This window comes from Streptomyces sp. NPDC046379 (genome assembly GCF_055587785.1).
On sequence record NZ_JBVJFP010000026.1, the window covers coordinates 1 to 56,728 of the forward strand.

Genomic DNA, 56,728 nt, shown 5'->3' on the forward strand with positions numbered 1-56,728 from the left:
CACCCCCCAGGTCATCCGTTCGACAGGGGGCAACAGTCATGCCGGGCCCGGAGGCCAGCGGCCCTCTTGCAGGACCGCGAAGAAGATAACGGGGGGGGGGGGGGGGGGGACGGCAAGTCCCCGACGTCCGTGCAGCGATCAGGCGATCGGCGGTCACCGCTCGACGGTGCCATTGCCCCGGGCCCGAGCCGAGGCCCGAGTCTCCGTGGACTCCGACTGTGCGTCTGCCTGGACCAACTCCCAGGACTGGCCCGGCAAGGGGCGGACCGGCCTGAGCAGGCCGAGGCGCGGTCACTCCGAACGGGCCGCGCACACCGTGACGTTGCACTCGGGCCCCGAACGCGTCCGCGTTCACGATCCACCCCCACGACGCCCCTGGGATCCCATCCCGCCCGCCCGTAAGATCTTTGCTCACGCGGACGCCCGCAACTGCTCGGGTCTCCACAGCGTCCACTGCGACGTAGCCACGGGGGTCCGCCCTGCGGCTGTCGGAAACGGGAGGGAGCCGTCATGGCCAAGAAAGACGCGGATATCACTTATGCCGAGATGGACAAGGAAGCGGGCAAGCTTCTGAAGGACATGCACCGGCTGCACGGCGAGCTGGACACCATCGACGACCGCATCAAGCAGCTCGTCGAGAACGGCTACACCACCCAGAAGGGATCCGCCGCCTTCGAGGAGTCGTTCAAGGACTTCACCAAGGGCGCCAAGAAGGCCATGGAGGGCCTGGAGGGCATGTCCGAGTTCCTGAAGAAGGCCAAGCAGGCCTACGAGGACCTGGACGAGCAGCTCGCGAAGAGCGCCAAGGGTTCCTGACCCAGGCGGCGCTCCGGTGCGCGACGGGATGTCCCGGGTGTCCCGTCGCGCTGCGGGCTCAGGCTCATGCGGAGCATCTCTGCTTGGCTAAGGGTGGCGCATCAGGTGTTTGTGGAGGTCGCTGCGCCATTCCTCCGTCGTCAGGGAGAGCCAGGATCCGTCGCGGAAGCGGATGCGTAGCTTGTTGCTTTCGTACTCCCCGAGCGACGGGTCCTCGAGGACGGCCGACCCGGTGGGGAGTTCGGCGACGATCTGCATGCGGTCCTCCCGGCGGACGGTGACCCGCTTGGGCGGCGCGGCCAGCAGGATGCGCCCCTCGGCCAGCATCACATACCGCTGGTGGTGGGAGGAGTGGCTGTACCAGCGCAGGAGGAACTGTCCGGCTGCGCCGTTCCAGTCGCCGTCGAAGGTCTTGTCGAGCCCTTGGTCGGCGAGGGCCCGGCCGCGACGTTTCGCTTCCAGGTCCTGTTCGCGGGCACGCTCACGTTCCGCCTTTGTCGACAGCATGCGCTTGAGGGCCTCCTCACCCGACGCGAGAAGGCTGAGCAGCATGACGAAAGGCATGAGCGGGGCCACGAGGACGGCGCCGACCATGCCCAGCGGTCGGAGTAACGCCGGCCGCAAGGGTCCGGCACCGGCGGCGTCGTGTACATGAGGGGGTGGCTCGGGGATCTTGCCGATCGTGCACCAGGCTCCGGCGTCCGGGGCGATACCTAGGCGGTTGCGTATGGTGCGGTCGGTGCTCCTGGACAACCCGTCTCACCTTCCTCGCTGCCTGCGGGGCAATGTCTCGCAGCAGTGTCTCATGTTTCTGATGGGGGAATTCTTTAATGGCCGACAGAACCGCGTACGACCTTGACATGATCAAACAGTGCTCGCGGGATCTGGGCAAAATTCACCGCGAGTTCGAGGAACATGGGAATCCTGCGGACGAATATCGCGATGAACTGGGGCATGGTGGGCTGAAGGAAGCATTCGACGATTTCGGCAGCACATGGAAGAAGACGCGGAAGAAGCTCACGAAAGAAATCAAGAAATTGGCTGAGTATACAGCTGCTGCCGCTGAGAAATACGAAGAGATCGACCATGAGCTGGCGAAGGCGATCGCGGAGGCCAAGGGGAAGGGCAAGAAATGAGCAGGCGCTCAAGTGACTGGCCGCCGTTGTGGGACGACGACCCCACTCCCGGCGATCCGTACGAGGTTGCGGCGCTCGGGCGCAAACTGCGCAACATGGCCGACATGATCGATGAGCAGGCTCGCGTCATCAAGGCCCTGTCGTCGGTGGAAGGTTGGGACAGCGATGCCGGACGCGCGTTCAACGAGATCTCCGATGGCGCCGGGGACCGGTTGAAGAAGGCGTTCGAACGGTACGACGAGGCCGCCAAGGCGCTGGGCACGAAGGTGGCCGAAGGCGAGTCCAAGGAGTTCGCCGGTGAGTTGCTCCGTGCGCAACGGAAGGCCGACAAGGCTCTCGCCGACTACCGAGAGGCGGAGACGGACCACGACGTCGCAGATCGGGAGGTGAAGAAGTTTTTGGACAAGTATCCGGTCGTGGCGGACATTCCGGAGGCGGAACGTCCCGAGTACGAGCGGTGGAAGAACAAGCGTGATGAGGCGCTGCTTCGACTGGGGCAGGCGCGCAGGGACGTCAAGGACGCCCGGGGCATCTTCGACGATGCCGGTGACAGGGCCGCCAGGCACATCAAGAACGTCGTCCATCACGACGACGTGCGAGACCCGGGCGGATTCATGAACTGGCTAGCCGACTGGGCCGATATGTTCTCGAACATATCGGCGATCCTGTCCGTTCTGGCCGTGATCTGCGCATTCATTCCACCGCTGCAGTTCCTTGTGCCGATTTTTGCCACCCTTGCGGTTCTGTGCAGCGCGGCTGCGTTGGCCGGCCACGCGTATGACATGTCGGTCCGGGGTGGAAAGGTCGACTGGCTGAAGCTCGGAACCGATGCGCTGGGAATCCTTCCGGGACTCGGTGCGCTCAAGGGGTTCCGGGCTGTAGTGGGTCTGAAGGGCCTTGCCAAGCTGAAGGCGTTCGGGAAGCTCGGGACCTGGGGTTCGTTCCGGGGTGTCGCCGCAGTGGACGGCATTGGACACAATTTCCTCAATGGCATCAGCGTGGGCCTCACGAACAGGGTTCTGCAGGTGGGGTTCAATTTGGGGAAGAAGATGAACATCCCCCACCTCGCCGATGAGTTCACTGCGATCGGTGGCAAACAGATCACCGCAGTGATCAAGGGTGGTGGACTGGCGAGCGCGCTGAACCGGATGTTCAACGGCGAGAACGGCGGCACTACCGGATACCAGGAGCCGGGTCCAAAGCCGACGGTGACGCCCAGTCCCTCCCCGCGGCCCTCTCCGCAGCCTTTCCATGCAGCCCTGGCTGCCTGACACCCGGTTGCCGTCATCGTGGAAGAGGAGGGTAGGACCGCATGGTCAATCCAGCTGAACTCGGAGAGTGGGAGTTCATTGGCCGGCGAGGTGGTGAGCCCACACAGCTCGTTCCTGGGGAGACCATTTTCGCCGTTCCCGCGGCGAGGTCTCTGGCCGAGGAGGCGAGCCGGGAGCTGAGGTTCGACTTCTTCGATGACCACGCGGTGCTGCGTCTGCTGAGACTCAGGCACCGTGACGAAGAGGACCTTTTCGACGCCGGATTCAAGATGGGTGTACCGCTGGCCTTTGTGGGTTTCGGCGCGGCGGTCTACTGGGGAGGGGTGGCCCAGTACTGGGAGTCGGGAACGTCCCGGACCGTCTATCTGGCCGCCGCGGCCGCCATCGTTACGGGTCTCCTTGTCACCTTCGTTCGCACGGCGGTGAGGCAGTGGGGGGATCCGGTACGGCAGAACCTCCGGGCCCGCGCCCGGAAGTACAGGGAGTTGGCGCACGTCGCCCGAAAGGGCGGAGCAGACGTTCCCGCCTTCTATCCGCACTACGGGCCGTATCCCTTCGCGGCGAAGTTCCGTCCCGATGTGGCGGACCTGGAATTGACTGATGAGGAAGGGCGGACGTGACAGCGACGGCGGCCGAGGACGGCGTTCGGGGCTCAGCGGGCGGCGCGGGCATCGACGTTCGATGGATCATGCCGGAGGGGTTCTTCGAGATTCCCATGGATGCCGAGGATCTCGATCAGACTGCCGAGCAACTCGTGGAGCTGGCTGTGCAGGCCATGCCCGACGCGGATTTTGACGTACAGCTCCAGTGGGCCGTCATGATTGCCGCGCAGTACGACTCGTTTGTCGAGGCTGGGGTTCAGTACGCAGGCTTCTGTATGACAGAGGTGGACGGCACGCGTTGTACGGCCACCGTGAGCGTGAGTATGACCGACCTCGACAGCCGGGCCGGAGCCAACCCTGTCGGATTCCTTGGCTCGACCATGAGGCACCTCGGCATCGGGCAGGTGAGCGAATTCGAGCTTCCCTGCGGTCCCGCCGTCTCCTGCATAGGCACCCGAAAGGCCAGTCTCGACGGCAGCCTTACCGCTTCTGGTCAGGCCGAGCCCGTCCTGACGTCGTTCATCCAGGTCCAGATTCCGCTCAACAACGGAACCATCCTGGTGATGGAGATGGGCACACCGACTCCCGAAGGCTGGGACGTTTTCTCGTCGATGTTCGCCGGCGTGGTGAAGAGTGTCCGCCTGTTCAATGAGGCGGGCAAGCCTGTCGTGATGCCGGCATGACGACGGGTCCGGACACGGTGACCCCGCCCAGGGACTACCGTCTGCTCGTACCGCGCGATTGGTTCAGGATCGATCTCACACGGGACCGATGGCGCGGGCAGTTGAAAACCTTCGTGGACCGTCAGGCGGAGGGCAAGAACGTGACTGCCGAGGCCAAGACGCAAGCTTGGACGGTCTTGCGGAACACGGCGGAGGCCGGTGTCCGGACCGGTGCGCTGGAACTGTTCCTGCGGCCGGAACTGGCCGACGGCAGCGTCATGCCTGCTTCTCTGCTCGTCTCTCTGGTCCCGGGAAGCGGGTCGCTCACCAGCGAGGAGCTCCTGTCCTCCTTCCACATAAGGGAGCAGCAGAAGGGAACAGGCGCAGAGGTCACGGCAGCCGTACTGCCGGCCGGCGAGGCTGTGCGCATTATGACGCCGACCAGGATGGAGTTCTATGTTCGCATGCCCGGAGGGGTCGGCTCTCTGGTTCTCGCGTTCGGTGTGCCGGTGACCGGCATGAGCGGGCCGATGTACCGGCTCTGCCTTTCGATCGCCGGATCACTGCGCTGGGTTTTCTGACGTTCCCGGCCAGGTGGGCGACGGACGTGGCAGGGCCGACCAGGAAACCCCGGCTGGAGTGAGCCCGGAGAGCTGTCACCTCAACCCTCCCTCGTGCGGGGCTCATCCGCGATTGACGGACTGAATTTCCTGCACCGTGACCGCCTGTTCCCCACCGAAGGTGCCGTTCGGCAGTTCGCCGCCGGTGCCGCCGCTGCCGGCCCAGGTGATTTCCCAGGTGATGGTGGCCCGGAGCGTGAAGTTGCTGTCACCGGACGACCGCAGGTACCTCAGCCCACAGGGCGGGATTCGGTCGGCCTTGCCTTTGGCGTACGGCTCGCCGATCGAACCGTCTTCGTTGAGTGGGCACTCGCCAGAAGCGGGGTAGGTCTCCGCGTCCTCGGTGCCGGGCTCCAACTTCAGGGCGACGGGCCTGGCGGTCGTGGTCGCGCGGATATGGATACCGCCGGCGTCCAACTGCGCGGTGACGGAAACCTCTTGGAAGCGGGCTCGGTCCAGCCATGCCCACGTGGGCAGATTCACCTTGGTCACCTCCGCGGGGGCGAGGTCGACTTCGGTCCCGGGCAGCCGGACTCGGTTGTAGGCCAGTTCGGCGAGAACCTCGGGGGTCACCGCGTTCTGGACGGGCGGTGCCTCGCCGTTGTCGACCCAGAACGGCGCCTCGTCACAGAGTTGGGCCTCCGGTTCCATCCAGCGGTTCTCGTCCTGGACGGCGACCCACCATGTACCCTCGTCCTTTTTGTCTAGGTTGTAGTTTTTGTACGTTCCATCTTTGTATTCGTTGCGGAACATGCCGACAGAGGTTTTGGCGTAACTGTGCTGGCCGGGAGCGTTGATCGTGTCGGTGTAGAGATCTTCGACGTAGTTCGCGAACTCCTCGGCTGATCGCGGTTCGTACCAACAGGCGGGAGGTGTCCAATCGCCCGTCGGGGCGAGGCCACCGGTTCCTCCGTCACCGCTGCCACTGCCTCCGGTGCTGCCCGTGTACGTGATCCTCGAGACCAGGCTCCTCCCTGACCTGGTGCCTTCGGCATCGATTTCTGACTCCGACTGACCCGGGCCCCGCGCCGCCGCCGTGCCGGTCACCATGCCGGAAGCGATGACGAGCACACTGACGACGACTGCCGAACGGCTCAGGGTGCGCATGTCCTGTCCCCTCGCTTGGACATGACCTTCGTCGTCTGCCAGACGCCCTTGCTGTTCTTCTTCAACTGCGTGCTGTACGTGACGAACGGGCTCTCGTCAGAGGGCGACTTGTCGACCTTCCCGGTGGTGCGGCTCTTGTTGTAGGACTTGCTTTCATCCGCGCAGTAGGCGACAGCCGCAGTGTCCTCGTCGGCCACCTGGACGTCTGGGGCGAAGTACCGGGTTACCCCCGTGAAGGTGAGGTCTTCGTCGAGCCAGGCCTGGATCCAGTTCTGTGCGCTCACCAGCGCGTCACCCTGGCGGTAATAGGAGAGGGCCGGTGAATCCACGTCACCCTTGAGGATGGCGTCGTCTACAGCGTTGATCGTCTGGGCCACGTCGGACAGCACCGCGTCCTCAGCGGGCTTACCCGTTTTCCAGTTGTCGAACTTGTTGACCACATCATCCGGGAAGGTGATGTCCGGTCTGTCTGCGGGGCCGGAAAGGCTCGCGCCGGGGGAGGGCGAAGCCGATTCGGTGGTCTTCTCGGTGCCCGCGATCTTGTCGTTGGCCTCGCCCTGGCCGTCTCCGCCGCCGCATGCGGTCAGGAGCAGGGACGCGGACGCGGCGAGCGCGACAGCAACGGGCAAGGTGCGGCGCTTCACAGTTGACTCCCCCGTGAGACAGGTCGATTCGAGCACGTCGAACGTATAGGTGAGGTTCGCGGAGTGCCACATCCACCGTGTGGAACTTGCCAACGCCGACTGGAAGCCGTCGGTGTGCCGGTACGAGCCCATGCACGGGCGGCCGGACGGCCGCGATCACCGTTGCCACACCCGTGGCCCTGCGGGTGGAGGCCGGCACCGCCGACGCCGACCCGCAGACATGCACGTACCTGGTCAAAAGCAAGGGCGGCTGTACGGTCGACAGCGCCGCCGCCGGTTGCCGTCACCTACCGTCGGAGACGGTGACGACGTCACCGCGGCGCGCCCCTCGCTCGGACGCCACCCGCCGCGCTCACTCCTCCAGCAACTTGCGCAGCGCCGGCGACAGTTCCGGCACCCGCGCACCCGCCGCCTGTGCCGCCGCGACCTGTCGGACGTAGGCCAGGGCCTCCTGCCTCAAACGCTCCTTCTCCGCGCCCTGTCGGCTGCCCGAGACCCAGACCGAGATGGCGAGGGGCACGAGGAGTACGGGGGCGAGATAGCCGACGGGTGCGTCGGAGGTCGCCGCCCACAACGCGCCGCCTCCGCCCGCCGCGATCAGCAGACACCCCGCTTCGTCGTGCCAGCCGCCCTCGTCCGCCATCGCCTCGTACGACGCGACGGTCGCCGGCTTCGGGGGGACGGACACCGGCTTCGGGGGGACGGACACCGGCGTCGCGGGGTCGGCGGACACCGGTGTCGTCGGGGCCGTGCTCGGCTGCGCCTGCGAGGGCTGCCCGGGGGCCGCCTGCTCGGCTACCGGCTCGACCTTCGGATACGACGGTATGGGCGCCGCCCCCTTCCCGGTCCCGTCGGGCGACCTGCCCTCCAGCCAGTACGGCACATGGGTCAGGGGCAGGCCGTGTGCCCGCGCCAGTCCCAGCAGTTGGCGGTACCCGGCGAGCCACGGATGCAGCAGCTCCCGCTTCCAGCGAACGCGCATCGCCGTCAGGGTCGCCACGGCCAGCACGAGCCACACGCCCGCTGGGCCGAACGCCAACGCCGGGCGGTCGGAGAGTGCGGGGACGAGCGGAGCGGACATCGGCCAGAGCACGGTCAGCGCCATGGCCAGTGCGCCGATCCAGGCGAGCGGGCCGCGCTGCCTTGCCGCCAACGCACGGCGGCGCTCTGCCAGGAGGGCGGAAACCGCCGCGTCGTCCAGATAGTCGGCCCCGACTCGGGTCCCCAGTGCGCGCGCCGTCTCCAGGACACGGGCGTCGGATGCCAGCGTCGCGCCGTTGACGGGCAGCAGTTCCACCTGGTTGCCGGTGTGAGTCACCGCACTGTCCCCGCTTCCGACGTCTCTTCCTGATCGTGAGGATCCAAGATCATGGCATGGCGATTGCCGGACCTCGTGAGTCGATCGTGGAGGACCGATGGTCGGCGCGTGAGGAATCCGGCCGTTCGCTCCCGTACATGGACCCGCCTCTTGCGGTGGCTCCCGTAAAGAGGGGGAGACGCGGCACAGTTGTCCTCCGACGGATGGTGACGAGGTGATGTGCGTTGCGCCGGACGCGCCTTGAGGGCCTTATGCACGGCTGATACGGTGCCATGGCTTGACACTCGCCTCGGCGCTGGCTACTCGTCCCGGCGCGTCGCGGCGCCGACGTTTGCGCGGCGCATGACGCATGCGGACGTTTCCGCGTGCATGCGAGGGCCCCTGGGAGCGAAGTGTCCGGACTCATCGGCGAACTGGCAGAATGATCTTGGGTGTACGGGGAGCGGCTGCGTGAAGATCCAAGAGCGTACGGGGGCGGGCGCCGGGCGTTCCGCGGCACCGGCTCAGCCGTCGGTCGGTGACCGGCTTCCCACACCTCCTCGCGAGCGCAAACCCGCGCTGGCCGCACTCGCGGTGCTGCTGATCCTGGTCGGCGCGCTCGGCGCCACGATGCTCGTGCTCCAGGCCGGCAACCGGATCGAGGTCATCAAGGTGACCGCGGAGTCGATCCCGGCCGGCGAGTCCGTCGAGGACGGCGACGTCACCTCCGTGATGGTGGCCGAGGACGACACCATCAACTACGTCCGCTGGGAGCAGCTGGACGCCCTCAAGAAGCTCAAGGCCAAGTCGACGATCCATCAGGGCACCGTCCTCGTCGGCAACATGTTCACCGAAGGCGACTCGGTCCCCGCCGGCAAGGCCGCCGTCGGCCTCGCCCTCAAGGAGGGCCAGTACCCCAAGGACCTCGAGTCCGGCCACACCGTCGCCGCCTACCGCGTCGGCAGCACCGCGTCGGGCAGCGGCTCGGACTCCGACGGCGACGCGTCCGACGCCGGCAGCGGCGGCAGTGGGGCCGGTGGCGTCCTCGTCGACAGCGCCGAGGTCCGCAGCGTCGGCACGCAAAGCGACTCCACCGTGTCCACCGGCACCCTCGTCGTGAACCTCGTCGTCGACCAGGCCGACGCCGCCGCCCTCGCCCAGGCCGCGGCCGCCGGCGAGGTCGCCATCGTGCACATCCCCGGCAACGGCAACTAGAAAGCGGGCACCACACCCATGGCGCTCATCGCTCTCGCCGCCGACAAGGGTTCCCCCGGCGTCACCACCGCGGCCGTCGCCCTCGCGGCGGTCTGGCCGCGGCGCGTTCTGCTGGCCGAGACCGATCCGGCCGGCGGGGACCTGGTGTACCGCTCCGCCGCGGCGCACGGCGGGCCGCTCAACCCGAACACCGGGATGCTGTCCATCGCCGCCACCGCGCGCCGGGGGCTGGTGCCCGACCAACTGTGGGATCACGTACAGCCCTTGAGCGGCGGGCTCGAGGTGCTCGTCGGCCTCGGCATCGCCGAACAGGCCGCCGGGCTCACCGGGCTGTGGCCCACCCTGGGGCGCGCCTTCGCCTCGCTCGCCGACTCCCCGCACGCGCCCGCCGACGTCATCGCCGACTGCGGACGCATCAGCGGGGACACGCCCGCGCTGGAGCTGTTCCCGCACGCCGCGCTGGTGCTGCTGATCTCCCGCACCGAGCCCGAGGCCCTCGCCCGGGTACGGGACCGGGCCGCCGCCCTCTCCGCCAAGCTGCACGGCGGCCCGCGCGGCGCCGCGAGCCTCGCCACGCCGCTGATCGGCGTCGTCCTGATCGCCGACCCGGGCACCGCCGGCAAGCTCGCCGGGCAGGTCAACGACATGCTCGTGCACGCCCAGACGGGCGCGCGCGTCGTCGGCACCATCGCCGACGACCCCGCCGGCGCCGACCAGTTGGCCGGGCGCAAGCGCGGACGGCTCGACAAGTCCCTGCTGATCCGCTCCGCCCGCAAGGTCACCGCCGACCTGTACCAGCAGTACGGCGCCGCCTGGTCCGTGCCCGCCCAGGGTCAGGGCCAGGCCGGCGGCCACGCGGGAGCCGGGCGATGACCGCTGTCGACCACCAGCTGGTCAAGCGGTTCCGGCAGGAGGCCGGCGACCGTATCGCCGAGCAGCGCCGCCTCGACCAGGTCAACGGCGTCACGCCGATGTCCAACGAGGACGAACGGCACTACGCCCGCGCCGTCATCGCCCAGATCCTGGAGGACTACGCCCGCGCCGAGATCAACGCGGGCCGGACCCCCCTCGACGCGGAGACCGAGGAACAGTACGCGGCGGCCGTGCACGCGGCCCTGTTCGGCGTGGGACGGCTCCAGCCGCTGCTGGACGATCCGCAGGTCGAGAACATCGACATCAACGGCTGCGACCAGGTCTTCGTCGGCTACGCGGACGGCCGCGAGGTGCGCGGGGAACCGGTCGCGGAGACCGACGAGGAGCTGATCGAGCTGATCCAGGTCCTCGGCGCCTACTCCGGACTCTCCTCCCGGCCCTTCGACTCCGCCAACCCCCAGCTCGACCTGCGCCTCCCGGACGGGTCCCGGCTTTCGGCCGTCATGGACGTCGCCCGGCGCCCCGCCCTGTCCATCCGCCGCGCCCGCATGGGCAAGGTCTTCATCTCCGACCTCGTCGGCAACGGCACCCTCACCCCGGAGGTCGGCCACTTCCTCGCCTGCGCGGTCCGCGCCCGCAAGAACATCATGATCGCCGGCGCCACCAACGCCGGGAAGACGACCCTGCTGCGCGCCCTCGCCAACGAGATCCCGCCCCACGAGCGGCTCATCACCGTGGAACGCGCGCTGGAGCTGGGGCTCGACCAGTTCCCCGAACTCCATCCGAACGTGGTCGCGTTCGAGGAGCGGCTGCCCAACTCCGAGGGGCAGGGCGCGATCGGCATGGCCGAGCTGGTGCGCCGTTCGCTGCGCATGAACCCCTCCCGCGTCATCGTCGGCGAGGTCCTAGGCGACGAGATCGTCACCATGCTCAACGCCATGTCGCAGGGCAACGACGGCTCGCTGTCCACGATCCACGCCAACAGCTCCAGCGAGGTCTTCAACCGCATCTCCACCTACGCGCTGCAGGCCTCCGAGCGACTGCCCATCGAGGCCAGCCAGATGCTGATAGCGGGCGCGGTCAACTTCGTCGTGTTCATCCAGCGGCGCAACGACTACCAGAGCGGCGGCCGGCTCCAGCGCATGGTCACCTCCGTCCGGGAGGTCAACGGCGTGGACGGCCGCGTGCTGTCCAGCGAGGTGTTCGCCGAACTGCCCGACGGGCGGGTGGTGCCGCACGCGCCGATCGCCTGCGTGGAGGAACTGATCGCGCACGGCTACCGGCCCACCGGGACCTGGGGATGACGACCATGAAACTCGCCGCTCTCGACTCGCTCGGCTCCATGGGCGGACTGTTCTCCACGACCGTGCTGTACGCCCTCGCCTGCGGCGTCGCCGTGGGCGGCGGACTCGCGCTGCTGCTGGTCGCCGTACGCGGACTGCCCGCCAGGCCGGACCACGAGAGGCAGAGGGCCGGCGAGCGGGCCGGTGAACTGCTCCGCTTCGCCGGTCGGCGAGGCTCCCTGGCCGCCCTGATCGGCCTCGCCGTCCTGCTGCTCACCCGCTGGGCCGTGGCCGGCATCGCGGCCGGCGTGCTCGTCTTCTTCTGGGACCGTCTCTTCGGCGGCGCCGCCGAGGAGCGCGCCGCCATGCGCCGCGTCGAGGCCCTCGCCTCCTGGACCGAGTCGCTGCGCGACACCATCGCCGGCGCCGTCGGCCTGGAACAGGCGATCCCCGCCTCCGCCCGTGCCGCCGCGCCCGTCCTGCGGCCCCATCTCGACGCCCTGGTCGACCGGTTGCGCGCCCGCACCCCGCTGCCCGAGGCGCTCCAGGCGCTCGCCGACGAGATCGACGACGCCTCGGCCGACATCATCGTCGCCGCGCTCATCCTCAACGCCCGCCTGCGCGGCCCCGGTCTGCGCCAGGTCCTCGGCGCGCTCGCCAAGTCGGCGCGCGAGGAGGTCGACATGCGTCAGCGCGTGATGGCGCAGCGCGCCTCGACCCGCCGCTCGGTGCAGATCGTCGTGGGCGTCTCCATCGCCTTCGTCCTCGGACTGTCCGTCTTCAACCGGGAGTTCGTGGAGCCGTACGGCAGTCCGGTCGGCCAGCTCGTCCTGGCCTGTGTGTGCGGGCTGTTCGGGCTCGGCTTCTGGTGGCTGCGCAAGCTGTCGACCATCGAGACGCCGGAGCGGTTCCTGGTGCGCGACGACGCGGCGGTGCAGTTCGTACGGCCGCGGACGCCCGCCGCGCCGGTTCAGACGCTTCCGTCGGACGAGGGGGCACGACGGTGAACGACCTGACGATGCCGATCGTGGTCGGGGCGGTCCTCGGCCTGGGCGTGTACGCCCTCGTCCGCGCGCTGATCCCGACCAGACGCAGCCCGCTCGCGCAGGTCGCCCGGATCGACGCGATGCGGGCGCGCGGGACCGCGTACGAGTCGGCCCGGACGGTGCAGGACACCGGCCGGTTCGGCGCGCTGCGCGCCCAGGTGGGGCGGCGGGTCGCGGAGTTCTACCTCCAGCAGGGCTGGGAGCAGCGGTCGTTGCGGGCGGACCTCGCGGTGCTGGAGCGCAGCTGGGAGAAGTTCCTGGCGACGAAGGCGCTGCTGGCGGTGACGGGCCTGTTCTTCGGGCCGTTCCTCTTCGCCGTCGTCTGGACGCTGGGCGTCGGCCGCAGCCCGATCGTCCCGGTGTGGCTGGCGCTGCTGTGCGCGGGCGTCTTCTTCGTCCTGCCCGACCTGGAGGTACGGCGGGACGCGGCCGCCAAGCGGCGTGACCTGCGGCGCGTGATCGGCGCCTACCTCGACCTGGTGTCGATGAGCCTGGCCGGCGGCCGGGGCCTGCCCGAGGCCCTGATGGCGGCGGCGGAGGTCTCCGACGGCTGGGCGACGCGGCGCATCCGCAACGCCCTCGCCGACGCCCGGATCACCGGCCTCAGCCAGTGGCAGGCGCTGGGGCAGCTCGGCGAGGAGCTGGGCGTGGAGGAGCTGAAGGACCTGTCGGCGTCGCTGGCCCTGGTCGCCGACGACGGCGCCAAGGTCCGCGAGTCCCTCGCCTCCCGCGCGGAGACCATGCGCCACCGCGAACTGGCCGAGATCGAGGGCAGCGCGGGCGAGAAGTCGCAGTCCATGCTCGTGGCGCAGCTGCTGCTGTGCGCGGGGTTCCTGGTGTTCCTGATCTTTCCGGCGGCGATGCGCGTGTTCCAGGTGTGAGTCCGGACCGCCTGCCCGGACGGGGCGAACCGATAGCCGATCTTCTGACTTCCTCGACTTCCCGGCCTTCTGAGCTTCTGATCATCGAGAGGACAACCACCATGAACGGACGGAACTTCAGCACCGGCATTCCGGCGATGGACTTCCTGGTCACCTTCCTGCGGGCCCGCGTCGAGCGTGCCCGCTCCGGCGAGCTCGACCGCGGCGCCTCCGCGGTGGAGTGGGTCATCATCTCCGCGGTCGTCGTGGCGATCGTCGGCGTCGTGGCCGCCATCATCAACGCCGCGCTGAGCGAGGGCGCCAACAAGGTCGGCGACTGCATCAAGGGCGCGGACGCGGGCAAGACCTGCTGATCGCTCGTACGCGGGCGGGTGCGGGTGACCGGGGCACGGGGGTTGACGGAGTGACGGTGTGAGGGGGTCGATGGTGGGCGTGAGCGCATGGGTGCGCCGCCGGGCGAGAGCAGCGCGCGAGGGCGTGGCCGCCCGCGGCGACTCCGGCATGACCGCGATCGAGTTCGTGCTGCTGACCCCCGTACTGTTCTTCATGATCTTCGCGACGGTTCAGTTCGCGCTGTACTTCTTCGCCGACCACGTCGCCCAGGCGGCGGCGCAGGCGGGCGCCCGCAAGGCCCGCGCGACGGCCGACGAGCAGCCGGGCGGCTGGCGGGGCGAGGCGCGGGGCGTGGTGGACAGCTACATCGACCAGCTCGGCCCGCAGCTGGTGCTGTCGCCGACCGTGACGATGCTCCAGCCGGAGCCGAACACGGTGGGCGTGGAGATCACCGCGCGGGTCCCGACGGTGTTCCCGGGCCTGGACCTGACGGTGCACGCGCGGTCGGCGGGCCCGGTGGAACGCTTCGTGCCGGAGGGCGAGAACTAGATGAACCTCTCCCCGCCGCGGCGCTCTCGGCCGGCGCACGACGAGACCGACCGGGGCCTGTCCACGGTCGAGGTCGTGATCCTCGCACCGGTGATGATCCTCTTCATCCTGGTCCTGGTGGCGTTCGGCCAGCTGGTCGACGGCCGCGGCGCCCTCGACGGCGCCGCCCGGGACGCGGCGCGCGCCGGCTCGATCCAGAAGGACCACGCCACGGCGATGGCGGAGGCCCGCAAGGCCGCCGAGGCCAACCTGGAGGACGTCTGCTCGGGACCGGTGTCGGTACGGCAGACCAGCGCCGGTTTCGCGCCCGACACCATCTTCACGATCGAGGTCAGCTGCGAGGTGCGCGGCCTGGCCATGCTGGGTTTGGACATCCCGACGACCCTGACGTCGAGTTTCAGCTCTCCGCTGGACCCGTTCCGGAGGTCGGCGTGAACGCGCGCTGGTGGACCGTCCGCCGCAGGGCACTGGACGACTCCGGCTCGGGCGCCGGCGCGGTGATCATCTTCGCGCTGGTCTTCCTCACCCTCTCCGCCTTCGTGATCGACGGCGGCCTGTCCATCTCCAAGCGGGAACGCGCGGCGGACATCGCCGAACAGGCGGCGCGCTACGCGGCCCAGGACATCGACCGCGAGGCCCTCTACGACAACGAGGGCGGCCCCGCGCCGATCAACTACGAGAACTGCGACGCCCGCGTGAAGGCGTTCGCCCGCGAGATGAACATGACCGGCGCCGACATCGCGGCGAGCCGGTGCGTGACGGCGACCGCGGAAGTGGTCGAGGTGGACATCCAGTTGACGTACTCACCGGTGTTCACGGGGTTGTTCTACGGCGGGGACGTGGTGGTGCACGGGCAGGCCGTGGCGGAGAACGAGGTGGGGTGAGCGGCGCTGCCGACCGGGCCCGGCGAAGCTCCTTCGCCGCTCGGCGGAAGCGTCGTGGCCGCCTGTTCCGAGGAGTTGCGGACTGTCCCGGCGACTACTTGCCGCCGCCCTTCTCCTCCGTCTTCACCCCGTCCTTGGCCTTCTTGGCGAGGTCCAGGTCCAGCTTCTTGAACTCGCGGACGACCGCGTCGGACATGTCGGCGAGGGCGTCGAGCTGCTGGGTGATGTCCTCGCGGCCGTCCTCCCAGTTGGACTCGAAGTCGCCGAGTGCCTCGTTGACGCTGCCGTGGGCGATGTCGTCCCGGTACGACTCGAAGAGCTTCTTGGTGTGGTCCAGCCGGGTCTTGATGGACCGCAGCTTGCCGCCGTAGCCCTCCAGTTCGCTCAGCGGAAGCGCGAGGTCGCTCTTGCCCTTGCCCATGTGTCAGCTCCTCAGCACGCCGAAGGGTCACGGACGGGTTCAGCGTACGGGCTGACGGGACGTGGTGGGCCGTGACCGGCGCGCGGTGTGACGCGTTGATCACACCCTTCAGGAAGGAGAGCTGATGGTCGGCTCGTCACATGAGGGTCTGCACCGGGGCAGCCAGAAGGACCCGGCGGGATTCACCCGGACCCTTCAGCGTGTGCTGCACGTTCCGATCCCCGAGCCGCGGGATTCGCGGTGCTCAACGCGGACCTCACGGAGACGTCCGGCCGGTACGTCGGGCGGAGAGGTAGATGTTCGTCACCTGGCCGGCTTCGGACTCCGCGCCGACCGGGTGACTTGTCACTGGAGGATTCCCAGCTCCTTCGAAATGTCGATGAGTCGGGAGGCGGGTACAGCGGGTGCCGTGTATTTCATGCTTCTGACGTGTGCGAGAAATTCGTTCGACAGGGAAACGTGATACATGGCGACGTAGTAATGCAAGTCTTCTCGCCAGATCCATAGGCCATCTGTGCGCAGGGAACCAACGCCTGTCATGTCTGGAGCGTCCGGATCGAGGACATCCGGCCCTGCGCTGGTCTCGCTCCAGAGACCAGTACCATTAATGAGGTACGAGATGATCCTTTTTTCGTCGGGCTCCCCCTCACTTTTGACGGCGTTCCTGATCGATCCGTCCGTCAGGAGATGCCAGCCCGGCGAGAGTTCGAGGAAGAATCCGACGGTTCGGATCACTGTAAACCCCCTTGGGGTGGTCGGCATGAGTGTGCGGTGTGTCATCGCGGCAAGTTGCGTGCCGGCTGTGCGGTCGCTGGAATCGGCAGCCCGCTCGTTGGCGGTGCCGGGGAGAGGATTCGATGATGCCGGTCCACTACTTCTTCAGGCACGAGGTCGCCCTGCTGGTACGTCAGACGAAGCGGAAGGTGCCGGTCACCGCGTCGAAGATGTCGTGGAAGGCCTCGGCCAGGTCGAGCACCGGACTGGCTCCGGAGACGAGGACGACCTTGTCGGTGGTTCCGGGGACGGGGATGTACGTCTGCATCAGGACCATGCGGAGGGTGCGGCTGTCGCCGTGGGCGACGGGCACGTCCTCCACGCCGTAGGTCCGGGCGGCGGGGCCGACCTCGGGAATCTCGACGGTCGTGACCTTGCGCCAGGCGTCGCCCTCCCGGCGGGGTGTGATCGTCCGGAGGTTCTCGGCGATGGCCCGGGGGTCGGTGGACAGGGTGACGCCCTGCTTGTTCTCGGCGCCGAGGACGGAGACCGTGACGGTGGCGGAGAGGGGCACGCCGTCGAAGTTCTCGGCCATGCAGCCGAGGTAGACGGCGCCGGAGTCGTGGGCCTCCTTGGCCATCTTGCGGAGCATGGCGGTCAGGTCAGTGCGATAGGGCGACAGTTCCGGCATCTCGCGGATCCGCTCGTCGACCAGTGCGCGAATGGTGGTGTCCCGGCCTTCCGGGCGGATGTCGAACTCCCACCAGGAGTCCGGTACCGCCAGCGAGACCCCGACTGGCACCCCCGCTCCGACATGAGCCATAGGGCGACTTTCAGTCACCTGATGTCAACTCCTCAATTCCAATATCGGTCGGCTAGGAGGAGGTAGGCCTGGTAAAGATCTGTCGCCGTTCGACGGAGAGTCGACTCAATTCCTCCGTGGAAATCTTGGGCACTGAGTAGTCGTGCTCGCGGATGAAAGCGAGAAAATCGGCGGGAAGGGTGATGTGGTATCGGCTGAAGTAATAGCGTAGATCCTCTCGCCACAGCCAAACGCCATCAGTCCTCAAAGAGTCGGCACCGATGATCATTTCTTCTCCTCCGAGCGCGTCTCGACGTGCTCCCATGGCGGAGAACAATTCGTGACCCGATGCCAGGTAGGTTGTGATGCGCTGACTGTCCGGCAGAGGGTGCTCAGACGTCGATCGGGTCAGTTCCGCGGCTGAGTCATTTTGAAGGTGTGCAGGCAGGAATTCGCGCTGAATTGCGAGTCGTAGAGTCATTGTGTTGCTCCGTGGATGACGTCAGTCGGTGAGGGGGAGGAAAGTCCGCCAGTAGCCGTCGTTCGCGATCTCTGGAACCTGTGGCTCGCTGATTGTTCGGTCTGTTCCAACTGTATCTGTTGGCGCCTTGACAGGTACTCCCAGGTTGTTGGCCACGTGCTGGGCTATGGGAACGTCGTCGACTCCCTCGGCGATGCTGCCCGAGTGGCAGGAAATGAGCCGAACTGGTCCGCCGTCGTACGCGGGATTTCCGCGGACGGCGTCGGCCAGGTGTGACGGATGGAGTTCTGATGCGAACTCTGTCCCGTAGTGATTCACGCGACCGGGGACGGCCATTCCTTCATCGGCGCCGTGAACGATCACGTCGTGATAGCCGGTCTCCGGCTTGACCTTGGCGAAGTTCGCCAGTGTGCGTTCGTCGTACCCGATGGCAGTCGAATGGTTACCGTGGTATACGGCGTCGCCTGATATGAGCTCGGCGTCGGGTTTGCGTGCGGGTGGGGCCGGGATTCTGGAGTCGACGCTCTGCAAAGCCTTCCAGAATCTGGCCTTCCCCATCATCGCCGTGCTGCGCAGATTCCGGGCGTAACTGAGGAGACCGCTGGTGATGCCGTGCTGGAAGGCTGCCCCCAGGCCTTTCATTCCTCCCGCCTTCCACAACATCCCCAGCTTCGCCAGGCTGGTGATGCCCTTCGTCGCGGGTATGCAGTCCAACGCCGCCCACAGCAGGTCTCCCCATCCCGCCGTCCCGTTGAGCACTTTTCGTATCGTGTCCGCCAGGACGATCAGGGCCGCCGCGAAGACCAGCCAGCCCAGGGGGCCGCCGACGATCATCACGATGATGCCGAGAATGGCCACGACCCATTTGCAGACGGTGACGATCTCGTCCCAGTGGTCGGAGACCCAGTCGCCGATCTCCTCCCACCAGTGCCGGTTGGGGATGCCGGCGTCGGACGCCTCCCGGAGTTCGGTGACCGTGCGGCGCGCCGCCTCCTCTCGCAGTCCTGCCGCCTGGGCGGCGAGCTTCTTGGCCGCGTCGAGGGCGTTCCGGGCCGACTCGACGTCTCGCTGGGCCGCCGCCCGGCGGGCCTCGGCGTGCTGGGCGTTGCGGGTGGCGCGGCGGACCTCGGCCTCGTCGGGCTCGGGGACGTCCCTACCGCCGTCGGGCTTCGCGGTGGCCGCGCGTACCCAGTCCTCGGCGCCCGCGAGCGACGATTGCGCGGCGTTCAGCTCGTCGCGGGCCTTGCGGCCGTCACGCAGGGCCCGGTCCGCCTTCTCCTGGGCCGTCTGCAAGTCGGGCCAGAAGGAGGCGAGAGCGTCGCCGGCCAAGTCGTAGGACTTCCTCAGCTTGCGCAGCTTCTTGGGGGCGTCGCCGAACTGTTCGGCGAACACCTTCGCCGTCTTGCCCGCCCAGGTGAGGATTTCCTCCTCCTTGGCCAGGCCCTTGAGGTCGCGCAGCGCTTCGCCCACGTCGTCGGCGAAGTCGTGCAGGGCGCGCGCCAGTTGGCGGATGCGGTCCGGGTCGCCGGGTGTCGGGTCCTTGTCCAGGTCGAGTACGTGCCAGTCCGTCGGCCTGGGGGACACCGTCCTCAACTCCCGTCACGTCCGTCAGCGCCTGCCCTGCAACGGCGTCGAGACTAATCGAGGTCTCCAGCCGTGGCGGGGTGCCGAGTCGTCGAAGATCCCAGGAGCCAACCGCCGCCCATCCGCCCGCCCACGGCCCCGGCCGAGTCCATAAGATCCCGGTAGGCTCCACCCAACCCCCCAGCCCCCACGACCGGATACCTCCTCCCACACCCCAGGACACCCGCCATGCCACGACGCCGCACCTCCAGCTCGGCCAGCTCGACGGGGACGCCGGTGAACCGGACGCCGCAGCCCGTGCGGATACGGCGGAGGTCGTTCGGGGACTTCGTGAAGGCGTTCTTCGCGCTCGTGGCGTTGCTCGGTCTCGTCGTCGGGGTGCCGGTCGCGCTGGCGACGTTCACCGGGTGGCCGTTGCCGACCGAGGCGCCGTCGCTGGACTGGCTCAGTGAGCCGGTCACCGTCGACACGTTCCTGAACATCCTCACCTTCGTCGTCTGGCTGGCCTGGGCGCAGTTCACCGCCTGCGTGCTCGTGGAGGTCAGGGCCGCGTTGTCCGGCGTCGGCGTGCCCGGGCGGGTGCCGGGCGCCGGGCCCAGTCAGCTGCTCGCCCGGCAGCTGGTCGCCGCGCTGCTGCTGGCCGGGGCCACGGCCGCGAGCTTCGCTCCGGGGCTGTCGCAGCTCGGGCAGAACCTGGAGGGCAACCAGAGGCCCGCCGTCGCCGCCGCCCAGCAGACGCCGGGGATCTTCCTGCAGCAGCAGGAGCAGGCCGCCGCCGCGACCGCCGCCGCGGTCGCCGAGCAGGCGTCCCACGCCGAGGTGAACACTCCTGCCGCACAGGGCGACACCAAGTACTACCGGATCCAGCCGCCCGAGGGGCGTCACCACGACTCCCTCTGGGAGATCGCCGAACGGCACCTCGGCGACGGGCGCCGGTACAAGGAGATCTTCGAGCTCAACAAGGACCGGGTGCAGCCGGACGGTTCGCGGTTGTCGGAGGCGAGCCTCATCCGGCCCGGCTGGATCATGGAGATGCCCGGCGACGCCCGCGGCGGCGAGCTGGTCGAGATGCCCGACGAGGCGGCCGAGGTGTCGCCCGAGGTCGAGCAGCAGATCGACGAGTACGCCAAGAGCGGGAGCGGTCACGCGCAGGGCGGCGGAACAGGCGGCGCCGGCGACGCCGAGGTCTCGCTGCCTCCGCAGCGGCCCGCTCCCGGCGCCGGCCTCGACCGGCAACCCGACTACCGGCAGCCCGGCCACCAGCAGCCCCGCGCCGTCTCCGCCGCCGGCCACGACTCCCGCTCCTTCGGACTCCCCGAGGCGCTCCTCGGCGCCCCCCTCCTCGCCGCCGGTCTCCTCGGCGCCCTCGGGCGGCGTCGCCGGCAGGCCCTGTGGCAGTCGACGCTCGGCGCCGTCGGCGGGCGGCGCGGGATGGAGCCGCCCACGCCCGCCGGGGACGCCCTCGACGTGCAGGACGCGCTGCTCGTGGGCGCCGACCCCGAAGGCGTACGACTGCTGGACCGGTCCCTGCGGGGACTGGCCGCCGCCCTGACCGCCGAGTCGCGCCCGCTGCCCACCGTGTACGCGGCCTGGCTCAGCAACGGCGACCTGCACCTCCAGCTCGCCCAGCCGGCCGGGAAGCCGCCCGCGCCCTGGCGGCTGGGGCAGGACCAGACGTTCTGGCTGCTCGCCCGCGCCGACGCCGAGCGGTACGAGGACACCGACGCCGCCGCCCCGTACCCCGGCCTCGTCTCCCTCGGCGCCATGGACGACTCCCGGCTGCTGCTGAACCTGGAGGCCGTGCCCGGCATCGTCTCGCTCAGCGGCAGCGAGGCCGACCGGGCCGCCGTGTTCGCGTCGGTGGCCGCCGAGCTGGCCACCAACGGCTGGTCCGACCGCATGACCATCACGCTCGTCGGCTTCGGCGAGGACCTCACCCCGCTCGCCCCCAACCGGCTGCGCCACCTCGACGGCGTCGACGACCTGATCGAGACCATGGAGGCCGAGACCCGGCAGCGGCGCGGGGCGCTCGGCGCCGCCGGGCACGACTCCGTGCTCACCGGCCGCACCGGCCCGGCCCGGCACACCCGTTGGGCCCCGCACCTGGTCCTCCTCGCCGCCCAGCCCTCCGCCGAGGACGCCGTCAAGCTCGCCGAACTCGCCGCCGACGCGAGCCGCCTCGGCATCGGCTACCTCGTCGGCACCGAGAGCGGCGAACTCCCCGGCGCCGCCTGGGAGATGGAGATCACCGGCGAGGGCAGGCTGCTCGCCCCGCTGCTCGGCCTCGAACTCGACGCCCAGCTCCTGCCCGCCGCCCAGCAGCGCGCCGTGGTCGAGCTGTTCGCGGCGGCCGACCCCGACCGCGATCCCGACGGCCCCACCCACACGCCGCCGTTCCTCGTCGACATCAGCGAACAGGGACGGCCCGCGGTGTACGCGCGGCTGGTCGGGCCGTACGAGATCATCGGTCTGGACGCGCCCGACGGGGAGCGCAGCGCGCTGCTGCACGAGGCGCTCGCGCTGCTCCTGCTGCACCGCGAGGGCGTCCACCCGCGCGTGCTGACCTCCGCGCTGTGGCCGCGCGGCGTCACCGACGACGTGCGCGAGGCACTGCTCGACCGGCTGCGCGCCTGGCTCGGCGCCGACCCCGACGGCAGCCCCCGGCTGCGCACCGACGGCACCGGCAGGCTCACCCTCGCCAAGTCCGTCGTCTCCGACCTCGACGTGCTGCGCTCCCTCTACCACGAGGCCACGCGGGGCCGCGGCGTCGACAACCGCGCCGTCCGCGGCCGGCTGCTCACCGACGCGCTGGTGCTGGTGCGCGGCCCGCTGCTCGCCGACCGGCCCGAGGACCGCTACCGCTGGCTCACCCACGAGATCGTCGACGCCCAGCTGCCGCTCCTCGTCGCCGACATCGGGCTCGCCCTGTCCGCGTTCCACCTGGAGAAGGACCGCGCGGAACGGGCCATCGAGGCGCTGAACGCCGCCCTGCGCACGGCGCCGGCCGACGAGCGGCTCTGGCACGAACTGCTGCGCGCCACCCACGCCACCGGCGACGCCGGCCGGCTGCGGTCGCTCGCCGCCGACCTGGTCGTCCGCAGCGGCGCCCGCGGTCTGCCGCCGCGCACCGAGGCGCTGCTGGACGAACTGCTGCCTGCCTGGCGCGCCGGCGCCACCGAGGCGGGATGAGCGGCGGCCTGCCGCTCGTGCTCGCCGCCGCGGGATGGGGAGCCGCGGCGGGAACGCTGCTGCCGCGGGCCGCGTACCGGTTCTCCGTGCCCGCGGGGGAGCCGTGGCGCAGCGCGTGTCCCGCCGGGCATCCGCTGCGGGGGCGCGGGGCGTGTGTCCGGTGCCCGGGCACGCCGCCGGCGCTTCCCCTGCTCACCGGCCTGGTCTGCGGCGTCCTCGCCGCCGCCACCGGCGCCCGGCCCGAGCTGGGCGTCTGGCTGCTGCTCGCGCCCGTCGGGGTGCTGCTCGCCGTGATCGACGTGCGGGTACGGCGCCTGCCCGACCCGCTCACCCTCCCCCTCGCCCTGGCCGTCCCCGCCCTCCTCGGCCTCGCCGCCCTGCTGCCCGGCCACGCCGGCGACTGGACGACCGCCCTGCTCGCCGCCCCCGCCCTCGGCGCCGGGTACTTCCTCCTCTTCCTGCTCAACCCGGCCGGCATGGGCTTCGGCGACGTGAAGCTCGCCCTCGGCGCGGGCGCCGCGCTCGGCTGGTACGGCTGGCCGGCCCTGCTGCTGGGCACCTTCGCCGCGTTCCTGCTCGGCGCGCTGTACGGCGGCGCGCTGCTGGTCGCCGGGAAGGCCGGGCGCAGGACGGCGATCCCGTTCGGCCCGTTCCTCCTCGCGGGCGCGCTGGGCGGGATGCTCGCGGGGGCGTACGCGGCCTGACGCGGGGCCCGGGGAAGGGCTGGCGTAGGCTGAGCCAGTCCGTCCACACCCTTGACGCCTTGACGAAAGGGACGCCCGGTGACCGAGAAGGCCGACCTCCAGTCCGTGCTCGACCGTGCCGCCGAGGGGGGACGGATCACGCCCGAGGAGGCGCTCGACCTCTACCGCGACGCCCCCCTGCACGCGCTCGGCGCCGCCGCCGACGCGGCCCGGCGCCGCCGGTACGCGGGCGTCGAGCACATCGCGACGTACATCATCGAGCGGAACATCAACTACACCAACGTCTGCGTCACCGCGTGCAAGTTCTGCGCCTTCTACGCCCCGCCCAAGGACACGGCCAAGGGCTGGACCCGCGACCTGGACGACATCCTGCGCCGCTGCGCGGAGACCGTCGAGCTGGGCGGCACGCAGATCATGTTCCAGGGCGGCCACCACCCGGACTACGGCGTCGAGTACTACGAGAAGCACTTCGCGGCGATCAAGAAGGAGTTCCCGCAGCTCGTCATCCACAGCCTGGGGGCGAGCGAGGTCGAGCACATGGCGCGGATCTCCAAGGTGTCCGTGGAGGAGGCCATCCAGCGGATCCACGCCGCCGGCCTCGACTCCTTCGCCGGCGCCGGCGCCGAACTGCTCCCCGAGCGGCCCCGCAAGGCCATCGCCCCGCTCAAGGAGAGCGGGGAGCGGTGGCTGGAGATCATGGAGACCGCCCACAACCTGGGCGTCGAGTCCACCTCCACGATGCTGATGGGCACCGGCGAGACCAACGCCGAGCGGATCGAGCACCTGCGGATGATCCGGGACGTGCAGGACCGCACGGGCGGCTTCCGCGCCTTCATCCCGTACCTGTACCAGCCGCAGAACAACCACCTCAAGGGCCGCACCCAGGCCACGATCTTCGAGTACCTGCGGATGATCGCCGTCGCCCGCCTCTTCTTCGACAACGTCGCCCACATCCAGGGCTCCTGGCTGACCACCGGCAAGGACGCCGGCCAGATGACCCTGCACTACGGCGCCGACGACCTCGGCTCGGTGATGCTGGAGGAGAACGTCGTCTCGGCGGCGGGCGCCAAGCACCGCTCCAACCTGATCGAGATGATCGAGATGATCCGCACCGCCGACCGGGTCCCGGCGCAGCGGTCCACCACGTACGAGCACCTCGTCGTCCACGACGACCCGGCCAACGACCCGGTGGACGACCGCGTCGTCTCGCACATCTCGTCCACGGCCATCGAGGGCGGCACCGCCCACCCCGAGCTGAAGATCCTCGCCGCCAACTGAGGCCCGCTTGCTGACGGTTCACTGCGACTCCCGGGGCCGCGCCCTCGCCGTGCGCGGCGAGTGGATCGCGGCCGCCGGCCCGCTGGACGACGTCCTCGCCGCCGTCGGCGAGGGCGCGCGCGTGCGGCGCTGGCCCGGCATCCTCACGCCGGGGCTGGTCAATCCGCACGGCCTTGAGCTGCTGGAGCAGGCGTACCACCCGGACCCGCGCGAGTCCGGCGAGCTGGGCGACCGCCCGCTCACCGGGGACGCGCTGGCCGCGCTGCCGATGAACGACGCGCGCTGGGGCGCCAGCGCCCGGCGCGGGGTGCAGCGGATGCTCGCGCACGGCACCGTCGCGGTGGCGGGGGAGCCCGCCCGCCCCGCCGTGGCGGCGGCCCTGCGCCGCTCCGGCCTCGCGGTGGTCGGACGGCTCGGGACACCCGGCGGCGTGCCGGCCCTCGATCCCTACGAGGCCGGAATCCCGGTGGAGTTCGCGCCCGCGCGGGAGACCGGGTCGGCGGCGCGGTTCGCCGTGTTCGACGTGGGCGACGAGGCGGAGCTGGCCGAGCGCGGGGCCGGGACGTGCGTGGCCACGGTGGTGGCGGGGCGGCTGGTGTACCGGAGCCGGTGAGTCCGGAGGCGCTCGCGGAACCGGTGGGCTCTGCCGTCTGCCTCTGCTGCACGTGGGCCGAGGACGCCGCCGCGCGCGGCGGGCCGAGGCTGCTGCGGTGGCGCCGTACCCCCTCCTGCCACAATGACCCCGTGACCCGCGCATCCCTGAACAAGCAGCCGCACGAAGTCGCCTCGATGTTCGACGACGTGGCGGAACGGTACGACCTCACCAACGACGTGCTGTCGCTCGGCCAGGACCGGGTGTGGCGCAGAGAGGTCGCCCGCGCCGTCGACGCCCGGCCCGCGCAGAAGGTGCTCGACCTGGCCGCCGGCACGGCCACCTCCTCCCTGCCGTTCGCCCGCACCGGCGCGTACGTCGTCCCCTGCGACTTCTCCCTCGGCATGCTGCGGGTGGGCAAGCAGAAGCACCCCTGGCTGCCGCTGACGGCGGGCGACGCGACGCGGCTGCCCTTCGCCGACGACGTCTTCGACGCGGTCACCATCTCGTTCGGGCTGCGCAACGTGCAGGACACCGACGCGGCGCTGCGCGAGATGCTGCGGGTGACCCGCCCCGGCGGGCGCGTGGTGATCTGCGAGTTCTCGCACCCGACGTGGGCGCCGTTCCGCAAGGTCTACACCGAGTACCTGATGCGGGCGCTGCCGCCCGTCGCGCGGGCCGTCTCCTCCAACCCGGACGCCTACGTGTACCTCGCCGAGTCCATCCGGGAGTGGCCCGACCAGCCCGCGCTGGCCGCACTGCTGCGCGAGGCCGGATGGTCCAGGGTGGCGTACCGGAACCTGTCCGGCGGGATCGTGGCCCTGCACCGGGGCTTCAAGGCGGGCTGAGCCTCACCCGCGGAGCCCGAGGAGCAGCACGGCGCCCGGGTCGCCCGACGCGGCCTCCCGCTCGCGGCGCAGGCCCCCCGGCGGCGTCCGGCAGCCGCGGCTCGCGCACGCCCGAGCCTCCGCCGCCCTCGCCCGGGGTCGGACCACACGGCGACCGCCGAGCCGCGCGGCGCCTCGGCGTCCGGCGGCGGGTACTGCCGTGCGACGTGGTACACGACCGGGCGGTGGAAGCCGGGTCGGTCGGGCGCGGTGAGCCGGACGCCGTGCGCGTCGGCGGCCGCACGGGCGTCCACGGCCGTCGGACCGACGAGCCCGGTCACGCGCACCTGGCGCGTCCTGGGCGTGGTGGGCACGGTCGTCACCCCCAGCGGTACGGGCGGCGTGGCCGCCGGGGAGGGCGCCGGAAGCGTCAAGTGGCTTTCCGTAGCCGAAACCGGACGAACCTCACGCGGAGTGAGCGAGGTCCAGTCGGAGTCGGTAGCAGTGGGCCGGCTGGTGCGAGTCGGGGCTCGTGAAGGTCTCGGCGAGGTGCATGCCGAGCCGCCGGGTGACCGCGATCGAGCGGTGGTTGGCGGCGCGGACCATGGCGACGACGCCGTTGACGCCGCGTGCCCGCAGCCGGTCCAGCGTCATCAGCGCGGCGGCCGTGACGTACCCCTTGCCCCAGTGCTCCCGGCCGAGCCGCCAGCCGATCTCTATCTCGCCCGTCGGCCCCCAGGGCCGCTCCCAGGGCTGCGCGCCGGTGAAGCCGAGGACCCGGTCGTGCTCGTCGAGCACGGTCCACAGGCAGAAGCCCAGCTCGGCGTCGTGCTTGCGCTGGCGGGCGGTCAGCTCCTCGTAGACGGACAGTTCGGCGGACCGGCCGCCGTGGAACTCCATGACGTCCGGGTGGTCGAAGACCCGGTGCCAGGCGACCGCGTCCTCGTCGGTGGGGACGCGCAGCCGTACCACGGGCAGAACTCGGTTCACTGGGCATCCCTTCGGCCGGTTGATCAATTCTGCTGAATAGACTGCCCGTGTCCAGTGCCGATCGGCACACAGATTCCGAACTTGGGGAGATCCCGCCGTGACTGACGCGTCCGAGCCCCACTCCGTACCCCTCTCCGAGAACACCGCCGATGTGATCGTCGTGGGCGCGGGCCCGGCGGGTTCCACGACGGCGTACCACCTGGCCAAGGCGGGTCTCGACGTCCTGCTGCTGGAGAAGACCGAGTTCCCGCGCGAGAAGGTCTGCGGCGACGGCCTCACGCCGCGCGCCGTCAAGCAGCTCGTGGCCATGGGCATCGACATCTCCGAGGAGGCCGGCTGGCTGCGCAACAAGGGCCTGCGCATCATCGGCGGCGGCGTCCGGCTCCAGCTGGACTGGCCGGATCTCGCCTCCTTTCCGGACTACGGGCTGGTCCGCAAGCGCGACGACTTCGACGAGCAGCTCGCCCGGCAGGCGCAGAAGGCGGGCGCCCGGCTGTACGAGCGCTGCAACGTCGGCGCCCCGATCATCGACGACCGCACCGGCCGCATCACCGGCGTGCACGCCAAGCTGGGCGAGGAGAAGCGGGAGGTGACCTTCCACGCGCCGCTCGTGGTGGCCGCCGACGGCAACTCCACCCGCCTGTCGGTGGCGATGGGCCTGCACCGCCGCGAGGACCGGCCGATGGGCGTCGCGGTGCGCACGTACTTCACCTCGCCCCGCCACGAGGACGACTACCTGGAGTCCTGGCTGGAGCTGTGGGACCGCCGGGGCCCCGGCGAGGACCGGCTGCTGCCCGGCTACGGCTGGATCTTCGGCATGGGCGACGGCACCTCCAACGTCGGCCTGGGCGTGCTGAACACCTCCAGCTCGTTCAAGGAGCTGGACTGGCGCGAGGTGCTCATGGCCTGGTGCGGGTCCATGCCCGAGGAGTGGGGCTACACCCCGGACAACATGACCGGCCCGATCCGCGGCGCCGCGCTGCCCATGGCCTTCAACCGGCAGCCGCACTACACCCGCGGGCTGCTGCTGGTCGGCGACGCCGGCGGACTGGTGAACCCCTTCAACGGCGAGGGCATCGCCTACGCCATGGAGTCCGCGCAGCTCGCGGCCGACGTCATCGTCCAGGCGCACGCCCGGGCCACCCCGGCCCAGCGCGAGGCGGCCCTGCGGCGCTACCCGCAGGTCCTGAAGGACACCTACGGCGGCTACTACACGCTCGGCCGGGCCTTCGTGAAGCTCATCGGCAATCCGAAGATCATGAAGCTCGCCGCCGAGCGGGGTCTCACGCACCCGATGCTGATGCGGTTCACCCTGAAGCTGCTCGCCAACCTCACCGACCCGACGGGCGGCGACGCGATGGACCGGATCATCAACGGGCTGAGCAAGGTGGCGCCGAAGGCCTGACACCGTCGCAGGCCGGCCGTACGGCGGTCACGCCCCGCCGACGGCCGCCCTGCGCGCCCCGCCGTACGGCCGGGCCTGCGCGGGCCGTTCACGGCCGTACGGCGGCCCCACGGCCGTCCCGCACGGTCGTAGGGCCGCCGTACGACGGCCAAGGGGCCGCAGCCCCGAGCGGCTGCGGCCCCTTGCTGTGCCCTTGTGGCGTTTCGTCGCCCTGGCCGACCCTCGTGTCCGGCGTCAGAGGACGCGGACCGCGCCCGACGCCGGGTAGCCCGACAGGTCCTGGATCACGACGCCCTTGGAGGGGTTCGCCGCGTCGAGGTACTGGCCGTTCCCGATGTACACGCCGACGTGGTACGCCGAGCCCTTGCCGCCCCAGTACAGGATGTCGCCCACCGCGAGGTTGGACAGGGAGACGTCCGTGCCCACCATCGACTGGTCCTGGGAGACGCGCGGGAGGTCCACGCCGACCTGGCGGAAGGCCGCCTGGACGAGGCTGGAGCAGTCCCAGGCGTTGGGGCCGGAGGCGCCCATGACGTAGGCGTCGCCCAGCTGCGCCTTGAGGAAGGCGATGACCGTCGCGACGCTGCCGCTCGCCGGCGCCGAGGCGGTCGTGACGGTGGCCGTGGCGGCGGCGGACGTGGTCGTCGTCGCGGTGAGGTCGGCCCGCTCGGCGTCGCGTGCGGCACGCTCCGCGGCGGCCCTGCGCGCGGCCTCGGCGGCCTTCTTCCGGGCCTCCGCCTTCTTCTTGGCCTCGGCGAGGTCGGCCCGGGCCTCCTTGGCCGCCTGGGCGGCCGCCGCGTCGCGCTCCGCCTCCAGCTCGTAGTTCGCGGCCGCCAGCTCCGTGGCGTCCGCGGACTGGGCTACCTGGGCGGCCAGGTCGGCCGTGAGGGTGGGCAGTTCGAGGGTCTGCGTCACCGGCTCCGCGGCGTTCGCCGCGGCCGATGCGCCGGCCACTGCCACGGTGCTGAGGATGCCACCGGCCACTCCGGCGCGCACCGCCACTGAGGGCGCGTTGCGGCGGGGCTTCCGGTGGCTTCGTATGTGAGCGGTGTGGGACATGAGACCAACCGGTATCAGGGGCTCCTCATACCTTCAAGAAACGTGTCCTGCGCCACAGTTGTTCAATCGGTGGCCCGAAAGCCCGGTCCGTCCTTCTTTATTGACGCCGTAACGGACAATACGGACGCGGCGTCTCAGGCCCTTGATCACGGGTTTTCTTCATTACGTCCGAATTGCCCGCGACCTACCATCGGTTGGGATGGTTGGCCAAGCCCGGTTCTCAGGGGCCTCTCGTGGATGTGGCGGAGGTCACGGAACGGTTACCGAATCGGCCGCGTCCGGCCGGGCAGGCTCGGCGCACCCGTGCTCGTGAACGCGTGCACGCGTCCACACCCCGCCCCGCGCTCCCTCCGGGGTGTGAACGCGGTCCACTATCAAGCCGCCGCGTCCAGTGCCAATTTGCATGCGCCGGAACTCTCTTGATATTGAGACGTCTCCTCGAACCCGCTCGGACCTGCGCCGACGAGCGGAAATGTCACGTCTGGTGATCACTTGAGCGCTTCCCGTGCGAAGATCGCCGCTCATCCGACTTCATGATCCTTCATCAGGTGGTGGAGATCACAAACTCAGTGGGATACCCCGTGTCGCAGATCACAGAGCGGCGGGCATAAGATGCGAGGCAGTTGGGCTTGTGACCTGCTTCACATGTTCTCGATCTTGGGTCACCAGCCAGGTACCACCCGCCAGCAGTCAGTGCCGACTGAGAGGAGCGAGGAGCGGTGAACGCGTATGCGCCCATCCTCGTACTGGGAGCCCTCGGGGCAGGCTTTGCGATCTTCTCCGTGGTCATGGCCACGCTGATCGGTCCGAAGCGGTACAACCGCGCCAAGCTCGAGGCCTACGAGTGCGGAATCGAGCCGACCCCCACGCCGGCCGGCGGCGGGCGCTTCCCCATCAAGTACTACCTGACGGCGATGCTCTTCATCGTCTTCGACATCGAGATCGTCTTCCTCTACCCGTGGGCCGTCACCTTCGACGCCCTCGGTGTGTTCGGGCTCGTGGAGATGCTGCTCTTCGTGCTCACCGTCTTCGTCGCCTACGCGTACGTGTGGCGGCGCGGCGGCCTGGAATGGGACTGAGGGGCTTTACGTCATGGGACTCGAAGAAAAGCTGCCGAGCGGATTCCTGCTCACCACCGTCGAGCAGGCCGCGGGCTGGGTGCGCAAGTCGTCGGTCTTCCCCGCCACCTTCGGCCTCGCCTGCTGCGCCATCGAGATGATGACCACCGGCGCCGGCCGTTACGACCTGGCGCGCTTCGGCATGGAGGTCTTCCGCGGTTCGCCCCGCCAGGCGGACCTCATGATCGTCGCGGGCCGGGTCAGCCAGAAGATGGCGCCGGTGCTGCGGCAGGTCTACGACCAGATGCCGAATCCCAAGTGGGTGATCTCCATGGGGGTCTGCGCCTCCTCGGGCGGCATGTTCAACAACTACGCGATCGTCCAGGGCGTCGACCACATCGTGCCGGTCGACATCTACCTGCCCGGCTGCCCGCCGCGCCCCGAGATGCTGCTGGACGCCATCCTCAAGCTCCACCAGAAGATCCAGAGCTCCAAGCTCGGCGTGAACGCCGAGGAGGCGGCCCGCGAGGCGGAGGAAGCGGCGCTCAAGGCACTGCCCACGATCGAGATGAAGGGGCTGCTGCGATGAGCGAGGCGAACGGCGCCGGCGGGCCGAACCCCGAGAAGGAGCTCTCGGCCTCCAACCTCCCCGGACAGCGCGGCGACGGCGGCGAGGAGATCCGCGTCCAGCGCGGCATGTTCGGCGCGAACAACGGCGGGGACACCTCCGGCTACGGCGGCCTGGTCCGCTCCGTCCGGCTGCCCGGCCCCTCGGCCCGCCCCTACGGCGGCTGGTTCGACGAGGTCGCCGACGAGCTGGAGGGCGCCCTGGAGGAGCAGGGGCTGCTGCCGGACAACGCGATCGAGAAGACGGTCGTCGACCGCGGCGAGCTGACCTTCCACATCGAGCGCGAGCACCTGGTCCGCGTCGCCCGCACCCTGCGCGACGACCCGGCGCTGCGCTTCGAGCTGTGCACCGGTGTGAGCGGCGTGCACTACCCGAACGACAAGGGCCGCGAGCTGCACGCGGTCTACCACCTGCGCTCGATCACCCACAACCGGCTGATCCGCCTCGAGGTCAGCTGCCCGGACGGCGACCGGCACATCCCGTCGCTGGTCTCCGTGTACCCGACCAACGACTGGCACGAGCGCGAGACCTACGACTTCTTCGGGATCGTCTTCGACGGTCACCCGGCCCTGACGCGGATCATGATGCCGGACGACTGGCAGGGCTTCCCGCAGCGCAAGGACTACCCCCTCGGCGGCATCCCCGTCGAGTACAAGGGCGCCCAGATCCCGGCTCCGGACCAGCGGAGGTCGTACTCGTGAGCACTTCCCACGCCTCCCCCAGGGAGACCACCGAGGGCACCGTCTACACGGTCACCGGCGGAGACTGGGACGAAGTCGTCCAGTCCGCGGCCCGCGCCGACGACGAGCGCATCATCGTCAACATGGGCCCCCAGCACCCCTCCACCCACGGGGTGCTCCGGCTCATCCTGGAGATCGAGGGCGAGACGGTCACCGAGGCCCGCTGCGGCATCGGCTACCTGCACACCGGGATCGAGAAGAACCTCGAGTTCCGCACCTGGACGCAGGGCACCACGTTCGTGACGCGGATGGACTACCTCACGTCCTTCTTCAACGAGACCGCCTACTGTCTCGCCGTCGAGAAACTCCTCGGCATCGAGGACCAGATCACCGAGCGCGCCAAGATCGTCCGGGTGCTGCTGATGGAGCTGAACCGGCTCTCCTCGCACCTGGTCTGCATCGCCACCGGCGGCATGGAACTCGGCGCGACCACGATCATGATCTACGGCTTCCGTGATCGTGAAATGATCCTCGACATCTACGAGCTCATCACGGGCCTGCGGATGAACCATGCGTACATCCGCCCCGGCGGACTCGCCCAGGACCTGCCGCCCGGCGCGGTGGACCAGATCCGCGAGTTCGTGAAGAAGATGAAGAAGAACCTCCCGGAGTACGACAAGCTCGCCACCGGGAACCCCATCTTCAAGGCCCGCATGCAGGACATCGGCTATCTCGACCTGGCCGGCTGCATGGCCCTCGGCGCCACCGGCCCCATCCTGCGCTCCACCGGCCTGCCGCACGACCTGCGCAAGGCGCAGCCGTACTGCGACTACGAGACGTACGACTTCGACGTCCCGACCGCCGACACCTGCGACGCCTACGGCCGCTTCCTGATCCGGCTGGAGGAGATGCGCCAGTCGCTGCGGATCGTCGAGCAGTGTCTGGACCGGCTCGAGCCCGGCCCGGTCATGGTCGCCGACAAGAAGATCGCCTGGCCCGCCCAGCTCGCCCTCGGGCCGGACGGCCTCGGCAACTCCCTCGACCACATCAAGAAGATCATGGGCACCTCCATGGAGGCCCTGATCCACCACTTCAAGCTGGTCACCGAGGGCTTCCGGGTCCCGCCGGGGCAGGCGTACGCCGCGGTCGAGTCGCCCAAGGGCGAGCTGGGCGTGCACGCCGTGTCCGACGGCGGCACCCGCCCCTACCGGGTCCACTTCCGCGACCCGTCCTTCACCAACCTGCAGGCCATGGCGGCGATGTGCGAGGGCGGCCAGGTCGCCGACGTGATCGTCGCCGTCGCGTCCATCGACCCCGTGATGGGAGGCGTCGACCGGTGAGCACCTCTTCTTCCGAGCGGGGCGTCAGCCTGGGCATGCCCGAGCTGCCGGCGCCCGGCTACCCGGACGACGTCCGGGCCCGGCTGGAGCGGGACGCGCGCGCGATCATCGCCCGCTACCCCGACTCCCGCTCGGCCCTGCTGCCGATGCTGCACCTGGTGCAGTCGGAGGAGGGGTACGTCACCCGCACCGGGATGCGGTTCTGCGCGGACATGCTGGAGCTGACCACGGCCGAGGTCACCGCGGTCGCCACCTTCTACACCATGTACCGGCGCAGGCCGTCCGGCGACTACCAGGTCGGCGTCTGCACCAACACGCTGTGCGCGGTGATGGGCGGTGACGCGATCTTCGAGGCGCTCCAGGAGCACCTCGGCCTCGGCAACGGCGAGACCACCGACGACGGCAAGGTCACCCTCGAGCACATCGAGTGCAACGCCGCCTGCGACTACGCGCCGGTCGTGATGGTCAACTGGGAGTTCTTCGACAACCAGACGCCCGAGACCGTCCTGCGCCTCGTCGACGACCTGCGCGCGGGCCAACCCGTCACGCCCACCCGCGGCGCCCCGCTGTGCACCTTCAAGGAGACGGCCCGCATCCTGGCGGGCTTCCCCGACGAGCGGGAGGGCGCCGTCGCGGCGGGCGGCAGCGCCGGACCGGCCTCACTGGTGGGCCTGCGCCTGGCCAAGGGCGAGACCGCGCCCGCCCGGGTGGTCCACCCGCGCGAGGGCGGACCGCACGACGACGTACCGCCGCGCGACCGCGCCCTGTCCGAGCCGTCGCCCGGCGAGCACGCCAGCTCGCACGACGCGCCCCAGAAGACGTCGGCATCCGACCCTGCCCACCCGGCAGGCCCGACCGCCGAGGAGGGGGAGTGATGACCTTGGCACCCGAGGTGAAGGACACCAGCCCGGAGAAGCTGCTGGCACCCGTGCTGTCGGCCTTCTGGGACGAGGACGAGTCCTGGACGCTGGACGTCTACCGCAGGCACGGAGGGTACGAAGGGCTCCGCAAGGCGCTCGCGATGGCGCCCGACGACCTGATCGCCTACGTCAAGGACTCCGGGCTGCGCGGCCGCGGCGGCGCGGGATTCCCGACCGGGATGAAGTGGCAGTTCATCCCCCAGGGCGACGGCAAGCCGCACTACCTCGTCGTCAACGCCGACGAATCGGAGCCGGGCACCTGCAAGGACATCCCGCTCCTGTTCGCCAACCCGCACAGCCTGATCGAGGGCATCGTCATCGCGTGCTACGCCATCAGGTCCTCGCACGCCTTCATCTACCTGCGCGGCGAGGTCGTCCCCGTGCTGCGGCGGCTGCACTCCGCCGTGCGCGAGGCCTACGAGGCCGGCTACCTCGGCGAGAACGTCCTCGGCAGCGGACTCGACCTGGAACTCACCGTCCACGCGGGCGCGGGCGCGTACATCTGCGGTGAGGAGACCGCGCTGCTCGACTCGCTCGAAGGCCGCCGCGGCCAGCCCCGGCTGCGTCCCCCCTTCCCCGCCGTCGCGGGCCTCTACGCCTGCCCCACTGTGGTGAACAACGTCGAATCGATCGCGTCGGTTCCCGCCATCCTGAACAACGGCAAGGAATGGTTCAGGTCGATGGGCAGCGAGAAGTCCCCGGGCTTCACGCTCTACTCGCTCAGCGGCCACGTCGCCAGCCCCGGCCAGTACGAGGCCCCGCTCGGCGTCACGCTGCGCCAGCTGCTCGACATGGGCGGCGGGATGCGGCCGGGCCACCGGCTGAAGTTCTGGACGCCGGGCGGCTCCTCGACGCCCATGTTCACCGACGAGCACCTCGACGTCCCGCTCGACTACGAGGGCGTCGGCGCCGCCGGCTCCATGCTCGGCACCAAGGCCCTGCAGTGCTTCGACGAGACCACCTGCGTCGTGCGCGCCGTCACCCGCTGGACCGAGTTCTACGCCCACGAGTCCTGCGGCAAGTGCACACCGTGCCGCGAAGGCACCTACTGGCTCGTGCAGTTGCTGCGCGACATCGAGGCCGGCAAGGGCCGCATGTCCGACCTCGACAAGCTGAACGACATCGCCGACAACATCAACGGCAAGTCCTTCTGCGCCCTCGGCGACGGCGCCGCCGCGCCGATCTTCTCCTCGCTGAAGTACTTCCGCGAGGAGTACGAGCAGCACATCACCGGCCGCGGCTGCCCCTTCGACCCGGCCAAGTCGACGGCCTGGGCCGACCGTACGGAGGTGAACGCATGACCGTTCAGCAGTCCGAGAGCGGCTCCGCCGCGGGCCGGCGCTCCTCCGGAGGGGGCGAGGCCGCAGTCCCGCCCGAGGACCTCGTCACGCTGACGATCGACGGCGCCGAGATCAGCGTGCCCAAGGGCACCCTGGTCATCCGCGCCGCCGAGCAGCTCGGCATCGAGATCCCCCGCTTCTGCGACCACCCGCTCCTCGACCCGGCCGGCGCCTGCCGCCAGTGCATCGTCGAGGTCGAGGGCCAGCGCAAGCCCATGGCGTCCTGCACGATCACCTGTACGGACGGAATGGTGGTGAAGACTCAGCTCACCTCGCCGGTCGCCGAGAAGGCGCAGCACGGCGTGATGGAGCTGCTGCTCATCAACCACCCGCTGGACTGCCCGGTCTGCGACAAGGGCGGCGAGTGCCCGCTGCAGAACCAGGCCATGTCGCACGGCAACGCCGAGTCCCGCTTCGAGGGCAAGAAGCGGACCTACGAGAAGCCGGTCCCGATCTCCACGCAGGTGCTGCTCGACCGCGAGCGGTGCGTCCTGTGCGCCCGCTGCACGCGGTTCTCCAACCAGATCGCGGGCGACCCGATGATCGAGCTGCTGGAGCGGGGCGCGCTCCAGCAGGTCGGCACAGGCGAGGGCGACCCCTTCGAGTCGTACTTCTCCGGCAACACCATCCAGATCTGCCCGGTCGGCGCGCTCACCTCGGCCGCCTACCGCTTCCGCTCCCGCCCCTTCGACCTGATCTCCTCCCCGTCGGTGTGCGAACACTGCTCCGGCGGCTGCGCGACCCGCACCGACCACCGGCGCGGCAAGGTCATGCGGCGGCTCGCCGCCAACGACCCCGAGGTCAACGAGGAGTGGATCTGCGACAAGGGCCGTTTCGCCTTCCGCTACGCGCAGCAGCGGGACCGGCTGACGACGCCCCTGGTGCGCAACGCCGAGGGCGACCTCGTCCCGGCCTCCTGGCCCGAGGCGCTGCAGATCGCCGCGCAGGGCCTGCTCGCCTCGAGGGGCCGCACCGGCGTGCTGACCGGCGGCCGGCTGACCGTCGAGGACGCCTACGCCTACAGCAAGTTCGCGCGGGTGGCGCTCGACACCAACGACATCGACTTCCGCGCGCGGGTGCACAGCGGCGAGGAGGCCGACTTCCTCGCCGCCCGGGTCGCCGGACGGGGCCGCGACCTCGACGGCACCGGCGTCACGTACGCCGCCCTGGAGAAGGCGCCGGCCGTGCTGCTGGTCGGGTTCGAGTCCGAGGAGGAGGCGCCCGGCGTCTTCCTGCGGCTGCGCAAGGCCTGGCGGGCGCACGGACAGCGGGTGTTCTCGCTGGCCACGCACGCCACGCGCGGCCTGGAGAAGGCCGGCGGCACGCTGCTGCCCGCCGCGCCCGGCACCGAGACCGAGTGGCTGGACGCCCTCGCGGGCGAGGTCGGCCTGGAGGACTCCGGGGTCGCGGCGGCACAGGCGCTGCGCGGCGAGGGGGCGGTGATCGTCGTCGGCGAGCGGCTGGCCGCCGTCGCCGGCGGTCTGACCGCCGCCGTGCGGGCGGCCACCGCGACCGGCGCCCGGCTGGTGTGGATCCCGCGGCGGGCCGGGGAGCGCGGGGCGATCGAGGCCGGCGCGCTGCCCTCGCTGCTGCCGGGCGGGCGCCCGGCGACCGACCCGCGCGCCCGTGAGGAGGTCGCCGCCGTCTGGGGCGTCGCCGAACTGCCGCTGCGCTACGGCCGCGACACCGGCCAGATCATCGGCGCCGCCCTGGGCGGCGAGCTGCAGGCACTGCTGGTGGCGGGCGTGGAGGTGGCCGACCTGCCCGACCCGGCACGCGCGCGTGCCGCCCTCGCCGAGGTCGGCTTCCTGGTCTCGCTGGAGCTGCGTCCCAGCGAGGTGACCGAGCTGGCGGACGTGGTGCTGCCGGTGGCCGCGGTCGCCGAGAAGGCCGGCACCTTCCTCAACTGGGAGGGCAGGGTCCGCCTGTTCGAGCCCGCGCTCAAGCCCGACCAGATGACCCGGCGGGTCGAGCCCACCGACGCGCGGGTGCTGCAGATGCTGGCCGACGCCATGGACGTGCACCTGGGGCTGCCGGATCTGCGCACCACACGCGCGGAGCTGGACCGGCTCGGCGCCTGGTCCGGACCCCGGGCGGCCGACCCGCTGGAGAGCGCGGGCGTGCTGCCACGGCCCGCCGCCGGGGAGGCCGTGCTCGCCGGGCACCGGCTCCTCCTCGACCTGGGCCTCCTCCAGCAGGGGGACGAGGCGCTCGCCGGCACCCGGCACGCGGCACGCGCGCGCGTGTCCGCCGCCACGGCCGCCGAGGCCGGCGTCGAGGACGGCGGCACGATCGCCGTGACCGGCGCCGCCGGCACCGTCGAACTGCCGCTTCAGATCACCGAGATGCCCGACCGCGTGGTCTGGCTCCCGCTGAACTCCGTCGGCGGTGGCGTCGCCTCCGACACCGGCGCCGTACCCGGCTCCCTCGTCCGTATCGGTCCGGCGACGCCCGCCGACGAAGCCCTCAAGGAGGTGGAGGCATGAGCCCGTACCTCGCCGCTGCAGACCTCTCGATCTTCGGCCGCGACCCCTGGTGGCTCGTCGCGATCAAGGCGGTGTTCTGCTTCGTCTTCGTGCTGCTGTCGGTGCTGTTCGCCATCGTCTGGGAGCGCAAGGTCGTCGCCTGGATGCAGCTGCGCATCGGCCCCAACCGGCACGGCCCCTGGGGCATGCTCCAGTCGCTCCTGGACGGCATCAAGCTGATGCTGAAGGAGGACGTCGTCGTCAAGCGCGCGGACAAGATGGTCTACATCCTCGCGCCGATCATCGCGACCGTCCCGGCCTTCATGGCGATCGCGGTGATCCCCTTCGGCCCGGCCGGCAACGAGATCTCGATCTTCGGCCAGCGCACCACGATGCAGCTGACCGACCTGCCGATCGCGATGCTGTACATCCTCGCGGTCGCCTCGGTCGGCATCTACGGCATCGTGCTCGCCGGCTGGAGCTCCGGATCCACCTATCCGCTCCTCGGCGGCCTGCGGTCCTGCGCGCAGATGATCTCGTACGAGATCGCCATGGGCGCCGCCTTCGCCTCGGTGTTCCTCTACTCCGGTTCGATGTCGACCACGGCGATCGTCGAGGCGCAGGCCGACCGCTGGTACGTCGTGCTGCTGCCGGTCTCCTTCCTGATCTACATCGTGACCATGGTGGGCGAGACCAACCGGGCCCCGTTCGACATGCCGGAGTCCGAGGGCGACCTGGTCGGCGGGTTCAACACCGAGTACTCGTCGATCAAGTTCGCTCTGTTCATGCTCGCGGAGTACGCGAACATGATCACCGTCTCGGCGGTGTCCGTGACCCTGTTCCTGGGCGGCTGGCGGGCGCCGTGGCCGGTCAGCACCTTCTGGGAGGGCGCCAACCACGGCTGGTGGCCGCTGCTGTGGTTCCTGCTCAAGGTGCAGCTGCTGCTGTTCCTGTTCGTCTGGCTGCGCGGCTCGCTGCCCCGCGTCCGCTACGACCAGCTGATGAAGCTCGGCTGGAAGGTCCTCATCCCGGTCTCCCTGGCCTGGCTGATGATGGTCGCGACCGTGCGGGCCCTGCGCAACGAGAACTACGAATTCACCGACATCGCCCTCTACGTCGGCGGCGGTGTGCTCGCCCTGCTGCTCCTCTCGTTCGTCGCGGACTTCTTCCGCGAGCGCGACAAGCCCGCCGCCGAACCGCCGGAGCGGACCGAGGAGTTCGACCCGACGGCGGGCGGATTCCCCGTGCCGCCGCTGCCCGGACAGGAGCTGCCGCCGGTGCCGCGGCGCCCCTCGCGCCGGGAGCGGGAGCTGATTGTCAGTGGCGGGCCCGATACTCACAGTGACGGATCTCTGGGCGGATCTACGGATGGAAAGGAGGCGTCCGATGGCTGAGGAGCCGAAGGAGGCCGGGCAGACCAAGCCCGGTTTCCTCAACCCCGCCGCCGGCTTCGGCGTGACCTTCAAGGCCATGTTCAAGAAGCGGCTGACCGAGCAGTACCCGGAGCAGCAGAAGACCACGGCCCCGCGGTTCCACGGACGGCACCAGCTCAACCGCCATCCGGACGGCCTGGAGAAGTGCGTCGGCTGCGAGCTGTGCGCCTGGGCCTGCCCCGCCGACGCCATCTACGTGGAGGGCGCGGACAACACCGACGAGGAGCGCTACTCGCCGGGCGAGCGGTACGGCCGCGTCTACCAGATCAACTACGCCCGCTGCATCCTGTGCGGACTGTGCATCGAGGCGTGCCCCACGCGCGCGCTGACCATGACCAACGAGTTCGAGCTGGCCGACTCCAGCCGCGCCAACCTCATCTACACCAAGGAGCAGCTGCTCGCCGGCCTCGAGGACGGCATGGTCGACACGCCCCACGCCATCCACCCGGGCACGGACGAACAGGACTACTACCGCGGCCTGGTGACGGAGGCCGCGCCGGGCACGGAGCGGCAGGTCGCCGTCTCCAAGGGCGAGACCGTGCAGGAGGCGGACTCGACCTTCGGGGAGAGCGAGCCGGCGTCGGAGAAGGTGATCGGCCGATGACCGCGCAACTCGCCGCCTACTCCACCTCCACCGGAGAGGCCGTCCAGTTCTGGATCCTCGGCACCGTCGCGGTGATCGGCGCCCTGTGCACCGTCTTCATGCGGCGGGCCGTGCACAGCGCGCTCTGTCTCGCCGGCACCATGATCGTGCTGGCGGTGTTCTACCTCGCCAACGGCGCCTACTTCCTGGGCATCGTGCAGATCGTCGTCTACACCGGCGCGATCATGATGCTGTTCCTGTTCGTGGTGATGCTCGTCGGCGTCACCGCCGCGGACTCGCTGAAGGAGACCATCAAGGGCCAGCGCTGGCTGGCCCTGCTGTGCGGGCTCGGCTTCGGCGTCCTGCTGGTCGGCGGCATCGGCAACGCCTCCCTCACGGAGTTCAACGGCACCGGCCAGGCCAACGCGGGCGGCAACGTCGAGGGCCTGGCCGCCCTCATCTTCACCAAGTACGTCTTCGCCTTCGAACTGACCGGCGCCCTGCTGATCACGGCCGCCGTCGGCGCCATGGTGCTCACCCACCGCGAGCGCACCGAGCGCGCGAAGACCCAGCGCGAGCTGGCCGAGCAGCGCGTCCGCGAGGGCAAGCAGCTTCCGCCGCTGCCCGCGCCCGGCGTCTACGCCCGGCACAACGCGGTCGACATCGCCGGTCTGCTGCCCGACGGCACCCCGTCCGAGCTGACGGTCAACAAGACGCTGCGCGAGCGCGGCCAGATCCGCGACGTGTCCACCGAGGCGCTGAACGACCTACGGGCGCTGGAGCAGCGCGCGGAGGAACGCCTGGAGCGCAAGGCGATCGAGCCGCCGCACTTCCGGCGGACCGAGGAGGCGTCGAAGTGAACCCCGTCAACTACCTGTATCTCGCGGCCCTGCTGTTCACGATCGGCGCGACCGGCGTGCTGATCAGGCGGAACGCCATCGTGCTGTTCATGTGCGTGGAGCTGATGCTCAACGCCTGCAACCTCGCCTTCGTCGCCTTCTCCCGGATGCACGGCAACCTGGACGGCCAGATCATCGCGTTCTTCACGATGGTCGTCGCCGCGGCGGAGGTCGTGGTCGGGCTGGCGATCATCGTGTCGCTGTTCCGTTCCCGCCACTCGGCCTCGGTCGACGACGCCAGCCTGATGAAGCTGTAAGGGGTCGGAAGAATCGTGGAGAACCTGATTGCGCTGCTGATCGCGGCGCCCTTGCTCGGAGCGGTCGTCCTGCTGTGCGGTGGCCGGCGGCTGGACGCCGTCGGCCACTGGATCGGCACGCTCCTCGCCGCCGTCTCCTTCGCCCTCGGCGTCGTCCTCTTCGCCGACCTGCTGGGCAAGGACGCCGAGCACCGGACGGTCACGAAGCACCTGTTCAGCTGGATCCCGGTCGAGGGCTTCCAGGCCGACGCGGCCCTGCGCCTCGACCAGCTGTCCATGACGTTCGTGCTGCTGATCACCGGCGTCGGCTCGCTCATCCACGTGTACTCGATCGGGTACATGGAGCACGACGAGCGGCGCCGCCGCTTCTTCGGCTATCTCAACCTGTTCCTCGCGGCGATGCTGGTGCTCGTCCTCGCCGACAACTACCTGCTGCTGTACGTCGGCTGGGAGGGCGTGGGTCTCGCCTCCTACCTGCTGATCGGCTTCTGGCAGCACAAGCCCAGCGCCGCCACCGCCGCCAAGAAGGCCTTCCTGGTCAACCGCGTCGGCGACGTCGGTCTGTCGATCGCGATCATGCTGATGTTCACCACCTTCGGCACCTTCGCCTTCGGGCCGGTGCTCGACGGCGTGGGGGAGACCTCGGAGGGCACGCTCACCGCGATCGGCCTGATGCTGCTGCTCGCCGCCTGCGGCAAGTCCGCCCAGGTGCCGCTGCAGTCCTGGCTCGGGGACGCGATGGAGGGCCCGACCCCGGTCTCGGCCCTCATCCACGCGGCGACCATGGTGACGGCCGGCGTGTATCTGATCGTCCGCTCCGGGGCGATCTTCAACGCCGCGCCGGACGCCCAGCTCGTGGTGACCATCGTCGGCGCGGTCACGCTGCTGTTCGGTGCGATCGTCGGTTGCGCGAAGGACGACATCAAGAAGGCGCTGGCCGGCTCGACGATGTCGCAGATCGGCTACATGGTGCTGGCCGCGGGCCTCGGCCCGATCGGCTACATCTTCGCGATCATGCACCTGGTGACGCACGGCTTCTTCAAGGCCGGGCTGTTCCTCGGCGCCGGCTCGGTCATGCACGGCATGAACGACGAGGTCGACATGCGCAAGTACGGCGGCCTGCGCAAGTACATGCCGATCACGTTCATCACCTTCGGCCTCGGCTACCTCGCGATCATCGGCTTCCCGTTCCTGTCCGGCTTCTACACCAAGGACAAGATCATCGAGGCGGCGTTCGCGAAGGGCGGCGCGGAGGGCTGGATCCTCGGCGGCTGCGCGCTGCTGGGCGCGGCCATCACCGCGTTCTACATGACCCGCGTGATGCTGATGACGTTCTTCGGCGAGGAGCGCTGGCGCCACCGGCCGACCCCCTCGCCGGAGGCGCCGAGCGCCGAACCCGCGGCCGAGCACCACGGCGCGCACGCCGAGCCGCACCCGCACGAGTCGCCCAAGGTGATGACCATCCCCATGATCGTGCTCGCGGTCGGATCGGTCTTCGGAGGCATGTTCTTCAGCATCGGCGACCGCTTCGTGCACTGGCTGGAGCCGGTCACCGGCCACCCGGACCACGGACACCCGCCGCTCAGCGCCCTCACGGTCACGCTGTGCACGGTCGCCGTGATGGTCCTCGGCGTCGGCCTGGCCTACCTCCAGTACGGCCGCCGCCCGATCCCGGTCGTCGCCCCGCGCGGGTCGCTGCTCACCCGGGCCGCCCGCCGCGACCTGCTCCAGGACGACTTCAACCACGTCGTCCTGGTCCGCGGCGGCGAGCACCTCACGCGCTCCCTGGTGTACGTCGACCACACCCTGGTCGACGGAGTGGTCAACGGCACGGCGGCCTCGGTCGGCGGCCTGTCCGGGCGGATGCGCAGGCTGCAGAACGGCTTCGCGCGGTCGTACGCGGTCTCGATGTTCGGCGGTGCGGCGGTCCTCGTCGCCGCGACCCTGCTGATGAGGGCGGTCTGATACCGATGTCCTTTCCTCTGCTGACAGCGACGGCGGTGCTCCCGGCGGTGGGGGCCATCGCCACGGCCGCCGTGCCGGCCGCGCGGCGCACCGCCGCCAAGTGGCTGGCCCTGCTGGTCTCGCTCGCCACGCTCGCCCTCGCCGTGGCGGTCCTGGTCCGCTTCGACCCCGACGGCGCCCGCTACCAGCTCACCGAGTCGCACTCCTGGATCGCGGAGTTCGGCGTCCGGTACGAGCTGGGCGTGGACGGCATCGCGGTGGCGCTGATCGCGCTGACCGCCCTGCTGATCCCGTTCATCATCCTGGCCGGCTGGCACGACGCCGACCCGCTGGAGACCGGCAGCAACCGGTGGCGGCCCACGCAGGGCTTCTTCGCCCTGATCCTGGCCGTCGAGGCGATGGTGATCATCTCCTTCGAGGCCACCGACGTCTTCCTCTTCTACATCTTCTTCGAAGCCATGCTGATCCCGATGTACTTCCTCATCGGCGGCTTCGGGGACCGTGCCCACGAGCACGGCGAGAAGGCGGCCTCGACCCAGCGGTCGTACGCGGCCGTGAAGTTCCTGCTGTACAACCTGGCCGGCGGTCTGATCATGCTGGCCGCGGTGATCGGCCTGTACGTGGCCGCCGGGAGCTTCTCGCTCCAGGAGATCGCCGAGGCGCGGGCGAGCGGCTCGCTGGAGATGGCGACGAACACCGAACGCTGGCTGTTCCTCGGCTTCTTCTTCGCCTTCGCGGTCAAGGCCCCGCTGTGGCCGCTGCACACCTGGCTGCCCAACGCCATGGGGGAGGCCACCGCCCCGGTCGCCGTCCTGATCACGGCGGTCGTGGACAAGGTCGGCACCTTCGCGATGCTCCGCTTCTGCCTCGGGCTGTTCCCGGAGGCGTCGGAGTGGGCGACGCCGGTCGTCCTGGTGCTGGCCCTGATCAGCATCATCTACGGGGCGCTGCTCGCGGTCGGCCAGCGCGACATCAAGCGCCTGGTGGCGTACGCGTCGATCTCGCACTTCGGCTTCATCATCATGGGCATCTTCGCGATGACCAGCCAGGGCCACTCCGGCGCGACGCTCTACATGGTCAACCACGGGATCTCGACGGCCGCGCTGATGCTGGTGGCGGGCTTCCTGATCTCGCGGCGCGGCTCGCGGCTCATCGCCGACTACGGCGGTGTGCAGAAGGTCGCCCCGGTGCTCGCCGGCACCTTCCTGATCGGCGGCCTCGCCACCCTGTCGCTGCCGGGGCTCGCGCCGTTCGTCAGCGAGTTCCTGGTCCTGGTCGGCACCTTCGCGCGCTACCCGGTGATCGGCATCATCGCCACCCTCGGCATCGTCCTCGCCGCGCTCTACACCCTCGTCCTCTACCAGCGGACGATGACGGGCCCGGTCAAGGCGGAGGTCGCCACGATGCCGGACCTGCGGGTGCGCGAACTGGTGGTGGTGGCGCCGCTGATCGTGCTGCTGGTCTTCCTGGGCGTCTACCCGAAGCCCGTCACGGACATCGTGAACCCGGCCGTGAAGCACACCATGTCCGACGTCGACAAGAAGGACCCGGAACCCGACGTGGAGGCGGCCAAATGAGCACAACAGCCGTCCACAGCCTGTGGACAACCGCGGCCGACCCGATCTCGAAGATCGACGCGCCGAAGATCGAATACGGGCAGCTGTCGCCCATCCTGATCGTGCTGGGCGCGGCGATCGTCGGGGTGCTCGTCGAGGCGTTCGTGCCGCGCAAGTCCCGGTACTACGTCCAGATGTTCGTCTGCGTCGTCGGCCTCGCCGCCGCCTTCGCGGGCACCGTCGCCCTCGCGGCGGACGGGTACGGCACCACCAAGGCCCGCATCGCCGCGATGGGCGCCATCGCGGTCGACGGACCGGCCCTGTTCCTCCAGGGCACCATTCTGCTGGCCGCGCTGGTCAGCCTGTTCACCTTCGCCGAGCGGCGCCTCGACCCCGCGGCGCACGGCAACCGGGTCGACTCCTTCGCCGCCCAGGCCGCCTCCGTGCCGGGCAGCGACAGCGAGAAGGCCGCGGTCAGGGCCGGGTTCGCCACCACCGAGGTGTTCCCGCTGCTGCTGTTCGCGGTCGCCGGCATGCTGCTCTTCCCGGCGGCGAACGACCTGCTGACGCTGTTCGTGGCGCTGGAGGTCTTCTCCCTGCCGCTGTACCTGATGTGCGCGCTGGCCCGGCGCAAGCGGCTGATGTCGCAGGAGGCCGCGGTCAAGTACTTCCTGCTCGGTGCGTTCGCCTCCGCGTTCACGCTGTTCGGCATCGCCCTGCTGTACGGCTACTCGGGCTCGATGTCGTACGCGACGATCGCGCGGGTCGTCGACGGCACGGTGCCGGAGGTCACCCCGGCGCTCGCCAACACCATGGGCAACGACGCGCTGCTGCTGCTCGGGGCGGCGCTGATCGTGATGGGCCTGCTGTTCAAGGTCGGCGCGGTGCCGTTCCACATGTGGACGCCGGACGTCTACCAGGGCGCGCCGACGCCGGTCACCGGCTTCATGGCGGCGGCGACCAAGGTGGCCGCCTTCGGCGCGCTCCTGCGCATCCTGTACGTGGTGCTGCCGGGGCTGCGCTGGGACTGGCGGCCGGTGATGTGGGGCGTGGCGATCGTCACCATGCTGGGCGGCGCGATCATCGCCATCACCCAGACCGACATCAAACGGCTCCTGGCCTACTCGTCGATCGCGCACGCGGGCTTCATCCTCGCCGGCGTCATCGCCACCACGCCCGAGGGCGTCTCGTCCGTCCTCTTCTACCTGGCCGCGTACTCGTTCGTGACGATCGGCGCGTTCGCGGTGGTCACGCTGGTGCGGGACGCGGGCGGCGAGGCGACGCACCTGTCCAAGTGGGCCGGGCTCGGCCGCCGGTCGCCCCTGGTGGCGGCGGTGTTCGCGGTCTTCCTGCTGGCCTTCGCGGGCATTCCGCTCACGTCCGGCTTCGCGGGCAAGTTCGCCGTGTTCAAGGCGGCGGCGGAGGGCGGCGCGGGCCCGCTGGTCGTGGTCGGCGTGATCTCCTCGGCGATCGCGGCGTTCTTCTACATCCGCGTGATCGTCCTGATGTTCTTCAGCGAACCGCGGCCCGAGGGCCCGACGGTCGCGGTCCCGTCCCCGCTGACGGTGACGGCGATCGGGGTGGGCGTCGCGGTCACGCTGGTGCTGGGCGTGGCGCCGCAGTACTTCCTGGAACTGGCGGGCGACGCGGGGGTGTTCGTGCGCTGATCCGCTGCGCGCCGATGCGGCGACGGCCCGGCGCCCCGCGTGAGCGGGGCGCCGGGCCGTCGCCGTACGGGCTCACCCGTTCTCGTCGCGCCGGGTCCTGATCGCGATGAGGTCCAGGTCGACGGGGGAAGGGGGCGGCGACCTTCCTCGACGTGCGCGCGAGTGGAACACCCGCACACGTGTGACCGATCGTCGTGTTCTTGTCGGGTTTCCCGGAGGCGGGTCTGTGGACAACTTCCGGGCCTGTCGGTGCGGACGCCTATCGTGGACGCAGTGGTCGAGACGCGACGTACGGGGGCACGGCGATGGGCGGGACGGGCGGGATCGGTGCGATGACAGCGGTAGCCGAGAGCGAGGCGGTGGCCACGCTGCGCAAGGTCTTCGGGTACGAGGCCTTCCGCGGCGAGCAGGAAGCGGTCGTCGAGCATGTGGTGGCCGGCGGCGACGCCGTCGTCCTGATGCCGACCGGCGCCGGAAAGTCGCTGTGCTACCAGATCCCGGCCCTGGTCAGACCGGGCACGGGCGTCGTCGTCTCGCCGCTCATCGCGCTGATGCAGGACCAGGTGGACGCGCTGCGGGCGCTCGGCGTGCGCGCCGGGTTCATGAACTCCACGCAGGACTTCGACGAGCGGCGGACGGTGGAGGCCGAGTTCCTCGCCGGGGAGCTGGACGTCGTCTACCTCGCTCCGGAGCGGCTGCGGCTGGAGTCCACGCTGGACCTCCTCTCCCGCGGCAAGATCTCCGTCTTCGCCATCGACGAGGCGCACTGCGTGTCACAGTGGGGCCACGACTTCCGCCCCGACTATCTCGCGCTGTCCCTGCTCGGCGAGCGCTGGCCCGACGTCCCGCGGATCGCGCTCACGGCGACGGCCACCCGTGCGACCCATCAGGAGATCACCCAGCGGCTGAACATGCCGCGCGCCCGGCACTTCGTGGCCAGCTTCGACCGGCCCAACATCCAGTACCGCATCGTCCCCAAGGCCGACCCCAAGAAGCAGCTGCTCTCGTTCCTCCGCGAGGAGCACCCCGGCGACGCGGGCATCGTGTACTGCCTGTCCCGCAACTCCGTGGAGAAGACGGCCGAGTTCCTCAGCAGGAACGGCATCGAGGCGGTCCCGTACCACGCCGGTCTGGACGCGGGCACCCGCGCCGCGCACCAGTCCCGGTTCCTGCGGGAGGAGGGCCTGGTCGTGGTGGCGACCATCGCCTTCGGCATGGGCATCGACAAGCCGGACGTCCGCTTCGTCGCCCACCTCGACCTGCCCAAGTCCGTCGAGGGCTACTACCAGGAGACCGGCCGCGCCGGCCGCGACGGACTGCCGTCCACGGCGTGGATGGCGTACGGGCTGGGCGACGTCATCCAGCAGCGCAAGCTGATCCAGTCCGGCGAGGGCGACGAGGCGTTCCGGCGCCGGGCGCAGGCCCACCTCGACGCGATGCTCGCGCTGTGCGAGACCGCCCAGTGCCGCCGGGCCCGGCTGCTCGCCTACTTCGGCCAGGACCCCGAGCGGGAGGCCTGCGGCAACTGCGACACGTGCCTGACCCCGCCGGAGACCTGGGACGGCACGGTCGCGGCGCAGAAGGTGCTGTCGACGGTGGTGCGGCTCCAGCGGGAGCGGGGGCAGAAGTTCGGCGCGGTGCAGATCGTCGACATCCTGCTCGGCAAGCGGACCGCCAAGGTGATCCAGTTCGACCACGACCAGCTGTCCGTGTTCGGCATCGGGCAGGAGCTGACCGAGGGCGAGTGGCGGGGCGTCATCCGGCAGCTGCTGGCCCAGGGGCTGCTCGCGGTCGAGGGGGAGTACGGGACGCTGGTGCTGACCGAGGCCAGCGGCGCGGTCCTGCGGCGCGAGCGGGAGGTGCCGCTGCGCAAGGAGCCGAAGAAGCCGGTGGCGGCGAAGGCGTCGGGTTCCTCGTCCGGGCGGGGCGAGCGCAAGGCCAAGGCAGCGGTGGCCGAGCTGCCCGAGGAACTGCTCCCCGCCTTCGAGGCCCTGCGTGCCTGGCGTGCGGAGCAGGCCCGGGAGCAGGGCGTCCCGGCGTACGTGATCTTCCATGACGCCACGCTGAGGGAGATCGCCACGGTCTGGCCCACGTCGGTCGCGCAGCTCGGCGGGATCAGCGGGGTCGGCGAGAAGAAGCTGGCGACCTACGGGGAGGGCGTGGTGGCGGTGCTGGCCTCGCTGAGCGGGGGCGGCGGCGGTGCGGAGCCCGGACGGGAGTGGGAGTCGGACCCGGAGCCCGACCTGGAGCCCGCCCCGGAGCCCGAGCCCGAGGACTGGGCGTAGGCGGGCGGAGGCGCGCGCTCTTTCAGCCCAGTGCCGTCAGCCCCGGGGCGAAGGTGATCAGCAGGGGCAGCAGAGGGGCCAGGCCGGCGACCGTGGTGGTGAGGGCGCGGTGCCGCCGGTCCAGCCGGGGCGGCGGGGCCAGCAGGCGGTCCACACGTTCGCCCAGCAGCCGGCGGCTGGAGGCGCAGGACAGCACGCCCCGGTGCTGGTTCAGCTCGATCAGGGCCAACGCGGTGGTCAGGTGGCCGCAGCGGCGGGAGGCCGTGTCGTCGGCGGCGAGTTCGACCAGCCGGCGCGTCTGGTCGCAGAAGTGGGCGAAGAGCGGGACCCGGGGGAAGCCGGTGGCGAGGGCGGTGGACAGATGCAGCAGCCAGTCGTGGCGGGCGCGGGCGTGGCCGCGCTCATGGGTGAGGACCGCGTCCAGCTGGTGGTCGGTGAGGCGGTGCAGCGCCCCGGTGGTGACGACCAGTTGGGAAGGGTGGCCGGGCATCCACCAGGCGTCCGGGTACTCGTCCTCCAGCACGAGCAGCGGGCCGCGGGAGGCCGGCAGGCCGGCGGGCAGGTCGGGGGCGCGTTCCCGCAGGTGCGCGCGGGCCCGGCCGCGGCGGCGGCGGGCCTCGGCCAGCTCGCGGGTGAGCATCGCCGTCGTCCAGGCGGCGCCGCAGGCCAGCAGCAGGGTGAGGGCAGCGGCCCAGGCCGGGGCGGCGGACAGGTCGTAGGCGGCGGTGACGGCGGGCGGCGCGGGCGCGAAGACATGGTCGCGCACGGTCTGGAAGAGGGCCGCCGCGCCCAGGACGAGCGCGGCCAGGCAGCACAGCAGGACGGTGGCGACCAGGCACTGCCACACCCACAGCCCGACCACGGGTTCGCGTTCGGTCCACGCGGCCCGGGTCAGGGCGCGGGGGGCCGGTACGGCGGCCGTCAGGGCGAGGAGGCTCAGCAGGAGCAGGCAGACGGTCATGCCACGGGCTCCGGATCCTGGTCGGGAGTGGGGCGGCTGCGGTGCGGGGCGGTGCGCGCGACGAGGCGGTGCGGCGCCGCGCGCGACGCTCCGGCGTGCACCGTACGCCGCCAGTATGACGGCGACGGGCCGCCGGAGTCAGGGGTGCGGCGCCACCTCGTCCCGGGCGGCGCCGCCCAACCCCGTGGAGCGCCCGCGAGGTTCAGCCGGCCGCGACGACGCGCCCCGTCACCTCCCCGAGGCCCACGCGGGCGCCGTCCGCCCCCGGGGCCCAGGCCGTGAGGGTGACGACGTCGCCGTCCTCCAGGAAGGTCCGCCTGCCGTCGGGGAGTTCGAGCGGGTCCCGCCCGTTCCAGGTCAGCTCCAGCAGCGAGCCGCGCTGACGCTCCTCGGGCCCGCTGACCGTGCCGGAGCCGTAGAGGTCGCCGGTGCGCAGGGAGGCGCCGTTGACGGTCATGTGGGCGAGCTGCTGGGCCGCGGTCCAGTACATGGTGGAGAACGGGGGTTCCGAAACGACGTGGCCGTTCACGGCGACCGAGATCCGCAGGTCGTAGCCGCCGGGCTCCTCGTCGCCGTCGTCCAGGTACGGCAGCAGGGGGTGCGTCCGCCGCGGCGGGGCCACGCGCGCCGCGTCCAGCGCGTCCAGCGGGGTGATCCACGCCGACACGGAGGTGGCGAAGGACTTGCCGAGGAACGGGCCGAGGGGGACGTACTCCCAGGCCTGGATGTCCCGTGCGCTCCAGTCGTTGAGGAGGCACAGGCCGAAGACGTGCTCGCGGAAGGCCGACAGCGGCACCGGCGTGCCCATCGGGGAGGGCGTCCCGACGACGAAGCCGACCTCCGCCTCGATGTCCAGCCGGACGGACGGGCCGAACACGGGCGCCGCGTCGGACGGGGCCTTGCGCTGGCCGGCGGGGCGGACGACGTCGGTGCCGGAGACGACGACCGTGCCGGAGCGGCCGTGGTAACCGATCGGCAGATGCTTCCAGTTGGGGGTGAGCGAGTCGGCGGCGTCGGGGCGGAACATCCGGCCGACGTTGCGGGCGTGGTTCTCGGAGGCGTAGAAGTCGACGTAGTCCGCGACCTCGAAGGGCAGATGCAGGGTCACCGAGGACAGGGGGTGCAGCAGGGGGGCGACGGTCTCGCGGTGGGAGGGCACCGTCACCCAGGCGGTCAGCGCGCGCCGCACGTCCGACCAGGCGGTGCGGCCGGCCGCGAGCAGCGGGTTCAGGGTCGGCCGGGCGAGCAGGTCGGCGTACGGGGAACCGAGCGCCAGAGCCGCCGCGCCCGCGTCGAGGACGTGATCGCCGAGGCGGACGCCGACCCGGCGCTCGGCGGACTCGGGGGAGCCCGTGGCGTCGGTGAGCGAGAAGACGCCGTACGGAAGGTTGTGCGGGCCGAAGGGGTCGCCCTCGGGGAGATCGAAGGGGGGCATGGGGTGCTGCCTCACTTTCGTACGCGCGGACCGGGTAGTCGCCGCACACGTTACGGCCGGGGCGGCCCTCTTGGGCAGCGTCCCCCGCGGGCCCGTTCCGCCGTGTCGTGAAGGCACCCGGAACCAGGGCCGGTTGACGTCGGAGACGGTGAACGGGGTGGTGAACGGACCCGGCCGGATGTCCGTATTCTCTGATCATGGCCGCACCCCTCGCGCGCACCACCGCACCCGCCGCGCACTCCGCCCCCGCGCCGCACACCGCCCCCTCGGCGGACCCCGGCGCGTACTCGCTCATCGCCACCGATCTGGACGGCACGCTGCTGCGCGGCGACGACACGGTCTCCGACCGGACCCTCGCCGCCCTCGGGCGGGCCGTGGGGGCAGGCGCCCGCCACCTCGTGGTGACCGGCCGCCCGGCGCCCCGGGTGCGCCCGCTGCTGGAGCGACTCGGGAACAGGGGGATCGCGGTGTGCGGGCAGGGCGCGCAGGTGTACGACGCCGGGGCGGACCGCCTGCTGTGGTCGGTCACCCTGGACCGGGAACTGGCGGAGACCGCGCTCGGCAAGATCGAGGCCGAGCTGGGGGAGGTGTACGCCGCCGTCGACCAGGACGGCGTGGACGGGCTGACCCTCATCGAGCCGGGTTACCGGATGCCGCACCCCACGCTGCCCGCCGTACGGGTCGGCCGGCGCGCCGACCTGTGGAGCGAGCCGATCAGCAAGGTGCTGCTGCGCCACCCCGGCCTGACGGACGACGAGCTGGCGACGGTGGCCAGGGCGGCGGTCGGCTCGCTCGCGACCGTCACCATGTCCGGGCCGGGAACGGTGGAGATGCAGCCGTGCGGCGTGACCAAGGCGACCGGCCTGGCGATCGCGGCCCAGCACCTCGACGCACGCCCCGCGCAGACCATCGCCTTCGGGGACATGCCCAACGACATCCCCATGTTCGACTGGGCCGCGCACGGCGTCGCCATGGCCAACGCCCACCCCGAGCTGAAGGCGGTCGCCGACGAGGTCACCACGTCGAACGAGGACGACGGCGTGGCCGTCGTCCTCGAACGTCTGTGGGCGGGGACCCCGTGAGGGGACGGGGCGCGGGCCCTGAGAGGGGGGCGGGCTCAGTAGGCGCCGAACACGTTGTCGATCGAGCCGTAGCGGTCGGCCGCGTAGTTGCAGGCGGCGGTGATGTTGGAGACCGGGTTGTACGGGTCGTAGGCGGTGCCGGGCACGTGGTAGGCGGCGAAGGTCGGGTCGATCACTTGGAGCAGGCCCTTGGAGGGCGTGCCCTTGGCGGCGTTGGAGTCCCAGTTGTTGATCGCCCACGGGTTGCCGGACGACTCGCGCATGACATTGCGGTGGATGCCGTTGTAGGTGCCGGGAATGCCGTGCTGGGCCATGATCGCGAGCGACTGGCGGATCCAGCCGTCGAGGTTGTTGGTGTACGCGGCGGTGGCGGCGGTCGTCGCGGCCGGGGCGGCCGCCGGGGCCGCCGAGGCGCCGCTCGCGCCGACGAGCGGCAGGGCGAGCACGGCCGCGCCGGTGCCGGCGACGGCGAGCTTGCGGGCGAGGCGGCGGGCGGTGCGGGCGGTCAGGGCACGGCTGTGCTGACGGCTTGCGGGCATGTCGAAATGTCCTCTCCGTCGCCTGCGAGGTGAGCTGTCGGGTTCGGGCTGGGAGGTGCCCGGCCGCGCGCCGGAACGCGCGGCTTCACCCCGAGCCGGTCCGGCGTCGTGCCGGCCCGGCGACTTACCTGGGTCCCCCGCTCCTGCCGTGCGAGTGGTCGTTGGTGGTGTGCGGGCGGTGGCAGGACTCGGCGTCCGCCCGACAGGCCGGGAACGTATGCGAGGGAACATGTCGGGAACAAGCGGCGGAGTCACACCACGGGCGATTTGATCTCTGTCCGGCGGGTTTGGCGCACTTGATCCTTTGTCGCCAGGGAGGTCAACTGGCCTGCGGTTCAAGGGGTGTCGCGTGTTGCGCAGGTGAATTCCGCGGGTACGGGGACGTGAGTGACCTCACGGTCGCGTGCAAGTCAGGCAAAACGGGCAAATGCGGCTAAGGGGTTATCAAATCGTCGCGGCGGGAGTGGGCTTGCCGGAGTGGGCGGGGGCGGGTGTCGCGGCGATTCAGGGAGAGTGCAAAACCGGACGAAACGGTGCGAAATAATCCCCGCTGGGTGGTCAGAAACCCGCCAGTCATGATCCGATACCGGCCGAGCCGTAACGCCGGGCGCTGGCGGTGATCGAAACGTGACCGGATACGCTGACTTGAGTGAAGGCAGCGACGTATCGACAAACCGTGTAATCCCCAGTAGACACCAGCAGACAGGAGACCCCTCGTGACCGTCGTCGGGCCGTTCGGGCTGAGCGTGCGGGACCAGGCTCTGGAAGCCGATGTCCACGCCGGATTGACGGCTGTCGAGGAGGGACTGCTCGAGGCCACCAAGAGCGAGGTCCCCTTCATCACCGATGCCGCGCAGCACCTGGTGCGGGCCGGCGGGAAGCGGTTCCGTCCGCTGCTGGTGATGCTCGCCGCGCAGTTCGGCGACCCCTACGCGCCCGGCGTGGTGCCCTCCGCAGTGGTCGTGGAGCTGACGCACCTCGCGACGCTGTACCACGACGACGTGATGGACGAGGCGGACGTGCGGCGCGGGGTGCCCAGCGCGAACACCCGTTTCGGCAACTCGGTCGCGGTGCTCACCGGCGACTTCCTCTTCGCGCGCGCGTCGCACATCCTGGCCGACCTCGGACCGGAGGCGGTGCGAGTCCAGGCGGAGGCGTTCGAGCGGCTGGTCACGGGGCAGATCCTGGAGACGGCCGGACCGTCGGACGGCCGCGACCCGGTCGAGCACTACCTGGACGTGCTGTCCGGCAAGACGGGCTCCCTGGTCGCCGTCGCCTGCCGCTTCGGCGCGATGATGTCCGGCGCCGACGAGTCGGTCGTGGACGTCCTCACCCAGTACGGCGAGCGCCTCGGCGTCGCCTTCCAGCTCGCCGACGACGTGCTGGACATCGCCTCCGACTCCCACGAGTCCGGCAAGACGCCCGGCACCGACCTGCGCGAGGGCATCGCCACGCTGCCGGTGCTCCGGCTGCGCGAGCGGGCGGCCCGGCTCGGGCTCCCCGAGGACCTCGCCCTGTGCGAACTGCTCGACTCCGACCTCACCGACGACGACCGGCACGCCGAGGCGCTCGCCGCCTTCCGCCGCCACCCCGCGCTGGAACACGCCCGGCGCGACACCATCCGCTACGTCGAGGCCGCACGCGCGGCGCTCGCCCCGCTGCGGGAGTGCGACGCCAAGGCGGCGCTGGAGGAGATGTGCGACGCGGTGGTCCACCGCGCCGGTTAGCCGCCCGTCGCGGCGCGGCCCCACGGGTCCGGTCGGCCGGCTGTCGTATCGCAGCTTCAGGGGTCCGGTCGGTCGGCCGTCGCGGCGCGGCCCCACGGGTCTGTTGACTGCCCGTCGCACCCCACCCCTACGGGGCGGGGGAGAAACCGCCCTGTCCCGTCATACCGCAGGAGTACACGGAGTTGGCTCTGCGGTCTGACGATTTTCCTTGCCGTATTTGGTCAGATGGATGCACTGAAGGACACCACTCCTCACCGATTCGGGTGAGAATGGCGGCTCGGGGTGGACAAGTGCGAGCACCTGTACGACGGGCGGCCGCCGCCGACGACGGAGGTAAGGCACACATGGCACCGTACGCATCCGACGACAGCACCACCGCCGCGGAGGACGACGACCTGCGCGCGGCGCGACGACGCAGGGCCGCGCGGTACGGCGTGCCCGCCGCGGTGATCGGCATCGCCGCGGGAACCATCGGACTGGTTCCGGCGATAGCCGACTCCGGCAGCCCGGACCTGCCGAAGATCACCGCCGAGGAACTGATCGAGAAGATCGCCGCGTCGGACGTCCAGCAGCTGTCCGGCACCGTGAGGATCAGCACCGACCTCGGCCTGCCCGACCTGGGCGGCCTGGAGAGCAGCATGCTCTCCGGCGCGGCCGGCGCCGACGGCGAGGGCTCCTCGGCGGACCCGGCGGCCAGGCTCACCGAGCTGGCGTCCGGCTCCCACACCCTGCGCGTCGCCGCCGACGGCCCGGACCGGCACAAGGTGTCCCTGCTGGAGGACGCCGCCGAGTACAGCCTGATCCACAACGGCAAGGACGTCTGGGGCTACGACAGCGCGTCCAACGAGGTCTACCACGCCACCGCCGACGAGCACGGCGGCAAGCACGAGAAGCAGGCGCCCGCCACGCCCCAGGACCTCGCCGAGGAGGCCCTGAAGGCGGTCGACGACACCACGTCCGTGACCGTCGACGGCACCGCCCAGGTCGCGGGCCGGGACGCCTACAAGCTGCTCATCGAGCCCAAGCAGACCGGCTCCACCGTGGGGGCCATCAGCATCGCCGTCGACGCGGAGACCGGCCTCCCGCTGAAGTTCACGCTCACCCCCGCGAGTGGCGGCGCCGCTGTGGTGGACGCCGGCTTCACGCAGGTCAGCTTCGCCGAGCCGGCCGCGTCCACCTTCGACTTCACCCCGCCCAAGGGTGCGAAGGTGACCGAGGACGACAGCGTGGAGGCCCCGGCCCACGCGGGCAAGTCCGAGGAGGACCTGGCCAAGGGCTTCCAGGGCGCCGAGGTCGTCGGCGAGGGCTGGAACGCCGTCGCGGTTCTCGACACCGGTGCCGAGGGCGGGGTTCCCACCGAGGCCGCGGGCGGCGAACTGGGCGGCTTCCTCGGCTCCTTCGGCGACCGGGTGAGCGGCGACTTCGGCTCGGGCACCGTCTTCAAGACCCGGCTGATCAACGCCCTGATCACCGAGGACGGCACCGTCTACGTCGGCGCGGTCACCAAGGACGCGCTGGTGAAGGCGGCCGACGCGGGGCAGTAGGACCGTACGCGCGTACGGGGGGTCGTACGCGCGCACGGCGTGTCGTACGACGAAACGAGGGAGCCGATGGACGAACCGTCCGCCGCGGGGCCGCACCCGTCCGCCACCGGGGCGGACGGGCCCGCCATGGGGGCGGACGGGTCCGCCGCGGTGAGGGGCCGGTCCGTCACGGGTCCGGGCCGCTCCGCCGCAGGGCCCGGCTCGTCGCTCACGGAGCAAAGTCCGGGCTCGTCCGCCGCGGGGGCGGATGCTTCCGTCACCCCTGCGGGCCCGGACGCCGCGGGGGCGGATTCGTCCGTCACGGAGCCGGGTCCGGAGGGGGCCGTGATCCACACCCGGGCGCTCACCAAGCGCTTCCGCGGCGGACAGCTCGCCGTCGACGGTCTCGACCTGACCGTCCCGGCGGGCAGCGTCTTCGGCTTCCTCGGTCCCAACGGCTCCGGCAAGACCACGACCATCCGTATGCTGATGGGCCTGATCGAACCCACGTCGGGCACGGCGCACGTGCTGGGGCGGCCCATGCCCCGCGCCACGCGCGCCGTGCTGCCGCACGTCGGCGCGCTCATCGAGGGGCCGGCCCTCTACGGCTTCCTGTCCGGCCGCGACAACCTGCTGCGCTACGACGCCGCCGACCCCACCGCCGACCCCCGCACCCGGCGCGCCCGCGTCGCCGCCGCGCTGGAACGGGTGGGGCTCGCGGCGGCCGGCGGCAAGAAGGCGAAGGCCTACTCGCTGGGAATGAAACAGCGCCTCGGCCTCGCCGCCGCGCTGCTGCGCCCGCGCCGGCTGCTCGTGCTGGACGAGCCGACCAACGGGCTCGACCCGCAGGGCATGCGCGAGATCCGCGCCCTGATCAGAGAACTCGCCACCGAGGGCACCACCGTCTTCCTCTCCTCCCACCTGCTCGACGAGATCGAGCAGGTGTGCACCCACGCCGCCGTGATGGCACGCGGCCGGCTCGTCACCCAGGGCGCGGTCGCGGACCTCGCGGCCGGCATCCGGGGGCGGCTCGTGGTGACCACGCCGGACACCGGGGAGGCGGCCCGGGTGCTGAAGGAACGCGGGATCGGCGACGTCGTCGTCATCGAGGAGCGGGTGA

Annotated in this window: 53 protein-coding genes and 1 riboswitch (1 of these 54 cut by a window edge); of the genes, 40 read left to right on the forward strand and 13 right to left on the reverse strand. The window is 70.6% G+C overall.

Features of this window, described 5'->3' with window-relative positions; all coding sequences use genetic code 11:
- Nucleotides 1-510: 510 nt before the first annotated feature.
- Nucleotides 511-816, forward strand: a complete 306-nt coding sequence (locus ACZ6KF_RS31140) for a WXG100 family type VII secretion target (protein ID WP_356632394.1) — start codon at nt 511-513, stop codon at nt 814-816.
- Nucleotides 817-903: 87 nt separating this feature from the next.
- Here ACZ6KF_RS31140 and ACZ6KF_RS31145 read toward each other — a convergent pair whose 3' ends face one another.
- Complete coding sequence (locus tag ACZ6KF_RS31145; RefSeq protein WP_469241418.1) at nt 904-1,368, reverse strand: hypothetical protein; 465 nt, start codon at nt 1,366-1,368, stop codon at nt 904-906.
- Between the two features lie 278 nt (nt 1,369-1,646).
- On the opposite strand from ACZ6KF_RS31145, the gene ACZ6KF_RS31150 reads away from it, so the two are divergent.
- The 5 genes from ACZ6KF_RS31150 to ACZ6KF_RS31170 are packed head-to-tail and all read left to right on the forward strand — an operon-like array spanning nt 1,647 to nt 5,068.
- Entirely contained in the window at nt 1,647-1,952 is a 306-nt protein-coding gene (locus ACZ6KF_RS31150; protein ID WP_469160075.1) for a hypothetical protein, read from the forward strand.
- A complete protein-coding gene (locus ACZ6KF_RS31155; RefSeq protein WP_469241420.1) occupies nt 1,949-3,223 on the forward strand; it encodes a putative T7SS-secreted protein in 1,275 nt (424 codons plus the stop codon). The genes ACZ6KF_RS31150 and ACZ6KF_RS31155 overlap by 4 nt, the downstream gene beginning before the upstream one ends.
- 41 nt (nt 3,224-3,264) lie before the next feature.
- A complete protein-coding gene (locus tag ACZ6KF_RS31160; RefSeq protein WP_469160077.1) occupies nt 3,265-3,843 on the forward strand; it encodes a hypothetical protein in 579 nt (192 codons plus the stop codon).
- On the forward strand, nt 3,840-4,508 hold the full coding sequence (locus tag ACZ6KF_RS31165; protein WP_469241422.1) for a hypothetical protein: 669 nt from the start codon (nt 3,840-3,842) through the stop codon (nt 4,506-4,508). Before ACZ6KF_RS31160 ends, ACZ6KF_RS31165 begins: the two co-directional genes overlap by 4 nt.
- Nucleotides 4,505-5,068: a hypothetical protein gene (locus ACZ6KF_RS31170; protein WP_469241424.1), complete on the forward strand. Its 564-nt coding sequence runs from the start codon at nt 4,505-4,507 to the stop codon at nt 5,066-5,068. The genes ACZ6KF_RS31165 and ACZ6KF_RS31170 overlap by 4 nt, the downstream gene beginning before the upstream one ends.
- Before the next feature lie 102 nt (nt 5,069-5,170).
- Here ACZ6KF_RS31170 and ACZ6KF_RS31175 read toward each other — a convergent pair whose 3' ends face one another.
- From ACZ6KF_RS31175 to ACZ6KF_RS31185, 3 genes are all read right to left on the reverse strand, one after another.
- The gene (locus ACZ6KF_RS31175; RefSeq protein WP_469241426.1) at nt 5,171-6,214 is read right to left on the reverse strand and encodes a hypothetical protein; all 1,044 of its coding nucleotides are present in this window, start codon (nt 6,212-6,214) and stop codon (nt 5,171-5,173) included.
- On the reverse strand, nt 6,202-6,858 hold the full coding sequence (locus ACZ6KF_RS31180) for a hypothetical protein (protein ID WP_469241428.1): 657 nt from the start codon (nt 6,856-6,858) through the stop codon (nt 6,202-6,204). Before ACZ6KF_RS31180 ends, ACZ6KF_RS31175 begins: the two co-directional genes overlap by 13 nt.
- Nucleotides 6,859-7,210: 352 nt before the next feature.
- Entirely contained in the window at nt 7,211-8,176 is a 966-nt protein-coding gene (locus ACZ6KF_RS31185) for a hypothetical protein (protein WP_469241430.1), read from the reverse strand.
- Between the two features lie 450 nt (nt 8,177-8,626).
- On the opposite strand from ACZ6KF_RS31185, the gene ACZ6KF_RS31190 reads away from it, so the two are divergent.
- From ACZ6KF_RS31190 to ACZ6KF_RS31230, 9 genes are all read left to right on the forward strand, one after another.
- The gene (locus tag ACZ6KF_RS31190; protein WP_356632381.1) at nt 8,627-9,370 is read left to right on the forward strand and encodes a hypothetical protein; all 744 of its coding nucleotides are present in this window, start codon (nt 8,627-8,629) and stop codon (nt 9,368-9,370) included.
- Nucleotides 9,371-9,388: 18 nt separating this feature from the next.
- On the forward strand, nt 9,389-10,243 hold the full coding sequence (locus ACZ6KF_RS31195; protein WP_356632379.1) for a hypothetical protein: 855 nt from the start codon (nt 9,389-9,391) through the stop codon (nt 10,241-10,243).
- Complete coding sequence (locus ACZ6KF_RS31200; RefSeq protein ID WP_356632377.1) at nt 10,240-11,547, forward strand: CpaF family protein; 1,308 nt, start codon at nt 10,240-10,242, stop codon at nt 11,545-11,547. The genes ACZ6KF_RS31195 and ACZ6KF_RS31200 overlap by 4 nt, the downstream gene beginning before the upstream one ends.
- 38 nt (nt 11,548-11,585) lie before the next feature.
- Nucleotides 11,586-12,533 carry a type II secretion system F family protein gene (locus ACZ6KF_RS31205; RefSeq protein ID WP_469160104.1) on the forward strand — a complete coding sequence of 316 codons (948 nt, stop codon included), beginning with the start codon at nt 11,586-11,588 and terminating at the stop codon, nt 12,531-12,533.
- A gap of 11 nt (nt 12,534-12,544) precedes the next feature.
- The gene (locus tag ACZ6KF_RS31210; RefSeq protein WP_356632375.1) at nt 12,545-13,453 is read left to right on the forward strand and encodes a type II secretion system F family protein; all 909 of its coding nucleotides are present in this window, start codon (nt 12,545-12,547) and stop codon (nt 13,451-13,453) included.
- A gap of 101 nt (nt 13,454-13,554) precedes the next feature.
- Nucleotides 13,555-13,806: a hypothetical protein gene (locus ACZ6KF_RS31215; RefSeq protein ID WP_129799371.1), complete on the forward strand. Its 252-nt coding sequence runs from the start codon at nt 13,555-13,557 to the stop codon at nt 13,804-13,806.
- A gap of 148 nt (nt 13,807-13,954) precedes the next feature.
- Nucleotides 13,955-14,335: a TadE family protein gene (locus ACZ6KF_RS31220; protein ID WP_469160105.1), complete on the forward strand. Its 381-nt coding sequence runs from the start codon at nt 13,955-13,957 to the stop codon at nt 14,333-14,335.
- Nucleotides 14,336-14,770 (forward strand): TadE/TadG family type IV pilus assembly protein, encoded by a 435-nt coding sequence (locus tag ACZ6KF_RS31225; RefSeq protein WP_356632372.1) that lies wholly within the window; start codon nt 14,336-14,338, stop codon nt 14,768-14,770.
- Nucleotides 14,767-15,219, forward strand: coding sequence for a pilus assembly protein TadG-related protein (locus ACZ6KF_RS31230; protein ID WP_469178375.1), 453 nt, complete (start codon nt 14,767-14,769; stop codon nt 15,217-15,219). Before ACZ6KF_RS31225 ends, ACZ6KF_RS31230 begins: the two co-directional genes overlap by 4 nt.
- 94 nt (nt 15,220-15,313) lie before the next feature.
- Here the strand turns inward: ACZ6KF_RS31230 and ACZ6KF_RS31235 are convergent, their stop codons facing one another.
- The 4 genes from ACZ6KF_RS31235 to ACZ6KF_RS31250 all read right to left on the reverse strand — a co-directional run bounded on the left by ACZ6KF_RS31235 (nt 15,314) and on the right by ACZ6KF_RS31250 (nt 19,221).
- A complete protein-coding gene (locus tag ACZ6KF_RS31235; protein WP_469178377.1) occupies nt 15,314-15,640 on the reverse strand; it encodes a hypothetical protein in 327 nt (108 codons plus the stop codon).
- Nucleotides 15,641-15,985: 345 nt separating this feature from the next.
- A complete protein-coding gene (locus ACZ6KF_RS31240; RefSeq protein ID WP_356632366.1) occupies nt 15,986-16,375 on the reverse strand; it encodes a hypothetical protein in 390 nt (129 codons plus the stop codon).
- Between the two features lie 172 nt (nt 16,376-16,547).
- Complete coding sequence (locus ACZ6KF_RS31245) at nt 16,548-17,069, reverse strand: hypothetical protein (protein ID WP_469178409.1); 522 nt, start codon at nt 17,067-17,069, stop codon at nt 16,548-16,550.
- Between the two features lie 589 nt (nt 17,070-17,658).
- Complete coding sequence (locus ACZ6KF_RS31250) at nt 17,659-19,221, reverse strand: WXG100 family type VII secretion target (protein ID WP_356632364.1); 1,563 nt, start codon at nt 19,219-19,221, stop codon at nt 17,659-17,661.
- 228 nt (nt 19,222-19,449) lie between these two features.
- Here ACZ6KF_RS31250 and ACZ6KF_RS31255 point away from each other — a divergent pair, with 228 nt between their 5' ends.
- From ACZ6KF_RS31255 to ACZ6KF_RS31275, 5 genes are all read left to right on the forward strand, one after another.
- Nucleotides 19,450-22,410: a BTAD domain-containing putative transcriptional regulator gene (locus ACZ6KF_RS31255; protein ID WP_469241432.1), complete on the forward strand. Its 2,961-nt coding sequence runs from the start codon at nt 19,450-19,452 to the stop codon at nt 22,408-22,410.
- Entirely contained in the window at nt 22,407-23,114 is a 708-nt protein-coding gene (locus ACZ6KF_RS31260) for a prepilin peptidase (RefSeq protein ID WP_469241434.1), read from the forward strand. Before ACZ6KF_RS31255 ends, ACZ6KF_RS31260 begins: the two co-directional genes overlap by 4 nt.
- Before the next feature lie 78 nt (nt 23,115-23,192).
- Entirely contained in the window at nt 23,193-24,392 is a 1,200-nt protein-coding gene (gene mqnC, locus ACZ6KF_RS31265; protein WP_356632358.1) for a cyclic dehypoxanthinyl futalosine synthase, read from the forward strand.
- Between the two features lie 7 nt (nt 24,393-24,399).
- Nucleotides 24,400-25,005, forward strand: coding sequence for a hypothetical protein (locus ACZ6KF_RS31270; RefSeq protein ID WP_469241436.1), 606 nt, complete (start codon nt 24,400-24,402; stop codon nt 25,003-25,005).
- Nucleotides 25,006-25,136: 131 nt separating this feature from the next.
- Complete coding sequence (locus tag ACZ6KF_RS31275) at nt 25,137-25,832, forward strand: demethylmenaquinone methyltransferase (protein ID WP_356632354.1); 696 nt, start codon at nt 25,137-25,139, stop codon at nt 25,830-25,832.
- Between the two features lie 444 nt (nt 25,833-26,276).
- On the opposite strand, the gene ACZ6KF_RS31280 is transcribed toward ACZ6KF_RS31275, so the two are convergent.
- Nucleotides 26,277-26,801, reverse strand: coding sequence for a GNAT family N-acetyltransferase (locus tag ACZ6KF_RS31280; protein WP_469241438.1), 525 nt, complete (start codon nt 26,799-26,801; stop codon nt 26,277-26,279).
- A 97-nt stretch (nt 26,802-26,898) separates the two neighbouring features.
- Between ACZ6KF_RS31280 and ACZ6KF_RS31285 the strand changes: the two genes are divergently transcribed.
- Entirely contained in the window at nt 26,899-28,206 is a 1,308-nt protein-coding gene (locus tag ACZ6KF_RS31285) for a geranylgeranyl reductase family protein (RefSeq protein ID WP_469241440.1), read from the forward strand.
- A gap of 234 nt (nt 28,207-28,440) precedes the next feature.
- Here ACZ6KF_RS31285 and ACZ6KF_RS31290 read toward each other — a convergent pair whose 3' ends face one another.
- Nucleotides 28,441-29,265, reverse strand: a complete 825-nt coding sequence (locus ACZ6KF_RS31290) for a C40 family peptidase (RefSeq protein WP_469241442.1) — start codon at nt 29,263-29,265, stop codon at nt 28,441-28,443.
- 719 nt (nt 29,266-29,984) lie between these two features.
- Here ACZ6KF_RS31290 and ACZ6KF_RS31295 point away from each other — a divergent pair.
- The 15 genes from ACZ6KF_RS31295 (at nt 29,985) to recQ (ending at nt 48,341) form a co-directional block, all read left to right on the forward strand.
- Complete coding sequence (locus tag ACZ6KF_RS31295) at nt 29,985-30,344, forward strand: NADH-quinone oxidoreductase subunit A (RefSeq protein WP_007383963.1); 360 nt, start codon at nt 29,985-29,987, stop codon at nt 30,342-30,344.
- Nucleotides 30,345-30,357: 13 nt separating this feature from the next.
- Nucleotides 30,358-30,912, forward strand: a complete 555-nt coding sequence (locus tag ACZ6KF_RS31300; protein ID WP_031141109.1) for a NuoB/complex I 20 kDa subunit family protein — start codon at nt 30,358-30,360, stop codon at nt 30,910-30,912.
- On the forward strand, nt 30,909-31,652 hold the full coding sequence (locus tag ACZ6KF_RS31305; RefSeq protein ID WP_356632346.1) for an NADH-quinone oxidoreductase subunit C: 744 nt from the start codon (nt 30,909-30,911) through the stop codon (nt 31,650-31,652). The genes ACZ6KF_RS31300 and ACZ6KF_RS31305 overlap by 4 nt, the downstream gene beginning before the upstream one ends.
- Nucleotides 31,649-32,971: an NADH-quinone oxidoreductase subunit D gene (locus ACZ6KF_RS31310; protein ID WP_356632344.1), complete on the forward strand. Its 1,323-nt coding sequence runs from the start codon at nt 31,649-31,651 to the stop codon at nt 32,969-32,971. Before ACZ6KF_RS31305 ends, ACZ6KF_RS31310 begins: the two co-directional genes overlap by 4 nt.
- Nucleotides 32,968-33,846: an NADH-quinone oxidoreductase subunit NuoE gene (gene nuoE, locus ACZ6KF_RS31315; protein ID WP_356632342.1), complete on the forward strand. Its 879-nt coding sequence runs from the start codon at nt 32,968-32,970 to the stop codon at nt 33,844-33,846. Before ACZ6KF_RS31310 ends, nuoE begins: the two co-directional genes overlap by 4 nt.
- Nucleotides 33,846-35,192, forward strand: coding sequence for an NADH-quinone oxidoreductase subunit NuoF (nuoF, locus tag ACZ6KF_RS31320; RefSeq protein WP_469178389.1), 1,347 nt, complete (start codon nt 33,846-33,848; stop codon nt 35,190-35,192). Before nuoE ends, nuoF begins: the two co-directional genes overlap by 1 nt.
- On the forward strand, nt 35,189-37,717 hold the full coding sequence (locus tag ACZ6KF_RS31325) for an NADH-quinone oxidoreductase subunit G (RefSeq protein WP_469241444.1): 2,529 nt from the start codon (nt 35,189-35,191) through the stop codon (nt 37,715-37,717). Before nuoF ends, ACZ6KF_RS31325 begins: the two co-directional genes overlap by 4 nt.
- Nucleotides 37,714-39,090, forward strand: a complete 1,377-nt coding sequence (gene nuoH, locus ACZ6KF_RS31330; protein ID WP_469160094.1) for an NADH-quinone oxidoreductase subunit NuoH — start codon at nt 37,714-37,716, stop codon at nt 39,088-39,090. The genes ACZ6KF_RS31325 and nuoH overlap by 4 nt, the downstream gene beginning before the upstream one ends.
- Nucleotides 39,083-39,733, forward strand: a complete 651-nt coding sequence (gene nuoI, locus ACZ6KF_RS31335) for an NADH-quinone oxidoreductase subunit NuoI (protein ID WP_356632334.1) — start codon at nt 39,083-39,085, stop codon at nt 39,731-39,733. The genes nuoH and nuoI overlap by 8 nt, the downstream gene beginning before the upstream one ends.
- Nucleotides 39,730-40,572: an NADH-quinone oxidoreductase subunit J gene (locus tag ACZ6KF_RS31340; protein ID WP_356632332.1), complete on the forward strand. Its 843-nt coding sequence runs from the start codon at nt 39,730-39,732 to the stop codon at nt 40,570-40,572. Before nuoI ends, ACZ6KF_RS31340 begins: the two co-directional genes overlap by 4 nt.
- Nucleotides 40,569-40,868 (forward strand): NADH-quinone oxidoreductase subunit NuoK, encoded by a 300-nt coding sequence (gene nuoK / locus ACZ6KF_RS31345; protein ID WP_100598032.1) that lies wholly within the window; start codon nt 40,569-40,571, stop codon nt 40,866-40,868. The genes ACZ6KF_RS31340 and nuoK overlap by 4 nt, the downstream gene beginning before the upstream one ends.
- Before the next feature lie 15 nt (nt 40,869-40,883).
- Complete coding sequence (gene nuoL, locus ACZ6KF_RS31350; protein ID WP_356632330.1) at nt 40,884-42,833, forward strand: NADH-quinone oxidoreductase subunit L; 1,950 nt, start codon at nt 40,884-40,886, stop codon at nt 42,831-42,833.
- A gap of 5 nt (nt 42,834-42,838) precedes the next feature.
- On the forward strand, nt 42,839-44,410 hold the full coding sequence (locus tag ACZ6KF_RS31355; protein ID WP_356632328.1) for an NADH-quinone oxidoreductase subunit M: 1,572 nt from the start codon (nt 42,839-42,841) through the stop codon (nt 44,408-44,410).
- Nucleotides 44,407-46,056, forward strand: a complete 1,650-nt coding sequence (gene nuoN / locus ACZ6KF_RS31360) for an NADH-quinone oxidoreductase subunit NuoN (RefSeq protein ID WP_469178392.1) — start codon at nt 44,407-44,409, stop codon at nt 46,054-46,056. The genes ACZ6KF_RS31355 and nuoN overlap by 4 nt, the downstream gene beginning before the upstream one ends.
- 305 nt (nt 46,057-46,361) lie before the next feature.
- Nucleotides 46,362-48,341 carry a DNA helicase RecQ gene (gene recQ, locus ACZ6KF_RS31365; protein ID WP_356632324.1) on the forward strand — a complete coding sequence of 660 codons (1,980 nt, stop codon included), beginning with the start codon at nt 46,362-46,364 and terminating at the stop codon, nt 48,339-48,341.
- 22 nt (nt 48,342-48,363) lie between these two features.
- On the opposite strand, the gene ACZ6KF_RS31370 is transcribed toward recQ, so the two are convergent.
- Complete coding sequence (locus tag ACZ6KF_RS31370) at nt 48,364-49,302, reverse strand: M56 family metallopeptidase (protein WP_356632322.1); 939 nt, start codon at nt 49,300-49,302, stop codon at nt 48,364-48,366.
- A 202-nt stretch (nt 49,303-49,504) separates the two neighbouring features.
- Nucleotides 49,505-50,737, reverse strand: coding sequence for a fumarylacetoacetase (gene fahA, locus ACZ6KF_RS31375; RefSeq protein ID WP_356632320.1), 1,233 nt, complete (start codon nt 50,735-50,737; stop codon nt 49,505-49,507).
- A gap of 197 nt (nt 50,738-50,934) precedes the next feature.
- Here fahA and ACZ6KF_RS31380 point away from each other — a divergent pair, with 197 nt between their 5' ends.
- Nucleotides 50,935-51,819, forward strand: a complete 885-nt coding sequence (locus tag ACZ6KF_RS31380; protein ID WP_356632318.1) for an HAD family hydrolase — start codon at nt 50,935-50,937, stop codon at nt 51,817-51,819.
- Nucleotides 51,820-51,854: 35 nt separating this feature from the next.
- On the opposite strand, the gene ACZ6KF_RS31385 is transcribed toward ACZ6KF_RS31380, so the two are convergent.
- Nucleotides 51,855-52,358 (reverse strand): transglycosylase SLT domain-containing protein, encoded by a 504-nt coding sequence (locus ACZ6KF_RS31385; RefSeq protein WP_469160098.1) that lies wholly within the window; start codon nt 52,356-52,358, stop codon nt 51,855-51,857.
- Nucleotides 52,359-52,362: 4 nt separating this feature from the next.
- Nucleotides 52,363-52,529, reverse strand: a riboswitch (cyclic di-AMP (ydaO/yuaA leader).
- Between the two features lie 545 nt (nt 52,530-53,074).
- Here ACZ6KF_RS31385 and ACZ6KF_RS31390 point away from each other — a divergent pair.
- From ACZ6KF_RS31390 to ACZ6KF_RS31400, 3 genes are all read left to right on the forward strand, one after another.
- On the forward strand, nt 53,075-54,085 hold the full coding sequence (locus ACZ6KF_RS31390) for a polyprenyl synthetase family protein (RefSeq protein ID WP_356632314.1): 1,011 nt from the start codon (nt 53,075-53,077) through the stop codon (nt 54,083-54,085).
- A 344-nt stretch (nt 54,086-54,429) separates the two neighbouring features.
- The gene (locus ACZ6KF_RS31395; protein ID WP_469241446.1) at nt 54,430-55,629 is read left to right on the forward strand and encodes a LolA family protein; all 1,200 of its coding nucleotides are present in this window, start codon (nt 54,430-54,432) and stop codon (nt 55,627-55,629) included.
- Nucleotides 55,630-55,695: 66 nt separating this feature from the next.
- On the forward strand, nt 55,696-56,728 hold the 5' portion of the coding sequence (locus ACZ6KF_RS31400) for an ABC transporter ATP-binding protein (protein WP_469241448.1). It continues 149 nt past the right edge of the window; only the first 1,033 of its 1,182 coding nucleotides appear in the window; it begins with the start codon at nt 55,696-55,698; its stop codon lies off the right edge, out of view.

Coding starts and splice junctions, on each gene's coding strand:
- ACZ6KF_RS31140 (WP_356632394.1), top strand. CDS start 511: ATGGCCAAGAAAGACGCGGATATCACTTATGCCGAGATGGACAAGGAA.
- ACZ6KF_RS31145 (WP_469241418.1), bottom strand. CDS start 1,368: ATGCTGCTCAGCCTTCTCGCGTCGGGTGAGGAGGCCCTCAAGCGCATG.
- ACZ6KF_RS31150 (WP_469160075.1), top strand. CDS start 1,647: ATGGCCGACAGAACCGCGTACGACCTTGACATGATCAAACAGTGCTCG.
- ACZ6KF_RS31155 (WP_469241420.1), top strand. CDS start 1,949: ATGAGCAGGCGCTCAAGTGACTGGCCGCCGTTGTGGGACGACGACCCC.
- ACZ6KF_RS31160 (WP_469160077.1), top strand. CDS start 3,265: ATGGTCAATCCAGCTGAACTCGGAGAGTGGGAGTTCATTGGCCGGCGA.
- ACZ6KF_RS31170 (WP_469241424.1), top strand. CDS start 4,505: ATGACGACGGGTCCGGACACGGTGACCCCGCCCAGGGACTACCGTCTG.
- ACZ6KF_RS31175 (WP_469241426.1), bottom strand. CDS start 6,214: ATGCGCACCCTGAGCCGTTCGGCAGTCGTCGTCAGTGTGCTCGTCATC.
- ACZ6KF_RS31195 (WP_356632379.1), top strand. CDS start 9,389: ATGGCGCTCATCGCTCTCGCCGCCGACAAGGGTTCCCCCGGCGTCACC.
- ACZ6KF_RS31200 (WP_356632377.1), top strand. CDS start 10,240: ATGACCGCTGTCGACCACCAGCTGGTCAAGCGGTTCCGGCAGGAGGCC.
- ACZ6KF_RS31205 (WP_469160104.1), top strand. CDS start 11,586: ATGGGCGGACTGTTCTCCACGACCGTGCTGTACGCCCTCGCCTGCGGC.
- ACZ6KF_RS31210 (WP_356632375.1), top strand. CDS start 12,545: ATGCCGATCGTGGTCGGGGCGGTCCTCGGCCTGGGCGTGTACGCCCTC.
- ACZ6KF_RS31215 (WP_129799371.1), top strand. CDS start 13,555: ATGAACGGACGGAACTTCAGCACCGGCATTCCGGCGATGGACTTCCTG.
- ACZ6KF_RS31220 (WP_469160105.1), top strand. CDS start 13,955: ATGACCGCGATCGAGTTCGTGCTGCTGACCCCCGTACTGTTCTTCATG.
- ACZ6KF_RS31225 (WP_356632372.1), top strand. CDS start 14,336: ATGAACCTCTCCCCGCCGCGGCGCTCTCGGCCGGCGCACGACGAGACC.
- ACZ6KF_RS31235 (WP_469178377.1), bottom strand. CDS start 15,640: ATGGGCAAGGGCAAGAGCGACCTCGCGCTTCCGCTGAGCGAACTGGAG.
- ACZ6KF_RS31255 (WP_469241432.1), top strand. CDS start 19,450: ATGCCACGACGCCGCACCTCCAGCTCGGCCAGCTCGACGGGGACGCCG.
- ACZ6KF_RS31260 (WP_469241434.1), top strand. CDS start 22,407: ATGAGCGGCGGCCTGCCGCTCGTGCTCGCCGCCGCGGGATGGGGAGCC.
- ACZ6KF_RS31290 (WP_469241442.1), bottom strand. CDS start 29,265: ATGTCCCACACCGCTCACATACGAAGCCACCGGAAGCCCCGCCGCAAC.
- ACZ6KF_RS31300 (WP_031141109.1), top strand. CDS start 30,358: ATGGGACTCGAAGAAAAGCTGCCGAGCGGATTCCTGCTCACCACCGTC.
- ACZ6KF_RS31305 (WP_356632346.1), top strand. CDS start 30,909: ATGAGCGAGGCGAACGGCGCCGGCGGGCCGAACCCCGAGAAGGAGCTC.
- nuoF (WP_469178389.1), top strand. CDS start 33,846: ATGACCTTGGCACCCGAGGTGAAGGACACCAGCCCGGAGAAGCTGCTG.
- ACZ6KF_RS31325 (WP_469241444.1), top strand. CDS start 35,189: ATGACCGTTCAGCAGTCCGAGAGCGGCTCCGCCGCGGGCCGGCGCTCC.
- nuoH (WP_469160094.1), top strand. CDS start 37,714: ATGAGCCCGTACCTCGCCGCTGCAGACCTCTCGATCTTCGGCCGCGAC.
- nuoI (WP_356632334.1), top strand. CDS start 39,083: ATGGCTGAGGAGCCGAAGGAGGCCGGGCAGACCAAGCCCGGTTTCCTC.
- ACZ6KF_RS31340 (WP_356632332.1), top strand. CDS start 39,730: ATGACCGCGCAACTCGCCGCCTACTCCACCTCCACCGGAGAGGCCGTC.
- ACZ6KF_RS31355 (WP_356632328.1), top strand. CDS start 42,839: ATGTCCTTTCCTCTGCTGACAGCGACGGCGGTGCTCCCGGCGGTGGGG.
- nuoN (WP_469178392.1), top strand. CDS start 44,407: ATGAGCACAACAGCCGTCCACAGCCTGTGGACAACCGCGGCCGACCCG.
- recQ (WP_356632324.1), top strand. CDS start 46,362: ATGGGCGGGACGGGCGGGATCGGTGCGATGACAGCGGTAGCCGAGAGC.
- ACZ6KF_RS31370 (WP_356632322.1), bottom strand. CDS start 49,302: ATGACCGTCTGCCTGCTCCTGCTGAGCCTCCTCGCCCTGACGGCCGCC.
- fahA (WP_356632320.1), bottom strand. CDS start 50,737: ATGCCCCCCTTCGATCTCCCCGAGGGCGACCCCTTCGGCCCGCACAAC.
- ACZ6KF_RS31380 (WP_356632318.1), top strand. CDS start 50,935: ATGGCCGCACCCCTCGCGCGCACCACCGCACCCGCCGCGCACTCCGCC.
- ACZ6KF_RS31385 (WP_469160098.1), bottom strand. CDS start 52,358: ATGCCCGCAAGCCGTCAGCACAGCCGTGCCCTGACCGCCCGCACCGCC.
- ACZ6KF_RS31395 (WP_469241446.1), top strand. CDS start 54,430: ATGGCACCGTACGCATCCGACGACAGCACCACCGCCGCGGAGGACGAC.